This is a genomic window from Pseudomonas protegens, from assembly GCF_003363755.1.
Taxonomy (GTDB): Bacteria; Pseudomonadota; Gammaproteobacteria; order Pseudomonadales; family Pseudomonadaceae; genus Aquipseudomonas; species Aquipseudomonas danubii.
This window is the reverse complement of the sequence record NZ_CP031396.1, coordinates 6,311,470-6,367,913: the sequence shown is the minus strand read 5'-3', so window position 1 is coordinate 6,367,913 and position 56,444 is coordinate 6,311,470. Positions and strand designations below refer to the sequence as shown.

Annotated in this window: 51 protein-coding genes (2 of these 51 only partly in view); 28 read left to right on the top strand and 23 right to left on the bottom strand. The window is 65.2% G+C overall.

What is annotated here, in order from left to right; all coding sequences use genetic code 11:
• A protein-coding gene (locus DWF74_RS28980) for a multidrug effflux MFS transporter (protein WP_115582265.1) crosses the window boundary here: on the top strand, window positions 1-889 show its 3' portion. It extends 335 nt beyond the left edge of the window; 889 of the gene's 1,224 nt are visible here — the last part of the coding sequence; its start codon lies off the left edge, out of view; it ends in the stop codon at window positions 887-889.
• 799 nt (window positions 890-1,688) lie between these two features.
• Window positions 1,689-2,300, top strand: a complete 612-nt coding sequence (locus DWF74_RS28975; protein ID WP_115582264.1) for a glutathione S-transferase — start codon at window positions 1,689-1,691, stop codon at window positions 2,298-2,300.
• Window positions 2,301-2,428: 128 nt separating this feature from the next.
• Here the strand turns inward: DWF74_RS28975 and hcnC are convergent, their stop codons facing one another.
• The 6 genes from hcnC to DWF74_RS28945 all read right to left on the bottom strand — a co-directional run bounded on the left by hcnC (window position 2,429) and on the right by DWF74_RS28945 (window position 7,673).
• A complete protein-coding gene (gene hcnC, locus DWF74_RS28970) occupies window positions 2,429-3,682 on the bottom strand; it encodes a cyanide-forming glycine dehydrogenase subunit HcnC (protein ID WP_102864439.1) in 1,254 nt (417 codons plus the stop codon).
• The gene (gene hcnB / locus DWF74_RS28965; protein WP_102864438.1) at window positions 3,675-5,084 is read right to left on the bottom strand and encodes a cyanide-forming glycine dehydrogenase subunit HcnB; all 1,410 of its coding nucleotides are present in this window, start codon (window positions 5,082-5,084) and stop codon (window positions 3,675-3,677) included. The genes hcnC and hcnB overlap by 8 nt, the downstream gene beginning before the upstream one ends.
• Window positions 5,081-5,398, bottom strand: a complete 318-nt coding sequence (gene hcnA, locus DWF74_RS28960; protein WP_102864437.1) for a cyanide-forming glycine dehydrogenase subunit HcnA — start codon at window positions 5,396-5,398, stop codon at window positions 5,081-5,083. Before hcnA ends, hcnB begins: the two co-directional genes overlap by 4 nt.
• Window positions 5,399-5,778: 380 nt before the next feature.
• Entirely contained in the window at window positions 5,779-6,720 is a 942-nt protein-coding gene (locus DWF74_RS28955; RefSeq protein ID WP_115582263.1) for a hypothetical protein, read from the bottom strand.
• Between the two features lie 186 nt (window positions 6,721-6,906).
• Window positions 6,907-7,293 (bottom strand): hypothetical protein, encoded by a 387-nt coding sequence (locus DWF74_RS28950; RefSeq protein WP_115582262.1) that lies wholly within the window; start codon window positions 7,291-7,293, stop codon window positions 6,907-6,909.
• 38 nt (window positions 7,294-7,331) lie between these two features.
• Window positions 7,332-7,673: a hypothetical protein gene (locus tag DWF74_RS28945; RefSeq protein WP_115582261.1), complete on the bottom strand. Its 342-nt coding sequence runs from the start codon at window positions 7,671-7,673 to the stop codon at window positions 7,332-7,334.
• 169 nt (window positions 7,674-7,842) lie between these two features.
• Here DWF74_RS28945 and DWF74_RS28940 point away from each other — a divergent pair, with 169 nt between their 5' ends.
• Complete coding sequence (locus DWF74_RS28940) at window positions 7,843-8,526, top strand: response regulator transcription factor (protein WP_060838882.1); 684 nt, start codon at window positions 7,843-7,845, stop codon at window positions 8,524-8,526.
• A complete protein-coding gene (locus DWF74_RS28935; RefSeq protein WP_102864433.1) occupies window positions 8,504-9,898 on the top strand; it encodes a sensor histidine kinase in 1,395 nt (464 codons plus the stop codon). Before DWF74_RS28940 ends, DWF74_RS28935 begins: the two co-directional genes overlap by 23 nt.
• A 158-nt stretch (window positions 9,899-10,056) precedes the next feature.
• On the opposite strand, the gene DWF74_RS28930 is transcribed toward DWF74_RS28935, so the two are convergent.
• Complete coding sequence (locus DWF74_RS28930; protein WP_115582260.1) at window positions 10,057-10,344, bottom strand: DUF1652 domain-containing protein; 288 nt, start codon at window positions 10,342-10,344, stop codon at window positions 10,057-10,059.
• A 136-nt stretch (window positions 10,345-10,480) separates the two neighbouring features.
• Window positions 10,481-11,980, bottom strand: coding sequence for a helix-turn-helix transcriptional regulator (locus DWF74_RS28925; RefSeq protein ID WP_102864432.1), 1,500 nt, complete (start codon window positions 11,978-11,980; stop codon window positions 10,481-10,483).
• Window positions 11,981-12,161: 181 nt separating this feature from the next.
• Here DWF74_RS28925 and DWF74_RS28920 point away from each other — a divergent pair, with 181 nt between their 5' ends.
• The gene (locus DWF74_RS28920; RefSeq protein WP_102864431.1) at window positions 12,162-12,704 is read left to right on the top strand and encodes a GNAT family N-acetyltransferase; all 543 of its coding nucleotides are present in this window, start codon (window positions 12,162-12,164) and stop codon (window positions 12,702-12,704) included.
• 27 nt (window positions 12,705-12,731) lie between these two features.
• On the opposite strand, the gene DWF74_RS28915 is transcribed toward DWF74_RS28920, so the two are convergent.
• Window positions 12,732-14,045 carry a sigma-54 interaction domain-containing protein gene (locus tag DWF74_RS28915; RefSeq protein ID WP_110597261.1) on the bottom strand — a complete coding sequence of 438 codons (1,314 nt, stop codon included), beginning with the start codon at window positions 14,043-14,045 and terminating at the stop codon, window positions 12,732-12,734.
• A gap of 252 nt (window positions 14,046-14,297) precedes the next feature.
• On the opposite strand from DWF74_RS28915, the gene DWF74_RS28910 reads away from it, so the two are divergent.
• From DWF74_RS28910 to DWF74_RS28885, 6 genes are all read left to right on the top strand, one after another.
• Window positions 14,298-15,182: an MBL fold metallo-hydrolase gene (locus DWF74_RS28910; RefSeq protein ID WP_115582259.1), complete on the top strand. Its 885-nt coding sequence runs from the start codon at window positions 14,298-14,300 to the stop codon at window positions 15,180-15,182.
• Between the two features lie 30 nt (window positions 15,183-15,212).
• The gene (locus DWF74_RS28905) at window positions 15,213-16,490 is read left to right on the top strand and encodes an NAD(P)/FAD-dependent oxidoreductase (protein WP_115582258.1); all 1,278 of its coding nucleotides are present in this window, start codon (window positions 15,213-15,215) and stop codon (window positions 16,488-16,490) included.
• Window positions 16,487-17,314: a sulfite exporter TauE/SafE family protein gene (locus tag DWF74_RS28900; RefSeq protein WP_102864427.1), complete on the top strand. Its 828-nt coding sequence runs from the start codon at window positions 16,487-16,489 to the stop codon at window positions 17,312-17,314. The genes DWF74_RS28905 and DWF74_RS28900 overlap by 4 nt, the downstream gene beginning before the upstream one ends.
• 164 nt (window positions 17,315-17,478) lie before the next feature.
• Window positions 17,479-17,919, top strand: coding sequence for a YeeE/YedE family protein (locus DWF74_RS28895; protein WP_102864592.1), 441 nt, complete (start codon window positions 17,479-17,481; stop codon window positions 17,917-17,919).
• On the top strand, window positions 17,916-18,335 hold the full coding sequence (locus tag DWF74_RS28890; RefSeq protein ID WP_115582257.1) for a DUF6691 family protein: 420 nt from the start codon (window positions 17,916-17,918) through the stop codon (window positions 18,333-18,335). Before DWF74_RS28895 ends, DWF74_RS28890 begins: the two co-directional genes overlap by 4 nt.
• A gap of 221 nt (window positions 18,336-18,556) precedes the next feature.
• Window positions 18,557-18,895 carry a YkvA family protein gene (locus DWF74_RS28885; RefSeq protein WP_102864425.1) on the top strand — a complete coding sequence of 113 codons (339 nt, stop codon included), beginning with the start codon at window positions 18,557-18,559 and terminating at the stop codon, window positions 18,893-18,895.
• A gap of 75 nt (window positions 18,896-18,970) precedes the next feature.
• Here the strand turns inward: DWF74_RS28885 and DWF74_RS28880 are convergent, their stop codons facing one another.
• On the bottom strand, window positions 18,971-19,987 hold the full coding sequence (locus tag DWF74_RS28880) for a PDDEXK nuclease domain-containing protein (RefSeq protein ID WP_102864424.1): 1,017 nt from the start codon (window positions 19,985-19,987) through the stop codon (window positions 18,971-18,973).
• A 123-nt stretch (window positions 19,988-20,110) separates the two neighbouring features.
• A complete protein-coding gene (locus DWF74_RS28875; protein WP_115582256.1) occupies window positions 20,111-20,521 on the bottom strand; it encodes a hypothetical protein in 411 nt (136 codons plus the stop codon).
• Between the two features lie 230 nt (window positions 20,522-20,751).
• Between DWF74_RS28875 and DWF74_RS28870 the strand changes: the two genes are divergently transcribed.
• From DWF74_RS28870 to DWF74_RS28840, 6 genes are all read left to right on the top strand, one after another.
• Window positions 20,752-23,973, top strand: coding sequence for an efflux RND transporter permease subunit (locus DWF74_RS28870; protein WP_115582255.1), 3,222 nt, complete (start codon window positions 20,752-20,754; stop codon window positions 23,971-23,973).
• Entirely contained in the window at window positions 23,963-25,129 is a 1,167-nt protein-coding gene (locus DWF74_RS28865; protein WP_115582254.1) for an efflux RND transporter periplasmic adaptor subunit, read from the top strand. Before DWF74_RS28870 ends, DWF74_RS28865 begins: the two co-directional genes overlap by 11 nt.
• On the top strand, window positions 25,113-26,534 hold the full coding sequence (locus DWF74_RS28860; RefSeq protein ID WP_115582253.1) for an efflux transporter outer membrane subunit: 1,422 nt from the start codon (window positions 25,113-25,115) through the stop codon (window positions 26,532-26,534). The genes DWF74_RS28865 and DWF74_RS28860 overlap by 17 nt, the downstream gene beginning before the upstream one ends.
• Before the next feature lie 128 nt (window positions 26,535-26,662).
• Window positions 26,663-26,842 (top strand): type II toxin-antitoxin system HicA family toxin, encoded by a 180-nt coding sequence (locus DWF74_RS28855; RefSeq protein ID WP_108543126.1) that lies wholly within the window; start codon window positions 26,663-26,665, stop codon window positions 26,840-26,842.
• A gap of 43 nt (window positions 26,843-26,885) precedes the next feature.
• Complete coding sequence (locus DWF74_RS28850; protein WP_102864418.1) at window positions 26,886-27,293, top strand: type II toxin-antitoxin system HicB family antitoxin; 408 nt, start codon at window positions 26,886-26,888, stop codon at window positions 27,291-27,293.
• A 1,290-nt stretch (window positions 27,294-28,583) separates the two neighbouring features.
• Entirely contained in the window at window positions 28,584-28,856 is a 273-nt protein-coding gene (locus tag DWF74_RS28840; protein ID WP_102864417.1) for a hypothetical protein, read from the top strand.
• Window positions 28,857-29,054: 198 nt separating this feature from the next.
• On the opposite strand, the gene msrA is transcribed toward DWF74_RS28840, so the two are convergent.
• From msrA to DWF74_RS28805, 7 genes are all read right to left on the bottom strand, one after another.
• A complete protein-coding gene (gene msrA, locus DWF74_RS28835) occupies window positions 29,055-29,519 on the bottom strand; it encodes a peptide-methionine (S)-S-oxide reductase MsrA (RefSeq protein ID WP_430757462.1) in 465 nt (154 codons plus the stop codon).
• The gene (locus DWF74_RS28830) at window positions 29,516-30,571 is read right to left on the bottom strand and encodes a glycine betaine ABC transporter substrate-binding protein (RefSeq protein WP_041117702.1); all 1,056 of its coding nucleotides are present in this window, start codon (window positions 30,569-30,571) and stop codon (window positions 29,516-29,518) included. Before DWF74_RS28830 ends, msrA begins: the two co-directional genes overlap by 4 nt.
• On the bottom strand, window positions 30,568-32,649 hold the full coding sequence (locus DWF74_RS28825; RefSeq protein ID WP_115582251.1) for an ATP-binding cassette domain-containing protein: 2,082 nt from the start codon (window positions 32,647-32,649) through the stop codon (window positions 30,568-30,570). Before DWF74_RS28825 ends, DWF74_RS28830 begins: the two co-directional genes overlap by 4 nt.
• A gap of 150 nt (window positions 32,650-32,799) precedes the next feature.
• Window positions 32,800-33,768 (bottom strand): aliphatic sulfonate ABC transporter substrate-binding protein, encoded by a 969-nt coding sequence (locus tag DWF74_RS28820; RefSeq protein WP_060838862.1) that lies wholly within the window; start codon window positions 33,766-33,768, stop codon window positions 32,800-32,802.
• A gap of 109 nt (window positions 33,769-33,877) precedes the next feature.
• The gene (locus DWF74_RS28815) at window positions 33,878-34,408 is read right to left on the bottom strand and encodes a hypothetical protein (RefSeq protein WP_232642401.1); all 531 of its coding nucleotides are present in this window, start codon (window positions 34,406-34,408) and stop codon (window positions 33,878-33,880) included.
• Window positions 34,409-34,550: 142 nt separating this feature from the next.
• Window positions 34,551-35,828 (bottom strand): Zn-dependent hydrolase, encoded by a 1,278-nt coding sequence (locus DWF74_RS28810; protein WP_115582250.1) that lies wholly within the window; start codon window positions 35,826-35,828, stop codon window positions 34,551-34,553.
• Between the two features lie 225 nt (window positions 35,829-36,053).
• On the bottom strand, window positions 36,054-37,541 hold the full coding sequence (locus DWF74_RS28805) for an NCS1 family nucleobase:cation symporter-1 (protein ID WP_115582249.1): 1,488 nt from the start codon (window positions 37,539-37,541) through the stop codon (window positions 36,054-36,056).
• Between the two features lie 621 nt (window positions 37,542-38,162).
• Between DWF74_RS28805 and hydA the strand changes: the two genes are divergently transcribed.
• The 3 genes from hydA (at window position 38,163) to preA (ending at window position 42,837) form a co-directional block, all read left to right on the top strand.
• Window positions 38,163-39,602, top strand: coding sequence for a dihydropyrimidinase (hydA, locus tag DWF74_RS28800; protein ID WP_115582248.1), 1,440 nt, complete (start codon window positions 38,163-38,165; stop codon window positions 39,600-39,602).
• Between the two features lie 592 nt (window positions 39,603-40,194).
• Window positions 40,195-41,562, top strand: coding sequence for an NAD(P)-dependent oxidoreductase (locus DWF74_RS28790; protein ID WP_115582502.1), 1,368 nt, complete (start codon window positions 40,195-40,197; stop codon window positions 41,560-41,562).
• The gene (gene preA, locus DWF74_RS28785) at window positions 41,563-42,837 is read left to right on the top strand and encodes an NAD-dependent dihydropyrimidine dehydrogenase subunit PreA (protein WP_102864411.1); all 1,275 of its coding nucleotides are present in this window, start codon (window positions 41,563-41,565) and stop codon (window positions 42,835-42,837) included.
• A gap of 255 nt (window positions 42,838-43,092) precedes the next feature.
• Here preA and DWF74_RS28780 read toward each other — a convergent pair whose 3' ends face one another.
• Complete coding sequence (locus tag DWF74_RS28780) at window positions 43,093-43,713, bottom strand: TetR/AcrR family transcriptional regulator (RefSeq protein ID WP_102864410.1); 621 nt, start codon at window positions 43,711-43,713, stop codon at window positions 43,093-43,095.
• A gap of 264 nt (window positions 43,714-43,977) precedes the next feature.
• On the opposite strand from DWF74_RS28780, the gene DWF74_RS28775 reads away from it, so the two are divergent.
• From DWF74_RS28775 to copD, 3 genes are read left to right on the top strand one after another with little or no spacing between them, the layout of a single operon-like run.
• The gene (locus DWF74_RS28775) at window positions 43,978-44,412 is read left to right on the top strand and encodes a GNAT family N-acetyltransferase (RefSeq protein WP_060838856.1); all 435 of its coding nucleotides are present in this window, start codon (window positions 43,978-43,980) and stop codon (window positions 44,410-44,412) included.
• 32 nt (window positions 44,413-44,444) lie between these two features.
• The gene (gene copC / locus DWF74_RS28770; protein ID WP_115582246.1) at window positions 44,445-44,813 is read left to right on the top strand and encodes a copper homeostasis periplasmic binding protein CopC; all 369 of its coding nucleotides are present in this window, start codon (window positions 44,445-44,447) and stop codon (window positions 44,811-44,813) included.
• Window positions 44,814-44,816: 3 nt separating this feature from the next.
• Window positions 44,817-45,692 carry a copper homeostasis membrane protein CopD gene (gene copD / locus DWF74_RS28765; RefSeq protein ID WP_115582245.1) on the top strand — a complete coding sequence of 292 codons (876 nt, stop codon included), beginning with the start codon at window positions 44,817-44,819 and terminating at the stop codon, window positions 45,690-45,692.
• 185 nt (window positions 45,693-45,877) lie between these two features.
• Here the strand turns inward: copD and DWF74_RS28760 are convergent, their stop codons facing one another.
• The gene (locus tag DWF74_RS28760; protein WP_115582244.1) at window positions 45,878-47,008 is read right to left on the bottom strand and encodes an HlyD family secretion protein; all 1,131 of its coding nucleotides are present in this window, start codon (window positions 47,006-47,008) and stop codon (window positions 45,878-45,880) included.
• A complete protein-coding gene (locus DWF74_RS28755; protein WP_110653438.1) occupies window positions 47,005-48,660 on the bottom strand; it encodes an MFS transporter in 1,656 nt (551 codons plus the stop codon). The genes DWF74_RS28760 and DWF74_RS28755 overlap by 4 nt, the downstream gene beginning before the upstream one ends.
• 217 nt (window positions 48,661-48,877) lie before the next feature.
• Between DWF74_RS28755 and dapF the strand changes: the two genes are divergently transcribed.
• Window positions 48,878-49,672, top strand: coding sequence for a diaminopimelate epimerase (gene dapF / locus DWF74_RS28750; protein ID WP_115582243.1), 795 nt, complete (start codon window positions 48,878-48,880; stop codon window positions 49,670-49,672).
• 6 nt (window positions 49,673-49,678) lie between these two features.
• On the opposite strand, the gene DWF74_RS28745 is transcribed toward dapF, so the two are convergent.
• The gene (locus DWF74_RS28745; RefSeq protein ID WP_102864404.1) at window positions 49,679-51,163 is read right to left on the bottom strand and encodes a DASS family sodium-coupled anion symporter; all 1,485 of its coding nucleotides are present in this window, start codon (window positions 51,161-51,163) and stop codon (window positions 49,679-49,681) included.
• A 244-nt stretch (window positions 51,164-51,407) separates the two neighbouring features.
• Between DWF74_RS28745 and DWF74_RS28740 the strand changes: the two genes are divergently transcribed.
• Window positions 51,408-53,030 carry a methyl-accepting chemotaxis protein gene (locus tag DWF74_RS28740; RefSeq protein WP_102864589.1) on the top strand — a complete coding sequence of 541 codons (1,623 nt, stop codon included), beginning with the start codon at window positions 51,408-51,410 and terminating at the stop codon, window positions 53,028-53,030.
• A gap of 134 nt (window positions 53,031-53,164) precedes the next feature.
• A complete protein-coding gene (locus tag DWF74_RS28735) occupies window positions 53,165-54,367 on the top strand; it encodes an HD-GYP domain-containing protein (RefSeq protein WP_115582242.1) in 1,203 nt (400 codons plus the stop codon).
• 3 nt (window positions 54,368-54,370) lie between these two features.
• Here the strand turns inward: DWF74_RS28735 and bkdR are convergent, their stop codons facing one another.
• Window positions 54,371-54,859: a Bkd operon transcriptional regulator BkdR gene (gene bkdR / locus DWF74_RS28730; RefSeq protein WP_060838848.1), complete on the bottom strand. Its 489-nt coding sequence runs from the start codon at window positions 54,857-54,859 to the stop codon at window positions 54,371-54,373.
• 196 nt (window positions 54,860-55,055) lie between these two features.
• Here bkdR and DWF74_RS28725 point away from each other — a divergent pair, with 196 nt between their 5' ends.
• Both DWF74_RS28725 and DWF74_RS28720 read left to right on the top strand, forming a co-directional pair.
• Window positions 55,056-56,291, top strand: coding sequence for a 3-methyl-2-oxobutanoate dehydrogenase (2-methylpropanoyl-transferring) subunit alpha (locus DWF74_RS28725; RefSeq protein ID WP_102864402.1), 1,236 nt, complete (start codon window positions 55,056-55,058; stop codon window positions 56,289-56,291).
• A 1-nt stretch (window position 56,292) separates the two neighbouring features.
• Window positions 56,293-56,444, top strand: the beginning of a protein-coding gene (locus DWF74_RS28720; protein ID WP_047303847.1) for an alpha-ketoacid dehydrogenase subunit beta. Its footprint extends 907 nt past the window's final position; 152 of the gene's 1,059 nt are visible here — the first part of the coding sequence; the start codon lies at window positions 56,293-56,295; its stop codon lies beyond the right edge, outside the window.

Genomic DNA, 56,444 nt, shown 5'->3' with positions numbered 1-56,444 from the left:
GCTGATGGTCGCCCGCCTGCTGCAAGCGTTGGGCGGTTGCTGCGGCACCCTGATCGGCCGGGTCATGGTCCGCGACCGCTGCGCCCCCGAAGAGCAGCCGCGCCTGCTCGGGCTGCTGTCCATGGGCATTGCCCTGTCGCCGATGCTGGCGCCGCCGCTGGGCAGCCTGATCGACCACCTGCTGGGCTGGCGCGGGCTGTTCCTGTGCCTGAGCCTGGTGGCCGCGGCGGCCTGGCTGCTGATGTACAAACGGCTTGCCGAAACCCGCCCGCCGCAGCTCTGCCCCGTGGCCGCCAGAAGCCTGCCTAGCCTGTACCTGCGCCTGCTGGGCGAGCGCTATTTCATGCGCTATTCCCTGGCCATCGGCTGCCTGTACTGCAGCTATTTCCCTTTCATCCTGCAATCGTCGGCGCTGTTGCAGCGCCAGCTGGGGCTGTCACCCACGGCCTACGCCCTGGTATTCGCCGCCACCGTGGCCGGCTACCTGCTGGGTTCGCGGCTGTTCCAGCGCCTGGGCGCGCGCCACAGCGCCGACCGCCTGATAGCCCGGGCCTGCCTGTTGAACCTGGCGGGCGCCGGCCTGTTGCTGCTCGCTCGCAGCCTGTGGCCCGACAGCCTGTGGGCGATCGTCCTGCCGATGCTGCCGCTGATGTTCTCGGTGGGCCTGGCGATACCCGCCTGCCAGTTGGCGATCCTGCAACCCTATGCGGCGGTGGCGGGCACCGCTTCGGGGCTGTTCTTCTTTATCCAGATGGCCCTGACCGCCGGCTGCGGCTTGCTTGCCAGCCTGCTGGCGAACCACCCGGCCGGCTCGCTGCAGGCCCTGACCGGCCTGTCCAGCCTCGCCCTGGGCCTGGTCTGGTGGTGCCTGCGACCACGGCAGCCCTAGCACCTGTGAGCACGCGACGCGCAACCTACCGGTCGCCGATTACCTGCCTGGCTGTAGCCGCTGCTGAGCCCGCGAAGCTGCGCAAAGGCCCGCAGGGCCTTGCCTGACGATCGCCCGCCAAACCCGCAGCGGCCTCAAGAGCGCCGCGGCCCTTCGTGCCGTTCGCAGCCTGCGGCAGCGGCTACACCAACCTCGGATCGACACCGGCCCTGTAGCCGCTGCCGAGCCCCGGCGAAGCTGCGCAAAGGCCCGCAGGGCCTTGCCTGACGATCTCCCGCCAAACCCGCAGCGGCCTCAAGAACGCTGCGGCCCTTCGTGCCGTTCGCAGCCTGCGGCAGCGGCTACACCAAACTCGGATCGGCACTGGCCCTGTAGCCGCTGCTGAGCCACGGCGAAGCTGCGCAAAGGTCCGCAGGACCTTGCTTGACGATCGCCCGCCAAACCCGCAGCGGCCTAAAGAACGCTGCGGCCCTTCGTGCCGTTCGCAGCCTGCGGCAGCGGCTACACCAACCCCCGATCGGCATTGGCCCTGTAGCCGCTGTTGAGCCACGGCGAAGCTGCGCAAAGGCCCGCAGGGCCTTGCCTGGCGATCCCCCGCCAAACCCGCAGCGGCCTAAAGAACGCTGCGGCCCTTCGTGCCGTTCGCAGCCTGCGGCAGCGGCTACACCAACCTCGGATCGGCACTGGCCCTGTAGCCGCTGCTGAGCCATGACAAGGAGCTGTGCAAGGCCGATTCAATGCCGCTACATTAACCGCGCCTTCCCCATCCGTTGCGCCGTTCAAGACAAGGAAATACGCGATGAAACTCATTGGAATGCTCGATTCACCCTATGTGCGCCGCGTCGCCATCAGCCTCAAATGCATGGACCTGCCCTTCGAGCATCATTCGCTCTCGGTGTTCAGCACCTTCGAGCAGTTCAAGGCCATCAACTCGGTGGTCAAGGCACCAACCCTGGTCTGCGACGGGGGTGAGGTGCTGATGGATTCGAGCCTGATCCTCGATTACCTGGAAAGCCTGGCCGGCCCGCAAAGGAGCCTGATGCCCCTGGCCCTGTCAGCGCGTTTGCATGAGTTGCGGTTGATCGGCCTGGCCCTGGCGGCCTGTGAGAAGTCGGTGCAGATTGTCTACGAACGAAAGCTGCGTCCGGCGGAGAAACAGCACGGCCCCTGGCTGGAGCGGATCGGCGGCCAATTGCAGGCCGCCTATACCGAGTTGGAACAGGAACTGCAGAAACAGCCCTTGCCCCAGGACGGCGCCCTGAGCCAGGCCGGGATCAGCCTGGCGGTGGCCTGGAGTTTCAGCCAGATGATGCTGGCGGACCTGTTCGGTCCCGAGCAATTCCCGGCGGTGCGCGGTTTTGCCGAATACGCCGAACAGCTGCCGGTGTTCCTCGACACCCCCGCCACCTGACCCACACAGCGCCATCACCGTAGCCGGCTTGCTGGCGAAGAGCCCCCTGAGCCATGCAGCGCTCTTGGAAACGCTTTCGCTGGCAAGCCAGCTCCTACGCAAGTCCAACAGATCTTCGTGGGGATCTGTCAGGCCGGTTCGGGCTGTTTCTTTACCGGGGCGGTGGCGAAACGCCGGGCCAGGAACGGGGTGATGTCCAGCGGCAGGGCTTCGTCGTTCACCAGTTTGTCCAGCAGTACGCCGGTGATGGCCGAGGTCAGGATGCCGGTGCGGAAGTGCCCGCAGGCATTGAGGTAACCCTCGACCCCGTCCATCGGCCCAAGAATCGGCAACTCGTCCGGCGAGCCCGGGCGCAGGCCGGCCCAGCAGCGCTTGAGGTTGACCTGGGCCAGCTCGGGAATGCAGCGCACCGCCCCCTGCACCAGACCGTTGATTTCCGGGTAGGTGGTGCTGACGTCGAAGCCCTTGTCCTCGGTGGTGCTGCCAATCAGGATCTCGCCGTTGTCCTTCTGCGCCATGTAGCAGTCGCTGGTGGTCAGGCAACCATTGAGCAGCTTGGGCATGCGCTCGGTGAGGAGGATCTGCCCCTTCACCGGCTTGACCGGAATCTCCACCCCAGTGGCCTGCAGGCTCAGCTCGGCGGCCCAGGCACCGGCGGCATTGATCAGGGTCGAGCAATGGAACAGCCCGGCCTCGGCGGTCTGTACTCCACTGACCCGGTTGCCCTGATGCAGGACCCCGGTGACGTTGGTGTTGAAGTACACATCCACGCCGTTCTGCCGTGCGCCTTCGGTGTAGGCATCAGTCAGGCGGAAGGGGTTGACCTGGTGGTCGCAGAGGAACTCCAGGGCGCCCTGGGCTTCGTGGCTGACCTTCGGCTCGGCGGCGCGCAGGGCCGCCTGGTCGAGCCAGCGCACTTGATCGGACAGGTGCGGGATGCAACCGACAATGTGTTCGGCGTACAGGCGGTCCTCGTCGTCATAAATGACGAACTTGAGGCCGGTCTGTTCGAACTTGAAGTCCATGCCGTGCAGGCCGATCAGTTCGCGGTGCAGGCGCGGGTACAGCTCGTTGGACTGCAGGGCGAAGTCGAAGAACGACTGCGGCAGGATGTGCGGGGTGCTGGAGTCCACCACCACCGCCGAACCCTGGGCCTCGCGCTTGCGGTTGGCCGACATCATGCGAAAGAAGATCACTCCGCAGCCCAGGCCCACCGACTCACCGATGGCCCACAGGCCGCCGGCCGAAGCCCGGCTGGCGTTGCCCGGACGCTTGGCGTCGATCAGCGCCACTCTGAGGTCTTTGCGCTTGGACAACTGATAGGCGCAGGACGCCCCGATCACGCCGCCACCGGCAATCACCACGTCGTAATACTTACTCATGTCCGGGGACCTCCTGGTCTGGGGCTGCAAAGGCGGAAAACGGAATCGGGTCCAACGGGAAGCGCGGGCGAATCCAGCCCACATCCTTGCGTCCGGTGGCCTGGCGCAGGCGGTCGCTGCAATAGCCGACGCACATCCGCCCCTGGCAGTCGCCCATGCTCACCCGGGTGCGCATTTTCAGGCTGGCCATGTCCTGCACGCCCTGGCTCAGGGCGCGCTCGATATCGTTGCGGGTGGTGTGTTCACAACGGCAAATCACCGTGTCGCCCTTGGGCAGGTCTATCTGCCCGGTGCCACGTGCGGTATAGCGGTCCACCGCGCCGCGAAAGCGCAGGATCGAGGCCAGTTTGCGCTCGTAGCCCTGGCGCCGTTGCAAGGCCGCCTCGTTGCTCAGCACATCGCGCTGCATGAGGATCGACAGCGCCGCGATGCGGCCGGTGAGCATCGCCGCTTCACCACCGCGAATCCCACCCATGTCGCCGGCCAAGTGGATGTGCGGCTCGCTGCTCTGCTGCCAGGCGTTGGCGTTGGCCCGCAGATAGCCGTCATCGCTGAAGCCGTGATCCAGGCCCATCTGCTGGCTCAGTTGGGTGCGGGGAATGAAGCCGTAACCTACCGCCAGGGTCTGGGCGGCGATGCGCTCGGCCTTGGCCATGTCCGGCTGCCAGTCGGCGGAATACGGGGCAACCGTGACCACGCTCAAGGCGTCCTGGCCCTGGGCCTCGACCACGCCCCAGCCATAGCGCAGGGGGATGCTGTGCAGCTTGAGGTAGGCCAGCATGCTCAGGCCGTCGAGAAACAGTTGGGGCTTGTTCAGCAGGGCCAGGCTCTGCTTGGCGATCTTGCTCAAGGCACTGGCCTCGTAGACCCCGGCCACCCGCACGCCCGAGGCGTGCAACTGGCACGCCACCAGTGGCAGCAAGGGCCCGGTGCCGGCGATCACCACAGGACCTTGCGGCTTGACCACGCCGCTCTTGATCTGCAGTTGCAGACCACCGAGCAACTTGACCCCCGGCAGCGTCCAGCCGGGAAACGGTACGCTGCGTTCATGGCAGCCGGCCGCCAGCAACAATTGCCCATAGGCCACCCGCTGCACCTGCTCGTCGGCATCCAGCAGCATCAGGCTGTCAAGGCCCTCGGCACCGATCACCCGGTGGTTGAGGCGCACCTCGATCATCTGCTCGTGATCGGAAAATTCGCCGTGCAGCTTGGCCAGCGTCTCGCAGTAGCGCGGCCCCAGGTAATCCAGTTGCACGCCATCGCGCAGCGGGCCGCGAAAGACCACGCCCCCCAGGCGCGAGGCTTCTTCGATCAGGGTGCTGCGCACGCCGTGCTTGGCCAGTTCGATAGCCGCCGCCATGCCCGCCGGCCCTCCGCCGACAATCACCGGGTTCAGGCTCATACCGTGGGCTCCGTCTCGCTGATGCGGTTGCTCAGGGTCTGCACCTGCATGCCCGGCTTGACCAGGGTCTGGCAGGCGCGGCGCTTGTGGCGGCCGTCGATCTGCACCAGGCAGCAATGGCACACACCCATGCCGCAGTAGGCACCGACCAACTGTCCGTGGTCATTGCGCGCCACCTGGCGCAGGCCGGTGGCCTGGATCACGCTGAGAACTGTTTCACCCAGGGCGGCAGTGACCGGCTGGCCGTTGAGACTGATGGTCATGTCCGCATGCTGCAGCGGCTGAATATCAAAATTGCGGTCTATCTGACGCATTGCGGTTCATCCGTGAGAAGTGAGTGGGGTTACCGGCGTCCTGCCACCCGCAGTCCTGGGGCAAGGACGTGGTAACACCGCGGTTCCGAAAACTCTGTCAGAACCGAGCGCGGGCCAATCTAGTGCTTTTGTCCGACAGAAATATTGATCTGGGCCAAGCAAAAGGCCGGAGTGCACCCAAGCAGTGCATCCCCCCTTCTCAAACTTGCGACACGGGCCACAAAAAAGCCGCTGCTGGCAGAAGCCGGCAGCGGCGCATGGACAACGGGTAACCCGTTTCGGGAGGCTGCTTAGTGCATGAAAATGGCGATCAGGATAATCACCGGGATCGGCACACCGAGGAACCACAACAGTAATGAGCGCATGGGAATTCTCTTGGGTCAGTGAACGGGAGTCGGGGCCACGGTGCGCGGCTGGACGTCGGTTTCAAACCAGACCACGGCATCCCGGCGACGGCCACCGAAGGTCGCCGCCAGGCTGGCGAAGAAAGCCCCGCACAGCAGCGCGATGAACATCCACAAAGACGACCAGGCGGCCACCTTGGCGGCGCTGTCGGCGGCTTCCCTGGCAGCTTGCTTGGCTTCATGCAGCGCTTGCTGGGTCTTGGCGAACACCTCGTCCACCCGGCGCTCGGCTTCGGCCTGGCTGAGGTTGGTGCGCTGGGCCACCAGTTGCGCCAGGTAGCGGCGATCCTCAGACGAGAGCTGACCGTCGTTGCTCAAGGTACGCACGAAGATCCGCGACACCGTGCCCCGCGCCGCGTCATCGCTGACCGCTACCGGACGATCATCGCGAAACAGGCTGTCGACGAAATAGCCGTAATCGTCTTGGGAGCCCTGGGCCGCCGCATGACCGGCCACTTGGGTCGCGGCGCTGGCGGCACCGGAAACGACCTGGGCACCAGCCTGCACACCGCCGCTGATGACGCTCGTCACCGAGCCCACCACCAGGGTCGCGGTCACCAGGGTCGCCACGGCCCAGGCCAGGAAGCCGTGGGCCGTGTCCCGGAAGTACACTTCATCGCCGTGCAGATTGGCCCACTTCACCCGCAGGCGCCCGGCCAGGTAACCCCCCAGCACGGCAGCGAGAATCTGCGTCAGGGCCAGCCAGACAATGCTGGAGATACCCAGGCCCTTGGCACTGATGCCGCTGCCGGCCCAGGGCGAAACCGCGGAAAAGCCCAGGCCGAAGCCCAGCAGTAAAAGGATCAGGGACAAGGCTGCGGCCGCCGCGGCGCCGGCGAAGATCGCCGCCCAGGACACCCCCGAGTAATGACTCGAGGCGTCCGCAGTGGCGAGCTGGTGTTCAGAGGGTCTGTTCATTGTTGTTCTGCTCCAGGCATGAAAAAGGCTGTTGCACGTCTCCAGGGGACAAGTGCAGTCAGCGTGCCAGTTGCACGAACTTTATAACTCAATGCATTTCAATGACTTGCGATCAGCTCCCGCGCCAGGGTCGTGCAATTTACCGGCCTGGGAGTTTTGTGGCGGGCGTTCTGCACGGCCCCCACCTCAAGCACGCTTGCTCAGGTAAAGCTCCCGGCCCCGGGTGTAGCACCAGTGTACCAGCAGCCCAAGGACCCACAGCGCCAGCAGCAGGTTGCCCACCAGGGTCAATTGCGCGATGCCCTGCCCCCACAGCATAAAGAGCGGCAATGCCAGCCAGGCTGAACGGCGAAAGTCCAGCAGGCGCATGATGCCCGGCACGATCACCGCCATCAGGGCAATGACCAGCACGTCCAGGCCACGATACCCCAGCATCCAGCGCGCATAGTGGGGATCGGCGGCATAAGCCTCCAGGTAGCCTGGCAGGCGCAACGCCAGATCCACGGCCAGACTCAACAGCAGAGCAGCCACCACCAGCCACAGCAGCCCCTTGAAACGTGATGCGTATTTCATTGCATGACACCTTGATACAGAGAAGCTCAGTCGGGGCTTCAACGCCGCTTGTAGCTTTTATTGCCACTGGGGGTCAGGCAGTAGACCCCGCCCCGCGGGCCAGTGCAGAAACTGCCGCTGCCGCAGGTACAACCCTGAGCGTCGCGCAGCAGTGGCTCGGCACGAGAGGTGGAGGAACGCTGACCGAACATCAGCGCGCAGTTCTTCTTCGAGGCGCTGATGGAGCCGTCGTTGCACAGGAAGAGTTCGCCGTCACAACGGGCGATGCCGCCTTTCTTTCCAGAACAGGGCTGATTGGCCGCCTGGGCCGCCGCGCTGCACAGCAGCATCAGGCACACCGCGAAAAAGGGCTTCCAGCCGACCCGGGTCAGGGCACTCATGGTGACGCCTCCTGGCAAAAAACTGGCCGGATGATATCAAGCTTCAACGCCCCTGACTTGGACTGTCCGGACCAGACCACAAGCCAGATGAAAGTTTATTTAGAATCCCGGCCCTGGTTTCTTGGCAAAATGCCCGCCTGTGTCACGAACCGCCAAGCAGGTAACGCCTATGACCCGCATTCTGACCATCGAAGACGACGCCGTGACGGCCCGGGAGATCGTCGCCGAACTGAGCAGCCACGGCCTCGACGTGGACTGGGTGGACAATGGCCGTGAAGGCCTGGTACGCGCCGTGAGCGGCGACTACGACCTGATCACCCTGGACCGCATGCTGCCGGAGCTGGACGGCCTGGCCATCGTCACCACCCTGCGCACCATTGGTGTGTCGACGCCGATCCTGATGATCAGCGCCCTCTCCGATGTCGACGAACGGGTGCGCGGCCTGCGGGCCGGCGGCGACGACTACCTGACCAAGCCCTTCGCCTCCGACGAGATGGCGGCCCGGGTCGAGGTGCTGCTGCGGCGCAAGAACACGGTCAAGGATTTCGCCACCAGCCTGCGGGTGGCCGACCTGGAGCTGAACCTGATCAGCCGCGAGGCGACCCGCGCCGACCAGTTGCTGAGCCTGCTGCCCACCGAATACAAGCTGCTGGAATTCCTCATGCGCAACACCGGGCAGATCCTCTCGCGGATGATGATCTTCGAAGAGGTCTGGGGTTATCACTTCGACCCGGGAACCAACCTGATCGACGTGCACATCGGCCGCCTGCGCAAGAAGATCGACCCGCCTGGCATGACCCCGTTGATCCGCACCGTGCGAGGCTCGGGCTATGTCATTGCTGAACCCCTCTAAAGGCTGGCGCTCCTCCAGCAGTCGCCTGCTGGCGCTGTACAGCACGCTGTTCGTGGCCTGGAGCTGCATCCTCATGGGGGTGCTGTACTACGAAGTCTCCACCTACCTGGACAGCCTGGCCAAGCACTCGCTGATGCAGCGCCAGCACCTGTTCGCCCGCTTCGAAGGCGAGCAGTTGGTGGAGGCCCTGGCCACCAGCATGACCTTCGACATGCGCGCCATCGACGCCTACGGCCTGTTCGACGAGCAGCGCCGGCCCTTGAGCGGGCCGATCCGGCAGATCCCCGAGGACCTGCCCCTGGACGGCCAGATCCACGAGCTGAAGAGCTGCATCGACTCCGACGACACGAGCCTGCCCCGGGACAGCTGCGACGCCGTGGCCACCCACACCCGGGACGGCCGCTGGCTGGTGCTGGTGCGCGACAACGGCTCGCTGTTCGCGGTGACCCGGATCATTCTCCACGCGCTGCTGTGGGGGATTTCCCTGACCATCATTCCCGGGGTCGCCGGCTGGCATCTGCTGCGCCGCCGGCCGCTGCGGCGCATCCGCCAGATCCAGGCCAGCGCCGAAGCCATCGTCGCCGGCGACCTGACCCGGCGCCTGCCGCTGTCGGACCGGCGTGACGAGCTGGACATGCTGGCGGCCATCGTCAACGCCATGCTCGAACGCATCGAGCGGCTGATGCACGAGGTCAAGGGCGTGTGCGACAACATCGCCCACGACCTGCGTACCCCGCTGACCCGCCTGCGGGCCCAGCTCTATCGTCTGCAGCAACAGGCCGAGGAAGGTTCGCCCCAGGCCCTGCAGATGGACCAGCTGCTGGCCGAGGCCGACACCTTGATGGCGCGCTTTCGCGGATTGCTGCGCATCTCCGAACTGGAGGACCAGCAACGGCGCTCGGGCTTCCTCGAACTCGATCCGCTGCCGCTGCTTCAGGAGCTGTACGACTTCTACCTGCCCCTGGCCGAAGAAGGCCGCCTGACCCTGCAGCTCGACGTGCCGGCCAGCCTGCCCCGGCTGATCGGCGACCGCGCCCTGCTGTTCGAGGCCCTGGCCAACCTGCTGAGCAACTCGATCAAGTTCACCCCGCCGGGCGGCGAAGTGATACTGCGCGGCCTCGACGACGGCGGCAGCCCGCGCCTGGAAGTGCTGGACTCAGGCCCCGGCATTCCCCCGGCGGAACGGGCGGCGGTGTTCCGGCGCTTCTACCGGGTCGACGAAAGCAACGCCCAGGGCGGCTTTGGCCTGGGCCTGTCGATCGTTGCGGCGATTGTCAGCCTGCACGGCTTCAAGCTCGAAGTGGGCAGCAGCGAACGCGGCGGCGCGCGCCTGAGCCTGGATTGCCGGCCAAGCCTGATCGCCGACCACTGACCCGCCCCATCCCTGTAGCCGCTGCTGAGCCCGCGAAGCTGCGAAAAGGTCCGCAGGACCTTGCCTGGCGATTTCCCGACGAACCTCTAGCGGGCTTCAAATCGCCGCGTCTCCTGCGACGCAGTGCTACCCAAAGCGTTCGCAGCCTTCGGCAGCGGCTACAGGTGGCCCAGGGAGTTGCTGTCCAGCTCGTAGAGCAACTCGTCGATGAGCCGCAATACTTCGGCCTCGCTCTGCAGGGACTTGATGCGCAATCCGCTGACCACCAGATCGACCCGGCCGCTGTCGGGCTCGAACACCCGCAGGGTCAGGGTGCCGTCGCCGGCATGGCTGAAACTGCAGGCCAGGGGCGCCAGGCGCTGTTCGATACAGGCGCGCCATTGGGCCTGGGTGAGCACCGCCGGTGCCTGATCGGTCACGGTGCCCTTGCTCTGTTCATCACCCATGCGGGCTGTCCTTGTGCTGTGGTTGTGCTCTGCCACAGCCCCATTGACCGGACCTGTGGCGGCTCCAAGGGTAGAAAACACCCACCACGCAAAGAAGGCGCATTTGCACGGGTTGCCCTGGTGCATATGCACCAGTTCAGCGTCCCCGACTGCCGACCGTGCCGACGAACAGCCCGCGCTCCCGGGCCCAGACGATGGCTTCGCCCCGGCTGTGCACCCCGAGCTTGGAATACAGGGTGGCGACATGGTTGCGCACGGTGTTGGGCGCCAGCTTCAACTGGGCGGCAATCTCTTTGTCTGCCAATCCCTGATAGATCAACCCCAGCACTTCCCGCTCGCGGGCCGTCAGGTCGGCAGAGGACACCCCAGGCGTGTCCCGGGCCTTGGGGCTTCTCACGTTGGCCAGCTTTTCGATCAGGGTTCGGCTGAACCAGGAGGCGTCGCGCATCACTTCCTCGATGGCGCCCACCAGCTCCAGTTCGGAGCGCTTGCGCTCGGTGATGTCCATCAGCACCAGCAGGTAACAGGGGCTGTCCTGGATGAGCACAGTGTCGGCGTAGGCCACGCAATCGATCAGCCCGGCGTTCTTCTGGCGCACCTTGAGGTCCAGGCCATCGACGTTGCCGGCCTTCTCCAGTTGACTGAACAGTTGGCTGGCCGCCGCGGCTTCGGCGATGAAGCCGATGGCCTCGACGTTCTTGCCCAGCAGTTCTTCGCTGCTGTAGCCGCAGGTATTGAGAAAGGCCTCGTTGACATCGACGATCTGCTGCTCGGCGCTGCACACCAGGGTCGGCACCGGGGTCAGGCGAAACGACTTGGCAAAACGCTCCTCGCTCTGGCGCAGGGCAATCTCGATCCTGCGCCGCGGCTCCAGGTCCATGAAGGAAAACAGCATGCAGTCCTCGTCGTTGATGTCCAGGGGCTGGCCGGCGACGATCACCAGCTTGCTGCCGCCGTCGGGCAGGCGCAGCTCGGCCTGCATCTGCGGGATGGTCGCGCCCTGGCCCAGGCGCTCGATGGCCAGGTCCTTGTGCTCGGCGTCCTCCAGCACATCCAGCTCGTACACCGAACGGCCGATCACCTGGTCCCGGGCATAGCCGGTCATTTCCAGGAAGCCCTGGTTGACCTTGATGTAGCGCAAGTCGCTGAGGCGGCAGATCACCGCTGGCGCCGGGTTGGCGTTGAAGGTCTTCTCGAAGCGCTGCTCGGCGCCGGCCCAATCGCTGGCATCGCTGAGGATCAGCACCAGGGATTCCGGCGCGCCGCTGCGATCGGTGAGGATCATGCTGCGCACCCGGTGCACCCAGTGCCGGGGTTCGCCGTCGATCTCGGCCTGTACCTCGACCACCACGTCGCTGAAGGTTTCCCCGGCGGCCACCCGATTGATGGGATAGGCCTCCAGGGCCAGGGGGTGATTGTTGCGATAGCGCAAGGCATAGCGCCGGGCGTACTCACGGACATTGGCCCCCAGCTCGCCGACCTCGCTCACTCCATGCATGGCCAGCGCCGCTTCATTGGCCCAGAGCAGGCTGCGGGCCTTGTCGGTCTCGATCAGGATCACCCCGTCGGACAGACCGGCGATGATCTGCTGCAACTGGCGGCGATTGGTTTCGGTAGCAAGTACGGCCTGGCTCATAGCATCTCCAGTCAGAACCGGCGCCACAGCGGACAGGCTGCGCGCCGCAAAAAAGGGGCTGAACACTACGACCACGGCCGCTCGCCATCGTGCCCTGCACCTGCGCCGCTGCGCACTGGAGCCACCTCGCGCCAAGGGTTAAGCTGCTGCGCCTGGTCCGACCGCCCTCAAGGAGTGAAGCATGATCACCATCCGTGAAGCCGACAGCCGCGATATCGATGCCCTGCAGGCCATAGGCTGCGCCACCTACCGCGAACACTTCGCGGCGATCTGGACGACTGACGGCATGCAGCAGTTTCTCGACCAGGACTTCTCCCCCGCCAACCTCGAAGCGTCCGTAGCGGCCCGGGACCGGCACCTGTGGTTACTGGCCCTGGACCCGCAGCACCAACCCATCGGCTTTGCCAAGCTCAACTGGGCCCGCCCGACGCCGGGCAGCGGCCGGCTCGGGGCCGAACTGCAGAAGATCTACCTGCTCAAGTCCCAGGCCGGCCAGGGCCATGGCCGGCGCCTGCTCGAACACGTGTTGCAACGGGCCAGCGCCGCCGGGGAATCCTGCCTGTGGCTGGACGTGCTCAAGAGCAACAGCGGCGCCCGGCGCTTTTATGAAAGCGCCGGGCTGCGGCAGATCGGTGAAGTGCCCTTCAGCACCGACCTGGAACAGATCGGCATGTGGGTGATGGCCTGCGACCTGCCGCTGGCCCGGCCACCGGCCGAGGCTTGAACCCGGCTGCGGCCGTCCGCCCGGCGGCTACAGGCCCAGGGCCTTGAGGCGCCGGTACAGGGTTCGTTCGCTCAGGCCCAGGGTCTTGGCCAGTTCGCTGCGCGAGCCGTCGAAGACTTCCAGGGCATGGGCCAGCTGTTCCAGGTCCTTGCCGGCGCGACGGCGGGTCACCGGGACCGGTGCCTGTGGGCTGCGCAGTTCTGCCGGCAGGTCCTGCGGGCGGATCACCCCGTCATCACTGAACAACCGCGCCCGTTCGAGGATGTTGCGCAGCTCGCGGATATTGCCCGGGTAGGTGTACAGCCGCAGTTGTTCCAGGGCCTGGGGATCGACCCGCGGCACCACACCGGGATCGAGGCGGCGCAGCAGGCTGTCGATCAGCAGCGGCAGGTCGTCGCTGCGTTCGCGCAGGGCCGGCAGGCGGATCGGGAAGGCGCTGATGCGGTAGTACAGGTCCTGGCGAAAGGTGCCAGCGGCGACCATTTCCTTGAGCGGCTTGTGGGTCGCCGCCACCAGGCGAAAATCCGAGTGCACGGTGCGCAGGCTGCCCACCGGACGGAAGCTGCCGGACTCGATCAGGCGCAGCAGCTTGACCTGCATGGCCAGGGGCACCTCGCCGATTTCGTCGAGAAACAGGGTGCCGCCGTGGGCCGCTTCCGCCAGGCCGATCTTGCGTTGCAGGGCGCCGGTAAAGGCGCCCTTTTCATAGCCGAACAGTTCGCTTTCCAGCAGGGTTTCGGTGAGCCCGGTGCAGTCCACCACCACCAGCGGCCCACTGGCCCGGGGGCTGCCATCGTGCAGGGCACGGGCAAAGAGTTCCTTGCCGGTGCCGGACTCACCCTGCAGCAGCACCGGAATCGGCGCCGGAGCTGCCCGCTGCAGGGCGCTCAGCGCTTCGTTGAAGGCTGGCGAGCGCCCCACCAGGCCCTTCTGCTGGGGCTGCACCGACGCCACCGCCACTGAGCTCAGGCGTTCGACATAGGCCACCACGGTGCCGGCCTCGCCAATGATCGGCCGCAGCTCCACATCCACATGCTCGGGGCCGCGAGGTGTGTGATGAATGTGCAGCATGCGCTCCGGCACCCGGCTGTCATGGGCCTTGCGCATCGGGCAATGCTCCCCGGCCTGGTCGCAGGGCACGGCGAACTGGTGAGACACGCGATAGCACTTGGCGCCCACATGGGGCTTGCCGGCCACGCCGAACTGGCGCTGGTAGGCGGTGTTGGCGGCGATGATGTTGTAGTCGGTGTCGAGCACGATGGTCGGTTGCGGGTCGTGTTCGAGGTAGGACACCAGGGCAGACATGGACGGCTGGGCACGGTCGGTGGCGATCAGGGACATGGGGCAACTCCGAGGCAGTGGCGGCAGCTTAAAGCACGCCGCGGCCTTCTGCCATTTTCTGCCACAAACTGCCATGTCACTGCCAAATGACGCTGGCAGTCGCCTCGAAAAACGCCTGATGGCAGCCCCTGCGGCCTTCTACTTCAATGAACAGGTGGCCAATCCGGGTGTTTGAGGTTGGCACGTTTATTGACAGTCCAAGGGACGAGCGACAGCGCAGACTGCCCTCACCTTCATTGCCTGGAGTGCCCCATGATCATCAGCGACACGCTGCGTGTAGAAGCCTTTTTCGACCCTCACACCTGGACCATCAGCTACCTGGTGATGGACCAGGCCAGCCGCCGCTGCGCGCTGATCGACAGCGTGCTGGACTATGACCCGAAATCCGGCCGCACCCGCACCGAGTCCGCCGACCGCCTGATCGCCCGGGTGCGCGAGCTGGAGGCCCGGGTCGACTGGATTCTGGAAACCCACGTGCACGCCGACCACCTGTCCGCTGCCGCCTACCTCAAGGACCAGCTGGGGGCCCAAGTGGCCATCGGCAATCAGATCACCCGGGTGCAGAAAGTCTTCGGTGCGCTGTTCAACGAAGCCCCGGCCTTTGCCCGGGATGGCAGCCAGTTCGACGTGCTGCTGGAAGACGGCGCCGAGTTCGCCATCGGCGGCCTCAGCGCCCGGGCCCTGCATACCCCGGGGCATACCCCGGCCTGCATGACCTACCTGGTGCAAGTGGGCAATGAGTGCGTGGCCTTTGTCGGCGACACCCTGTTCATGCCCGACTACGGCACCGCCCGCTGCGACTTCCCCGGGGCCGATGCGCGGACCCTGTACCGCTCCATCGGCAAGATCCTCGCCCTGCCCCCGCAAACCCGGCTGTTCATGTGCCACGACTACCTGCCCAACGGTCGCGAACTGCAATACATGACCACCGTTGCCGAGCAACGCGCCAACAACATTCACATCCATCAGGGCGTCGACGAAGACAGCTTCGTGAAGATGCGTGAAGCCCGCGACGCAACCCTAGACATGCCGGTGCTGATCCTGCCTTCGGTGCAGGTCAACATGCGCAGCGGGCACTTCCCCGAGCCCGAAGACAACGGCGTGAGCTACCTGAAGATTCCCCTGAACACCCTATAACGACTACCGACTCCACACGGAGAACTTGCCATGCGTCCCTTCAACCCGGCCCTGCGCGCCGTCGACGGCAGCCATCAGGTGCTGATCGTCGGTGGCGGTGCCGCTGGCATTGCCGTCGCCGCCAGCCTCATGTCCCGCGATCCACACCTGGACGTGGCGATCATCGACCCGGCCAGCAGCCACTACTACCAACCCGGTTGGACCCTGGTGGGCGCCGGGGTGTTCAGCGCCCAGTCCACCGAACGCAGCATGGCCGCGCTGATGCCCAAGGGCGTCAAGTGGCTGCAGCACGCCGTCAGCCTGTTCGAACCCGACAACAATGCCCTGGTGCTGGACGACGGCCGCGTGCTGGGCTACGACCAACTGGTGGTGTGCCCCGGGCTCAAGCTCGACTGGGCGGCCATCGACGGCCTGCCCCAGGCCCTGGGCAACCACGGCGTGACCTCCAACTACCGCTACGACCTGGCGCCCTACACCTGGCAACAGGTGCAGCAGCTGCAACAGGGCGAGGCGCTGTTCAGCCAGCCGCCAATGCCGATCAAGTGCGCCGGGGCGCCGCAGAAAGCCCTGTACCTGTCCTGCGACCACTGGCGGCGCAACGGCCGCCTGGGGTCGATCAAACCGCGCTTCCTGAATGCCGGCGGCGTGCTGTTCGGCGTGGCGGACTATGTGCCGGCGCTGATGGAATACGTGAAGAAGTACGGCATCGAACTGGATTTCGGCCACAACCTGGTGGCGGTGAACGGCCCGGCCCAGCGCGCAACCTTCGTGCGCACCCTGGCCGACGGCCGCCAGGAAACCCTGGAGCGCGCCTTCGACCTGCTGCACGTGGTGCCGCCACAATGCGCCCCGGACTTTATCCGCCAAAGCCCCCTGGCCGACGCCGCTGGCTGGGTCGATGTCGATCCCCATAGCCTGCGCCACAAGCGCTTCATCAATGTCCACGGCCTGGGCGATGCCACCAACACCAGCAATGCCAAGACCGCCGCGGCGGCACGCAAGCAGGCGCCGGTGGTGGCCAACAATGTACTGGTGGCCCTCAAGCGCCTGACCCGGCTGGCCGAGTACGACGGCTACGGCTCCTGCCCGCTGACCGTGGAACGGGGCAAGATCGTCCTCGCCGAATTCACTTACGGCGGCAAGCTGGCGCCGAGCTTCCCGCGCTGGCTGCTGGACGGCCGCCAACCGACCCGTCGCGCCTGGTGGCTGAAGGAACGAATCCTGCCGCCGCTGTACTGGCGCGGCATGCTCAAGGGCCATGAATGGCTGGCACAACCGACCCTGGCCACGGACACCCCGAAGACATGAGTGAACACAGTCTTTTGGGCGCTGGGCTGGGGGCGGTCATTGGCGCGATCCTGGCGCTGACCGGAGCCGGCGGCGGCATCCTCGCGGTGCCATTGCTGGTGTTCGGCCTGGGTTTGAGCATGGTCGAGGCCGCCCCTATCGGCCTGCTGGCGGTGGGCTTGGCCGCCAGCGTTGGCGCGGTGCTGGGCCTGCGCCAGGGCATCGTGCGCTACCGTGCGGCGGGGTTTGTCGCCAGCATCGGTATTCTCATGGCGCCGCTGGGGCTGTGGCTGGCCCACCGCCTGCCCAACCTGCCCCTGGCCCTGCTGTTTTCCCTGGTGCTGCTGTACGCCTGCGGACGCATCCTGCGCAAGGCCAGCCTGGAATTGAAACAGGGCCGGGCGGCGGCGCGTCCGGCGTTCCTGCCCTGCGTGCTCAACCCGGCCCAGGGCCGTTTGCGCTGGACCCTGCCCTGCGCCCGGGCACTGACCTTCACCGGCATGCTCTCGGGCCTGCTGTCGGGGTTGCTCGGTGTCGGCGGCGGCTTCGTGATCATCCCGGCCCTGAGCCGCTACACCAACCTGGACAGCAAGAGCATCGTCGCCACCTCTTTGGCGGTGATTGCCCTGGTGTCCCTGGGCAGCGTGGTGACCGCCAGCCTCAGCGGCGTGATGCACTGGGCCGTGGGTGCGCCCTTTGCCCTGGGCGCGGTGGTGGGGCTGGTACTGGGACGACAAGTGGCCAGCCACCTGGCCGGCCCGCGCCTGCAACAACTGTTTGCCATCACCGGCATGCTGGCAGCGCTGCTGCTGGCGGGCGGGGCCCTGGGTTGGCTGTCCCATTGAGGCCCTTTCGCCGGCAAGCCGGCTCCTGCAACAGTGGGTACAGATCCCCCATGGGCACTGGCTTGCCAGCGCAGGCGTGCGCACCGACGCTGCGGTTGCGCTGCGGAAATGCCTGAGCCATGACCGGCCCCTGCACCAGCAAGGGCCATGCAGAGGAAATCGATATGCTCTTTGACGCCGCACATTTCACCCCAGGCTCGGCCCTGGCCGGGGGCGCGTTGATCGGCCTGGCGGCCGGGCTGTTGATCGTCGCCAACGGGCGCATCGCCGGAATCAGCGGCCTGCTCGGCAGCCTGCTGCAACCGGGCAGCGACGGCTGGGGCGAGAAAGCCCTGTTCATCCTCGGGCTGCTGCTGGCGCCGCTGCTGTGGGGCCTGTTTCACACCCTGCCCGTCGCCGAGTTCCAGGGCGGGCTACTCGGCCTGATCAGCGCCGGCCTGCTGGTGGGCATCGGTACCCGCTATGGCGCCGGTTGCACCAGCGGCCACGGGGTCTGCGGCATTTCCCGGCTGTCGCCACGCTCGATCATCGCCACCCTGTGCTTCATGGGCACCGGCTTCGCCACGGTCTGGGTGCTGCGCCACGGACTGGGGCTGCTGCCATGAGAAAACTCAGCGCTTTTGTCGCCGGCCTGCTGTTCGGCGTCGGCCTGTTGCTGGCGGGTATGGCCAACCCGGCCAAGGTCCTGGGCTTTCTCGATCTGGCCGGCACCTGGGACCCGTCCCTGGCGCTGGTGATGCTCGGCGCCATCGCGGCGGCCTGGTGGCCCTTCCATTGGGCCATGGGCCACTCGCGCTCGCTGCTCGGGGCCCCCATGCAGATTCCCGCCAAGCGCAGTGTCGATCGGCGCCTGATCGGTGGCAGCCTGCTGTTCGGCGTCGGCTGGGGCATCGCCGGGATCTGCCCGGGGCCGGCCCTGGTGCTGTTGCCGGGCGGGCACTGGCAAGCCTGGGTGTTCGTCCTGGCGATGCTCCTGGGCATGTTGCTGTTCCAGCGCCTGGAGGCCCGCCAACGCGGCTGAAGCGCACACCCACGCATACCCCCCCCTGCACAGGAGCGGCCTTGCCAGCGCAGGCTCTCGCTGGCACCGCTGACCTGACAGAGGATTGATGACGCCGTCACCGGCCTCTTCGTCGGCGAGCCTGCTCCTGCCTGGGAAACGGCCAGGGAAATATTGGCCTCTGCCAGTCAGGGGCGCGGGCGGCGACGATGGCCTGGACCTGTATCTCCCAGGAGTACGCCATGTCCACCACCCAATCCCTTGAACTCTGTCTCTGGCGCAAGATCGGCCGCTACGCCTCGCGCATCGGCCGGACCTTGATCCAAAAAGCCCTGTGGCTCTACTACGCCGCGCAACGACCACAAACCCCGATCTGGGCCAAGACCACCATCTACGCCGCGCTGGGTTACTTCATACTGCCGCTGGACATGGTCCCCGACCTGCTCCCCGGGGCCGGATACACCGATGACCTCGGGCTGCTGGCCGGTTCAGTGGTGGCTGTGGCTGCGCATATCAACGCCGAGGTCCGGGAACAAGCCAGCGCACGCCTGGCCGACTGGTTCGGCAGTGAGCCGGAATGAACCGGAGGTCGGCGCCAGGGTGCGCATAGGACTCAGCAAGGCGGTGCAGAACCCCGGACACAATGGCCGTTCGACTCACCGCGCCTGCGTGTCCAGGGCATAAAACTCCTGCAGCTTGGCCTGCAGCAGCTTCTTGTCCGGCAACTGGGTCCGGTACTCGGCGATCAACGCCGGCGACAGTGAACGGTTGAGGGCATATTCCACCACCTCGTCATGCTTGCTGGCACAGAGCAACACGCCCAGCGCCGGGTTCTCATGGGGTTTGCGCACCTGGCGGTCCAGGGCCTCCAGGTAGAAGTCCAGCTTGCCCAGGTACTCCGGTTCGAAGCGCCCGACCTTGAGTTCAACGGCCACCAGGCAATTCAACCCACGATGGAACAGCAGCAGATCCAGGGCAAAATCGCGCCCGCCGACCTGCAGGGGATAGCCAGAAGCGACAAAGCAGAAGTCGCGCCCCATCTCGATCAGAAAATCCTTGAGCTGGCGCACCAGCCCCTGGTGCAGATCGGCTTCATCATGCCCCTGGGCCAGGCCGAGAAACTCCACCATGTAGGCATCCTTGAAGACCTTCAGGGCCTCGGGACGGGCCTGTTTCAAGGTGGCCGTGGCGCTTGCCGGGCGGGTCAGCGTGCGTTCGAACAGCGCGGACTTGATCTGCCGTTCCAACTCGCGGGTCGACCACTGCTCCTGAATGGCCATGCGCAGGTAAAACTCGCGCTCTTGCGCGCATTTACCTTGCGCAAGAATGATCAGGTTCTGGGTCCAGGGTAATTGTGTCAGCACTGCTGACACTTTCTCCTCCCCTCGATAGACCTCATAGAACTGACGCATGCGGAACAGGTTACGCCGGGTAAACCCCCGCAGCCCCGGCTGCTGCCGCGCCAGGTAATCCGCCAATTGCTGGACCACGCCATCGCCCCATTCCGCCGCCTCGAGCTTGCGGCTGATATAGGCCCCGACCTGCCAGTACAGTTCCACCAGTTCAGTGTTCACCGCCCGCACCGCCCGCTGCCGTGCGGCGGTGATCATTCGTGCCACTTCATTGAATGCCACCTCGGTGGAGGTGACGGCCGCTTGCGCCTCTTGCTTCATGACGAACGCCCGGTTGCCTGGATAAAGGCCTCCATCATCACCCGGCTCACCGTGCCGCTATAGTCGGCCCCGTCTCTTTAGCTTGAGCGAAACGTCCTTGTTTCAGTGACGCAAACAGCCCCGTCAGCCTGGCATGCAGGCAAAGCCATGGGTGCTGGCCACCTGCTTGCCCTTGGCGTCATACAAGCGAACCGACACCTCGGTCCCCAGGCTCGACTCCACCAGTTTGTAATGCTCACCGGCCTTGAAGCCGCTGTAGCTGATATGGCCATTGCAGTCTTGCTGATTGGAGTCGCCGACGCTCTCTTCAAACAGGGTCACGTCCAGGCGATGGGCGCCGGGCTTGACCTCAAAATAACGCCCATCGTCGACCTTCTGCCCATCCACCCGTTCGGCCATCAGGTCGTTGGGCGCCTCTTCCTGCAGGCCAATCCAGGCCTGGCTGGGGTCGGGCTGGGGCATCGGCCCGGCGCAGGCGCTGAGCAAGCAGGCAAACCCCAGGGCGGGAATCAGCAACAGCGGTTTGAGTGTCATGAAAACGTACCTCGCCAATGACAGAAATGAGTGCGACGCCGGTCCAGGACAACCGGCTGCGTCGATGCCCATCAAGGGTGTCGAGGTGTCGGTGCGAGTACAAATGAATCCCAGTGAAAGGAATTTCAGGCCTTACCTAAAACTTCCTTCACCTGGCTGAAAGCCGCGTGTTAGGTGGGTCGCTGCAGGCTGCCGAGGTTTGCAACCCCACTCCCTCGGAGGTTTTCGGCATGCTCGGGCTGGTCAAGACCGCACTGCTCAAGCCCTACACGTTCATCGTGCTGGCGATATTCATCTGCATCATCGGGCCCCTGGCGGCCCTGCGTACCCCCACCGACGTGTTTCCCGACATCGGCATCCCGGTGGTGGCGGTGGTCTGGCAGTACAACGGCCTGTCGCCGGACGCCATGGCCGGCCGGGTAATCTACACCTACGAGCGCTCCCTGAGCACCACGGTCAACGACATCGAGCACATCGAATCGCAGTCGCTGCCGGGCATGGGCATCGTCAAGATCTTCTTCCAGCCCGGAGTCGATATCCGCACCGCCAACGCCCAGGTGACCGCGGTGTCACAAACCGTGCTCAAGCAGATGCCGCCGGGCATCACCCCGCCGCTGATCCTCAACTACAGCGCCTCGACGGTGCCGATCCTGCAGTTGGCGTTTTCCAGCCCGACCCTGTCGGAGGCGAAGATCCGCGACCTGGTGCAGAACAACATCCGCCTGCCCCTGAGCTCGCTGCCAGGGCTGGCCATGCCCACGCCCATGGGCGGCAAGCAGCGCCAGATCACCCTCGACCTGGACCCGCAAGCCCTGGCCGCCAAGGGCCTGTCGGCCCAGGACGTGGGCAATGCCCTGGCGGCGCAGAACCAGATCATCCCGGTGGGCACTGCCAAGCTCGGCGGCGATGAATACACGGTGCTGCTGAACAACAGCCCGACCGCCATCGACGAGCTCAACGACCTGCCGATCAAGACCGTGGACGGTGCGCTGATCACCATCGGCCAGGTGGCCCACGTGCGCGACGGCTCACCGCCGCAGACCAATATCGTGCGGGTCGACGGACGCCGCGCGGTGCTGATGCCGGCGCTGAAGAACGGCAACATCTCCACCCTGTCGATCGTCGACGGCATCCGCCAGATGCTGCCGCGGATCAACGAAACCCTGCCGCCGGCGCTGAAGACTTCGCTGCTGGGGGACGCCTCGGTGTTCGTCAAACAATCGGTGGGCAGCGTGGCCCGGGAAGGCATCATCGCCGCCCTGCTGACCAGCGCGATGATCCTGCTGTTCCTCGGTAGCTGGCGCTCGACATTGATCATCGCCGCCTCGATTCCCCTGGCGGTGCTTTCCGCGATTGCCCTGCTGGCGCTCAGCGGCCAGACCCTCAACGTCATGACCCTGGGCGGCCTGGCCCTGGCGGTGGGGATCCTGGTGGACGACGCCACGGTGACCATCGAGAACATCAACTGGCACCTGGAACAGGGCAAGGCGGTGAAGCAGGCGATCCTCGACGGCGCCAAGCAGATCGTCGGCCCGGCCTTCGTCTCGCTGCTGTGCATCTGCATCGTCTTCGTGCCGATGTTCCTGCTGCAGGGCATCGCCGGTTACCTGTTCCGGCCCATGGCCCTGGCGGTGATCTTCGCCATGGCCAGCTCGTTCATCCTCTCGCGGACCCTGGTGCCCACACTGGCCCTGTACCTGCTCAAGCCCCACGCGCCGGAAGCCGGGCCCGGGCATCACCCGGAAGACGCCTTCATCAACCACCACGAAGGCGAACAGCACGCCAAGCCGCGCAGCGCCCTGGTGCGCGGGCTGCTGGCCTTGCAGCAGGGTTTCGAGGCGCGCTTCTCCAACGTGCGCGACACCTACCACGGCCTGCTGCACCTGGCCCTGGGCCGGCGCAAGACCTTCGTCCTCGGCTTCCTGGCCTGCGTACTGGCCTCCTTCGCCCTGCTGCCGAGCCTGGGCCAGGACTTCTTCCCCGCCACCGACGCCGGGGCCCTGGCCCTGCACGTGCGCCTGCCCCTGGGTACGCGGATCGAGGAAAGCGCGGCGGCCTTCGACCGCATCGAAGCGCGGATTCGCGAAGTGATCCCGGTCGAGCAACTGGACAGCATCATCGACAACATCGGCATCCCCCTGAGCGGCATCGACATGGCCTACAGCAACAGCGGCACCATCGGCCCCCAGGACGGTGATATCCAGGTCACCCTCAAGCCCGGCCACGCGCCCAGCGCCGACTACGTGAAACAGCTGCGCGAAGCACTGCCGGAAAGCTTCCCCGGCAGTCAGTTCGCCTTCCTGCCAGCGGACATCAGCAGCCAGATCCTCAACTTCGGCGCCCCGGCCCCGCTGGACGTGAAAATCTCCGGGCCCAACGCCGAAGCCAACCGCGCCTTCGCCCTGGAACTGCAACGGCGCCTGCAGCATGTGCCGGGCATTGCCGACCTGCGCATCCAGCAGTCCACCGGCTACCCGTCCTTGCAGGTCAAGGTCGACCGCCTGCGGGCCAACGGCCTGGGCATCACCGAGCGCGACGTGACCAACAGCATGGTGGCCTCGCTCGCCGGCAGCTCCCAGGTAGCGCCGACCTTCTGGCTCAACCCGAAGAACGGCGTGTCCTACTCCATCGTCGCCGCCACCCCGCAGTACCGCCTGGACAGCCTGCCGGCCCTGGAGGCGCTGCCGGTCACCGGCAGCAACGGCCAGTCGCAGATCCTCGGCGGCCTGGCGGACATCTCCCGGGTCGAGAGCCCGGCGGTGGTCAGCCACTACAACATCCAGCCGACCCTGGACCTGTACGCCAACGTGCAGGGACGCGACCTCGGCGCCGTGGCCCACGACATGCAAAGGGTCCTGGACGACGCCGCGGCCCTGCGCCCCAAGGGCGCCACGGTCAGCCTGCACGGGCAGATCGACGCCCTGCACGAAGCCTTCAGCGGCCTGAGCCTGGGCCTGCTGGGGGCGGTGGTGCTGATCTACCTGCTGATCGTGGTCAACTTCCAGTCCTGGGTCGATCCGTTCGTGATCATCACCGCCCTGCCGGCGGCCCTGGCCGGGATCGTCTGGATGCTGTTCCTGAGCGGCACCTCGCTGTCGGTGCCGGCGCTGACCGGGGCCATCCTGTGCATGGGGGTGGCTACCGCCAACTCGATCCTGGTGGTGAGCTTCTGCCGCGAGCGCCTGGCGGCACACGGCGACGCCCTCAAGGCCGCCCTGGAAGCCGGCTACACGCGCTTTCGCCCGGTGTGCATGACCGCCCTGGCGATGATCATCGGCATGCTGCCCCTGGCCCTGTCCGAGGAACAGAACGCGCCCCTGGGCCGCGCGGTGATCGGCGGGCTGCTCCTCGCCACCGTCGCCACCCTGATCTTTGTCCCCGTGGTCTTCAGCCTGGTCCACGGCCGTCACCCCCAATCCGCTGTCGTTGGAGAAAACACCCATGTCGCCTGATCACACCCCTTCGCGCAAACGCCTGATGCTCCTGGGCATCGGCGGCCTGAGCCTGGCCGCGCTGCTGGTCGCCAGCGGCCTGGCGGCGCGCACCCGGCATGAACGGGCCGTGGTCGCCTGGACCGAAACCGCCGCCGTGCCGCACGTGCTGGTGTTCCAGCCGCAGCACAACCTGCTGGGCGACACCCTGCGCCTGCCGGCGCACCTGGAAGCCTGGAGCAAGGCGCCGATCCACGCCCGGGTCAGCGGCTACCTCAAGGACTGGAGCCAGGACATCGGCGCCAAGGTGGCCGCCGGGCAGGTACTGGCCCATATCGACAGCCCCGACCTGGACCAGCAAGTGGCCCAGGCCCGGGCGCGGATGATCCAGCAGCAGGCCAATGCAAGGCTGGCGCAGACCACCGCCGAGCGCTGGCAGCACCTTTTGGCCAGCCACTCGGTGTCGCGCCAGGAGGCCGATGAAAAAAGCTCCAACGCCGCCGCGGCCAAGGCCAATGCCCAGGCAGCCGCCGCCGACTACGCACGGCTCACGGCGCTGGAAGACTACAAGACCATTCGCGCGCCCTTCGCCGGCACCATCACCGCCCGCCACACCGACATCGGCCAGTTGATCAAGGCCGACAACGACAGCGACCCGGAGCTATTCGACCTGGCGGACACCCACAAACTACGGCTCTATGTGCCGATTCCGCAGAACTACGCCAGCGTGATCTGCCCCGGCCTGCAAGCGCAACTGACCGTGCCCGAGCACCCGGGCCAGCACTTCAGCGCGCAACTGCTGGGCGACTCCACCGCCATCGACCCGCGCTCCGGCACCCTGCTGGCGCAGTTCGTCGCCGCCAACCCCGACGGCGCATTGCTGCCCGGCGACTATGCCGAAGCCACCCTGGCGATCCCTGCCGACACCCACGGCGTGAGCATCCCCGCCAGCGCGCTGATCTTCCGTGCCCAGGGCACCCAGGTGGCGGTGATCGACAGTGCCAAGCGCGTGCACCTGCGCAGCATCCATATTGGCCTGGACCTGGGCGAGCGACTGGTGATCGACCAGGGCCTGCAAGCCACGGATCACGTCATCGACAACCCGCCGGACGCCCTGCGCGAAGGCGATCTGGTGCAACTGGCCGACGCCGGAGGTGAGCATGCGCCCAAGGCTTAAGCCCCTCGCCGCCCTGCTGGTGCTGGCCCTGCACGGCTGCTCCCTGGCGCCCCATTACCAGGTGCCGGCCATCGACCTGCCGGCGCACTACCGCGAACAGAGCAGCGACGGCCCCTGGCACCCGGCCGCCGCGCCCCAGAGCCTCGCCGAGCACTGGTGGCGGCTGTACCAGGACCCGCAGCTGGATGACCTGCAACAACGCCTGCTCCGAGCCAACCCGGATCTGGCCGCGGCCCTGGCCCACTACGACGGCGCCCAGGCCTACGCCAGCCAACTGCATGCCGGGCTGTTCCCGCAGATCAGCGCCAGCGCCCAGCCATTGCGCCAGCGCCAGTCGGACAGCCGCCCCCTGCGCGGCAGCACGCAACCGTCGATCTACAACAGCAACAGCGCCGGTTTTGCCCTGAGCTTCGACCTCGACCTCTGGGGCCGGATCCGCAATCAAGCAGCGGCTGGCGATGCCCAGGCCCAGGCCTCCGGCGACGACCTGGCGGCGGCGCGCCTGAGCCTGCAAAAACAGCTGGCGAGCCTGTATGTGCAACTCAACGGCCTGGATGCCCAGAGCCGGATCCTGAGCCGTTCCCTGGAGGATTACGCCCAGGCCCTGCAACTGACCCGCGACCGCTATCAGGGGCAGATCGCCTCGGAACTGGACCTGACCCGGGCCCAGAGCCAACTGGCCAGCGCCGAGGCGGAACTGGACGAAGTGCGCGCCCAGCGCAACCTCACCGAACATGCGATTGGCGAACTGGTGGGCGAACCGGCCAGCCGCTTCAGCCTGGCGCCCTCTTCGCGGCTGCTGAGCCTGCCGAGTATTCCCCAGCAACTGCCCAGCACCCTGCTGCAACGCCGACCCGACATTGCCGCCGCCGAACGCCGGGTGTACGCCGCCAATGCCGGCATCGGCATCGCCCGCGCCGCCTGGTACCCGGATTTCAGCCTGACCGGCATGCTCGGCGGGCAGACCCAGGGCGTGGGCAACCTGCTGGCGGCGGGCAATCGCTATTGGGCCCTGGGCCCCCTGATGAACCTGCCGATTTTTGATGGCGGGCGGCTGAGCGCCAATGAGCGTCAGGCCCATGCCGAGTTCGAAGAAGCCGCCGCCCATTACCGTGGGCAAGTGCTGCGAGCGGTTCGGGAGGTGGAGGACAACCTCGGGCAACTGCGGGACTTGCACCAGGAAGCGCTGGACCAGCAGGCAGCGGTGAATGCGGCGCTGCATACCCAGACCTTGGCCATGAACAGCTATCAGGCCGGGGCGGTGAGTTACCTGGATGTGGTGACGGCGCAGACTGCAGCCTTGCAGGCACAACGGGGGTTGCAGGCGCTGCAGACCCGGGAGTTGCAGGCCAGTGTGGGGTTGGTGGTGGCGTTAGGCGGAGGAGAGTCAGCGGCAAGTTTGTAGCGGCAAGCGGCAAGCTAAAAGCTTGAGGTTTGCCGCCTCGCCCTATGAGTCGCCAACCGTTGCTGATCGTGTTGAGCGGGAAAAAGTAGTCATCATACCCACCACCACGACAGGGAGTTGAAAGTGATGTGAACATCCGGCAACTCATCGCCCAGATCGAAGCAGATGGTTGGTATCTGGTCAGGGTCAAGGGCAGTCACCACCACTTCAAACACCCAACCAAGCCAGGCCTGGTCACCATTCCCCATCCCAAAAAAGATCTACTGGCCAAAACGGTAAGCAGCATATTGAAACAAGCCCGGCTCTAACCACCCAGGCTCAAGGCTCCCAGGTCCGAAGGAGGATCAGTCCATGCTCTATCCCATTGCCATTCTCCCCGGTGACGACCAACACGCCTGGGGTGTGGAAGTACCCGATATTCCTGGCTGCTTCTCCGCCGGCGACGACCTCGACGACGCCATGGCCATGGCCCGCGAAGCCATCGAAGGCCACCTGGAATTACTGGCCGAAGAAGGAGCAGCCATTCCCACAGCACGCACAGTGACCCTCCACGCCGCCAATCCCCAGTATCAAGGCTGCACTTGGGCCGTGATTGATATCGACATCACTCGCTACATGGGCAAGGCGGAAAAACTCAACATCACGCTGCCGGGCTATTTGCTGAATCGAATTGATGAATATGTGAAACATCATCCGGAACAGAAAAGCCGATCGGGCTTTTTGGCTCAGGCCGCGTTGAGGGTCTTGCAGGGCGTTTGAGGGTTTTGATTGAAAGGGTGAGGGTTCAGGCTTTGGTTTTGCTCTCCCTTCAGGAGGCCGGAGCGAGGCACCGGATGCAGGGGCAGGAACCCTTTGGTCATTTTGAGCTGGACCGGCATTCCGGCTTTGCCAAAGTCACTCGCCCTTACCGCGAGTTCTGGGTACATATCCGTTGCTGCGGTCACGGCCACTGGCGGTTTCGCTCTTACAGCGAGTCACTTTGGGGCCCCAAAGTAACCAAAGGGCTTTGCCCCTCCACTCGGTGCCTCGCCTAGGCTCGGCATGCCCTCACTCCGGCATTGATCCGTGGGCCGCCGCCACCGGCCATCCCTGGCCGGGTGGCGGCTAACCCGGCGTCCTGCCGGGTTACCCACGGCTCAATGCCTACGTTCGGCCATCGTGGTTAACGGGGCGTTCAGATCAAGATCAAAAACCAGAGCAAGATCAAAATCTGACGGCGGCCTGCCGGCCGGCCTGTTTCATCGCCGTTCGCATTACATGTAGCCGCTGCCGCAGGCTGCGACCGGCTCCGCAGGAGACGCTAAACCTGCCTCCCCGATATTCCTGACCTATCGCGCCGCCTGGTTTTGCGAGCGCGAGCGCTCGTTCGCAGCCTTCGGCAGCGGCTACAAGGAGCCGGCCTGCGCACCTTGGCTTTGGCTTTTGATCTTGATCTTGATCTTCCGGCCCCTTCCCAGCAGGCCGAGCGTAGGCGTTGCATAGGGGGCAACTCGGCATCCATGCCGAAGCGAGGGAACCCCGAGCCCCAGCGAGGGGCCGTATGGAGGGGCAAGCCCTTTTGGTTCCTTTTTGCTGGGCCGGCACTCCGGCGTTTGACAAAAGGGACTCGCCGTAAGGGCGAAACCCTAAGTGGCCATGACCGCAGCAACGAATATGTACCCCGTCAACCTCGCCACAAAGACAAAACCGCCAGCCGCTACACCCGCAGCAACGGATATGCCCCCCAGCAAAACCAGCCACCAACACCACGAAACAAGCGCTCAAACATCTCCCCAACCACCCTGTTGCAGCGCTATGACGTCGCTCCTGTAGTCCCCACTCGCAACACAATCCGCGAGCGACCTTGGCCGGTCGAATATAGGAACGCATCGACTATCAAACCATCATTGCAGTCGCTTTTTGCGCCAGTGATCAAGGGACATGACGGTGATGCGCGGGACACCTTCTGGTGCACTGCTGTCCTGTCTCCGGCCAGTCTTTCCGCGTACTACCGCCCTACTCCTCCCAATCGGCGAAAAAGGTGACTGCTCTGAAAAAGGAGCCGCAGCTATGACTGACCATCACCTCCCTCGCTTCACCCCCATCGACACCCACGACAGCGAACACCCGGTGTTCTACCTCGACACCCAAGCCCCCTTGAGCGACCTGGCCAGCAGCGCCGCTCACCGTTTCACCGTGGTCCGCGACCTGATGGACAGCCTCTCCACCCTGGGGCTGAAAGACATCAGCGATTGCGACCTGACCCGCATCACCCGTGGCGTGCACCTGCTGACACGAGAAGGCTGCGCGGTGTTGGAAGTGATTCAGTGGCGGGTCGCGTAGCAACCCTATTCGCGGACCTGTGGCGAGGGAGCTTGCTCCCGATTGGGCCTCAACCCCATACATCCTGATGCACCGCGTCATCAGGGTTTGGGGCCGCTGCGCAGCCCAGCGGGAGCAAGCTCCCTCGCCACGAAGAGCAGGCAGCAACTAAGACTCCAAGCTCCAAGCTTGTAGCTTGCGGCTTGCGGCTTGCGGCTTCTAGATATGGCAACTGCTCAGGCCATTCTTCTCCAGGTAACGCTGGTGCGCTTCATCCGCCAGTTCGAAGCGGCCCAGGGGCACGATCACCGTGGCCACGGGTTTGTTGAAGCGTCCGGAGTCTTGCAGGGCGGTCTTGGCCGCCCTCGCCTGTTCGGCCTGCACAGCGTTGGTGTGGAAAATCGCCGAGCGATATTTCACCCCGCCATGTTCGCCCTGGCGATCCACCGAGGTGGGATCGTGCAGGCCCCAGAAGTGTTCGATCAGGGTCGAATACGCCAGCACCTGCGGATCGAAATCCACCTGCACCACTTCAATTTGCAAGGCTTCATCCGCCGCTTCCAAGGCGTAGCCCACGCGGCTGTCGATGACACCCGGCAGCGCCCGGAACGCGGCTTCCGCGCCCCAGAAGCAACCGGCGCCAAAGGTCGCTTGTTCGAGGCTGTTCACCGGCGCCCCACTCATTGCGCCACTCCCACTTTTTCGCCGCTGGCGCCCAGCCAGCCATCAACGATCTGCGGGTGCGCGGCGACCCATTCCTTGGCCGCCTGCGCCGCCGGTTGCTGTTCCTTTTCGATCTTGAGGATCAGGTCGTTCAAGGCCTGGGGTTCGATGCTGAAGTTCTCCAGGAACGCGGCGATCCGTGGTGCGCGTTTTTGCAAAGCGCTCGACGCCAGGACATACACCCGGGCATCCGGGTAGGCGCAGGTGATCTTGCTCTTGCTCAGCCAGTCGGCGTCCACCGTGGGGCTGATGAATTTCCAGCAGCCGTCGGCCTTGTACAGCGGGTCGCCCTTCTTGTTGTCCTGGGCGTAGCCGTCGAACGCCGGTTCATCCAGGCGCCGCAGGTCGAAGGCGGAGAAGATCCAGTCCGGGGTGTAGGCGTAGAACACCACGCCGCGCTGGGCCTTGTAGGCGGCGGCGAGCTTGGCGTAGGTCACCGAGGCTTCGGTGGACACCGATTCGAATTTATCGGCAAAGCCAAAATCCTTGGCCTTGATCTGGCCGATGTAGGTCGACTCCCAGCCCGCCGGGCCCACCAGCAGTTGGGCCTTGCCGCCGCCCAGGGGTTCGAAGAGTTTCGCCACTTCGGGCTTTTGCAGGTCGTAGACCGACTTCACGCCGTATTTATCTTGCAGGTAGCCGGGAATGTAGAAGCCTTGCACCCCCAGGTACGGCTGCTTGTTGGGCACCAGGGAGCGGGTGCCGCCGGTGACGTACTTGGCCCAGGCGGCGGACTGGTTGGGCAGCCAGATGTCGGTCAGCACGTCCACCGAGCCGTCGCCCTTGGCGGCAGCAGCAAACAGCACCGGTACGTCACCGGCGAGGTAGGAAACGTCGCCGTCGAGGCGGCTCTTGATCACTTCGCCGAGGATGTTCTGGATGGCGATGGCGCCGGTCCAGTTCTGTTCGCCAATGACGATCTTGTCCTTGGCCAGCACCGGCAGGGACAGACCCAACAACAGCGCGGCGGCGCCAAGGGTACGGGTAAACGACTTGTTCAAGGGACACCTCATGATTGATGCAATGTGCGATCCCGCTGGCGCAGGGTCGCTTGAATGATTCGATCGGGAATCAGCGCGCAGAACACGATCGCGGCGCCGGCCAACATGCCCTCGCCGCCCTTGATGTTGCGCAGCGCGGTCATCACGTCGTAGCCCAGGCCACCGGCGCCGATCAGCGCCGCCACCACCACCATCGACAGGCTCATCACCAGGGTCTGGTTGATCCCCAGCAGCAAGGAACCCGCGGCCAGGGGCAGCTCGACCTTGGTCAGGATCTGCCACGGCGTGGCGCCGTGGGCCAGGGCCGCTTCGACGGCGGTCTTGGGCACTTCCTGAATCCCCAGGGCGGTGAGGCGGATCATCGGCGCCAGGGCGAAGATCACCGTGGCGATCACCGCCGGGGTCTTGCCCACCGAGAAGAACGCCACCGCCGGGATCAGGTACACGAAGGTCGGCAGGGTCTGCATCACGTCCAGCAAGGGAGTGATCAGGCGCCGGGCCAGGGCGCGCTTGGCCAGGAGGATGCCGGCGGGCACGCCGATCAACAGCGAGATCAGCACCGAGGAACCCACCAGGGCCAGGGTGGCGATGGTCCGTTCCCAGAAGCCGAACAGGCCGATGTAGAGCAAGGCCGCGGCGCTGGTCAGGGCCAGGGCGGCGCCGGCGCTGCGCCAGGCCAGCAGCACCAGGGCCAGGGCCGGCACCGGCCAGGGCAGCCAGCCCAGCAGGCTTTCGATGCTTTCGATCACCGTGCGCACGGCGACTATCACGCCGACAAAGCTGCTTTCAAAGGTGACCTGGGACCAGCCGATCAACTGGTCGATGGCCGCCGCGGTGCCCAGCAGCACTTGGCGGTCGGCGGGAAACTGCAGCCAGGGGCCCGAGGCATCGGCGGCCAGTACCCGCCACAGCACCAGGGTCTGGGACAGCAGCAACACCAGCCACGGCAGGCGCCAGTCGGAGCGGCCCAGGCGGCTGGGACGGCGGGCCAGGGTCACACTCAACAGGCGGCTGGACAGCAAGCCGATGAGCGCCAAGGCGACCCAGGCGAAACGGGCCGTGGCCAGCCCCTGCCCCAAGGCTGCGGCGGCGCCCAGCTCCAGGGCAAAGCCCAGCCAGTACAGGCTACCGCGACCGCTGGCGGCCAGGGCCGCGGGCCCCAGCAGCAGGGCCTGGGCCAGGGACAGCCCGGGGCTGACCGGGGCCGGAGCCGGGGTCGTCGCGCGCGGGTGCGGGGCAATCGCCGCCACCGCAGGCGCAGCGCTGCGGGCACCGTGCTCCTGGAAGAAGTCCGCCACTTCGGCATCCGCCGGCTGCTCCAGCAGTTCGGCGGGGGTGCCCAGTTGAATCAGCTGGCCGTGGCGCAATACGGCAATGCGGTCCGCCAGGCGCAGGGCTTCGGCCGGGTCGTGGGTCACCAGCAAGGTGGTGATGCCGCGCTCGCGCACCACCCGCAGAAAGTGGCTTTGCAGGTCGCGGCGAATGGTCGGGTCCAGGGCGCTGAAGGGTTCGTCCATCAGCAGGATGTCCGGCTCGCTGACCAGCGCCCGGGCCAGCCCGACCCGCTGCTGCATGCCGCCGGACAGCTCATGGGGATAGTGCTCGCCCCAGCCGTCCAGGCCCATGGCCTGCAGTTGCACATCCGCTGCGGCGTGACGCAGGGCCTCGGGCTCGCCGCGCAGTTCCAGGGGCAAGGCGACGTTGTCGCGCACGCTGCGATGGGGCAGCAGGCCGAAGTGCTGGAAGACCATGCCGATGCGCCGGGAACGCAGGGTACGCAGTTCCTGGGCCGAGAGTTGGCTGATGGCCGAACCGTCGATCAGCACCTCGCCACTGCTGGGCTCGATCAGCCGGTTGATATGCCGCAGCAAGGTGGACTTGCCGCTGCCGGAGGTGCCCATCAGGCACAGCACTTCGCCACGGCGCACCTGCAGACTGACCTGCTGCACCGCTGGCGGCGCGCTCTGGCCACGGCGGCGGGTGTAGTGCTTGGTCAGGTTGCGCAACTCCAGCACCACGTCGGCGGGGCTCGGTGGCGTGGCGGCTGAGGCTGAGACGGCGAAAGCCTCTTGGGGGTGAACGGCAGACACGGGAACTCCTGACGCCGGGCGCGGGATGGCGTAACCGGCGGTGAACAAGAAAAAAGGGGGGGACCTGTTCGCCGGCAAGCCGGCTCCTACAACGGCATCGCGTGGTGCATGTAGGAGCTGGCTTGCCAGCGAAGGCAATCTAACCAGCGATCACAACTTCTTGGGGCTCCACAACTGCACGGCCCGGGCATCCACCGGCTTGGGCAAGAGTTTTTCCTGGTAGAAGGCATCGGCGATTTTCTGCTGCTCGCCCAAGGCATCGGGCTTGACCGCTTCCACCTGGTAGGTGCGGCGGCTGTTGGCCAGCTCTACCGTCGGCACGTCCAGGTTGCCCCACAACGGGCCCAGCAGTTTGGCCGCCTCGCTCGGGTGCGCCTTGACCCAGGCGCCGGTCTTCTGCAACTCGGCGAATACCTGGTTCAGCACCTCGGGATGGGCCTTGGCGTAGTCATTGGAGGCCAGGTAATAGCGGCGATAACTGGCCAGCCCCTGGCCGTCGTGCAGCACTCGCGCGCCCTGCTGGCGCTGGGCGCTGGCGACGAAGGGCTCCCAGGTGACCCAGGCATCGACCTTGGCGGTTTCCAGGGCCGCGCGGCCATCGGCCGGGGTCAGGTACACCGGCTGGATATCAGCGAAGCTCAAACCCGCTTCGCGCAAGGCGGCGATCAGCAGGTAATGGCTGCCGGCGGCCTTGGTCACGGCAATGCGCTTGCCCTTGAGGTCGGCCAGGGATTTGAGCGGCGAATCCTTGGGGATGACGATGGACTGAGCCGCGGGGGATGGGGTTTCAGTGGCGAAATAGGTCAGTTGGGCCCCGGCGGCCTGGGCGAAGACCGGCACCGTGTCGGCGACATCGGCACTGATGTCGACGTTGCCCACGTTCAGCGACTCCGCCAGCGGCAGGCCACTGGTGAACTCGTGCCAGGTGATGTTGACGCCCTGCCCCGCCAGTTGTTTTTCCAGGGTGCCCTGGGCCTTGAGCAGCGCCAGCAGGGTCGAGGATTTCTGGTAGCCGATGCGCAGGTCGGTATCGGCCTGGGCATTGAGGGCCATGCCCAGCGCCAGACCGGCCAGGGCGGTAATCGACAAGCTACGACGCAAAGCAAAGGGCAGGCGCATGGGGGCGAACCTTCTCGGAGACAGGACAGTCGCTAAAAGCTAATCGATCTAATAAATCGAAAATAAATACTTTTTAGGAATTAGCTTAGGTTCGTGCGACCGACCACCCCTAACGGTCACAAGGCTTGGAACCGCCGAACTCGGTTTTGCGCAGGCAGAAGAAGCCGTTTTTCTTCAAGGTCAGCGGTGCCACGGCGCAAGGCAGCACGGCCTGATTGACCTCGATCGACACCCGCTCGCCCTGCAACTCGCGCTCGTCCAGCCGCAGCTCGCAACTGCCCGCCTGGTCACCTGCCGCGTAGCCGATATGGCTGATCACCCGGTTGTCCAGTTTGATCACCAGGGGGTTCTGCGCCGCCGAACAGGCCGAGAGGCTGGGGTGGCGGGCGTTGATGCTCAGATGGTTGTCATCGCCGGTGGCCGCCGGGACCAGGGGAATGAACAGCAGCGACATCAGGTGGTGGGACGGCGCGGAGGTCAGCTTCACATACAGCGGCTCGGGGCCGCAGGCCAGCTTGAACGAGGTGCCCTGGTCATAGCTTCCCTTGCTGGCGTCCTGCCAACCGCCGAGGCTGTCGGCCTTCCAGTCGTGGCCCCATTTGTAATCGATACAGCCACCCAGGCTCAGAGCCAGGGCCAAACAGAGCGCCATCCTGTGCATAGTCGACATCCCGTGCGAAAAGTTCGCCAGTGTACGCCAGCCGAGCACCTGACGATGCGCCTTGCCGGCGAAGGTGTCGGCGGCCCACCTCTGGCGGGCCCCTTCGCCGGCAGGCCGACTCCTAAGGTTGGCGCTGGGCGATGGATTGGGAGGCGGCGAGCATGGCCCGCAGCAACACGGCGCAACCCGCGGCCAGGTCGTCGGGGTCGGCGTTTTCGATTTCGTTGTGGCTGATGCCGCCTTCGCAGGGCACGAAGATCATCCCCGCCGGGCCCAGCTCGGCGACGAAGATCGCGTCGTGCCCGGCGCCACTGACGATGTCCATGTGGGACAACCCCAAGCCCTGCGCGGCTCCGCGCACGGCGTCGACACACACCGGGTCGAAGTACAGCGGCGGGAAGTCCGCGGTGGGGGTCAGTTCGAAGCTCAGGCCGTGCTCTTCGCAGGTGTTGTCGATCACCTGGCGCACCTCGGCAATCATCGAATCCAGGCGCTCCGGCTCCAGGTGGCGGAAGTCCAGGGTCATGCGCACCTCCCCCGGAATCACGTTGCGCGAGCCCGGGTAGGCTTGCAGGCAGCCGACGGTGCCGCAGGCGTGGGGCTGGTGCCCCAGGGCGGCACGGTTGACCGCCGCCACCACCGCGGCAGCGCCCACCAGGGCGTCCTTGCGCAGGTGCATGGGGGTCGGGCCGGCGTGGGCTTCGACCCCTCGCAGCTTGAGGTCGAACCACTTCTGGCCGAGGGCGCCCAGCACCACACCGATGGTCTTGCGCTCGTCTTCCAGGATCGGGCCTTGCTCGATGTGCGCCTCGAAATAGGCGCCCACCGGGTGCCCGCTGACCGGGCGCGTACCGGCATAGCCGATGGCGTTCAGCGCCTCGCCGACGCTGACGCCCTCGGCGTCGGTCTTGGCCAGGGTGTCTTGCAGGGTGAATTTCTCGGCGAACACCCCGGAGCCCATCATGCACGGCGGGAAGCGCGAGCCTTCTTCGTTGGTCCACACCACCACTTCCAGGGGCGCCTCGGTCTCCAGCTTGAGGTCATTGAGGGTGCGCAGCACTTCCACCCCGGCCAGCACGCCAAAGCAGCCGTCGAACTTGCCGCCGGTGGGCTGGGTGTCGATATGGCTGCCGGTCATCACCGGTGGCAGCTGCGGATTGCGCCCGGGGCGGCGGGCGAAGATGTTGCCGATGCCGTCCACCGTGACCGTGCAACCGGCCTCCTCGCACCACTTCACGAACAGGTCGCGGGCCTGGCGGTCGAGGTCGGTCAGGGCCAGACGGCAGACCCCGCCCTTGACCGTGGCGCCGAGCTGGGCCAGTTGCATGAGCGACTGCCACAGGCGGTCGCGGTTGATGTGCTGATGGCTGGATTGCAGAACCTCGACGGCAGCGTTCATGGTGATCTCCTCAGGCATTTCTTCTGATTTTGTCGGGGGATGCATGACGCAATCACCCGGGATAACGGCCTAGCAACAATCGGTAGGAGCAGGCCGGGCGGTGTTGCGCTTGCCGGCGAAAGGCCGCGCAAGATGTGCGTCGCCCGTGCCGACGTCTTCGCTGGCAAGCCAGCGCCTACAAAAAACCGCGCGTATGTGGTGAGCACGTGAGCGCTGGCTGGGTGTTCATGTTGGGGTCTTGGCGGTCGCCACCTGGGTGCTGCGCCAGGTGCACAGGCCGTAGTAGATCAACCCGCCCAGGGCCGAACCGGTAAACCAGCCGTAGCTGTAGAACCAGTTGAAGGCGCTGCTGCCCAGGGACATCAGGGTCAGGGCCACCGGTACGCCGAAGGCGATGAAACCGTGCCAGTTCCATGCCGGGTAGACGTCGTCGCGGTACAGGCCGGCCAGGTCCAGGCGCTGTTTCTTGATCAGGAAATAGTCCACCACCATGATCCCGGCGATCGGCCCCAGCAGGCTGGAGTAGCCCAGCAGCCAGTTGGAATACACCGTCTCCAGGCTGACGTCGGAAATCAGCAGGCCGAGCTTTTTCAGCAGTTCGTGGCCCATCAGCGCCAGCCCCACCAGACCGGTGAGGATCACCGCGGTGGTGCGGCCGATCAGCTTGGGCGCCAGGTTCTGGAAGTCGTTGGTGGGCGAGACGATGTTGGCCGCGGTGTTGGTGGACAAGGTGGCGATGATGATCAGCGCCATGGCCAGGGCCACCCAGCCCGGGCTCTGGATATGACCGATCAGGCTCACCGGATCGGATACGGTCACGCCCACCAGCTTCACCGAGGCGGCGGTCATCACCACCCCCAGGGCGGCGAACAGGAACATGGTCAGCGGCAGGCCGAAGATCTGCCCGAGGATCTGGTCCTTCTGGCTCTTCGCGTAGCGGCTGAAGTCGGGAATGTTCAGCGACAAGGTGGCCCAGAAGCCGACCATCGCCGTGAGCCCGGCCATGAAGTAACCGGTGACGCTGGCGCCCTCGGGACGCTTGGGCGCGATTGCCAGCAACTCAGTCAGCGACACGCTGGGCAAGGCCCACACCAGCAGGCCGATGCCCACCGCCACCAGCAGCGGCGCAGACAATGTTTCCAGCCACTTGATCGACTCGGCGCCGCGCAGCACCACCCACAGGTTGAGGGTCCAGAAGATCATGAAGCCGATCACCTCGCCGGTGCCGCCCAGGGCCTTCCAGCCCTCGAAGATCGAGCCCAGGAACAGGTGGATCGCCAACCCGCCGAACATCGTCTGGATGCCGAACCAGCCGCAGGCCACCAGGGCGCGGATCAGGCACGGCACGTTGGAGCCGATGATGCCGAACGACGAGCGCAGCAGCACCGGGAAGGGAATGCCGTACTTGGTGCCGGCAAAGGCGTTGAGGGTCAGGGGAATCAGCACCACGATGTTGGCCAGGAGGATCGCCAGCAGCGCCTCGCCGACGCTGAGGCCGAAGTAGGCGGTGAGCACCCCGCCCAGGGTGTAGGTGGGCACGCAGATCGACATGCCGATCCACAGTGCGGTGATGTGCCATTTGTTCCAGGTGCGCTCCTGGACCTTGGTCGGTGCGATGTCGTGGTTGTAACGGGGGCTGTCGAGTACGTCGCTGCCGGCGTCCAGCTCGTACAAGCCTTCGCGCTCGGTCACCTGGGATCTGATCTGTTGCATGGCCGCTCCACTGTTGTTCTGATTATTTTGCTCATCAGGCCGGCGCACTCAGGAACAGCGCGCCGGACGATGGCCGGAGAACTGACGACTTCCGCCCTCCTGGCCAGCGATCTGCGGCGGCACTCAATAAAGATGCCAACTAAGGCCGAACTCGCTACTGCACAGTGTGCGAAATCCATGTAAACAACTGATACCACTCAGTTTTATTCAACCAACTTTGCAGCCCTCGGTTAGTTGCCAACTCACTCAGGCCGGGTGTTTGGCAAGTTGTCCGTTTGGTCAGGACCCAAAGCAGTGCACGTTAATTTTCCAAGTTATCGATTAGTCTTTCTCACGACTCCTCAAGCAGCTGATTTGACATAGGAAATCTCGACTATTTTTCGATCCTGTCAAGTGCGTCAAAATGGTGATGAGCCGCACCATTTTGCGGATTTGTATTATTTATCGTTATTTTTCAATAAGTTAAATCGAATATAAGCTTATATAAAATATTCTTGCTGTTTCTTTGAACTCCGGCTAGCTTCTAATCCTGACACCGCTGACAGGATTATTAAGTTGTCAGCGCGTTCAATAAAAAAGTTAGAACCGGCACCAGTCGGTCATGCCTGCGAGGAACTCGGAATGTCTCTGTTGATCCGTGGCGCCACCGTTATTACCCATGATGAAAGTTACAAAGCCGATGTACTCTGCGCCGGCGGTCTAATTCGCGCCATCGGCAACAATCTGGATATTCCCGCCGGCTGTGAAGTGCTCGACGGCAGCGGCCAGTACTTGATGCCCGGCGGCATCGATCCCCACACCCACATGCAACTGCCCTTCATGGGCACCGTGGCCAGCGAAGACTTCTTCAGCGGCACCGCGGCGGGCCTGGCGGGGGGCACCACCTCGATCATCGACTTCGTGATTCCCAACCCCCAGCAGTCGCTGCTGGAGGCCTTCCACCAGTGGCGCGGCTGGGCCGAGAAATCCGCCAGCGACTACGGCTTCCACGTGGCCATCACCTGGTGGAGCGAACAGGTGCGCGAGGAAATGGCCGAGCTGGTGCAGCATCACGGCATCAACAGCTTCAAGCACTTCATGGCCTACAAGAATGCCATCATGGCCGCCGACGACACCCTGGTGGCCAGCTTCGAGCGCTGCCTGGAGCTGGGGGCGGTGCCCACGGTACACGCGGAAAACGGCGAGCTGGTGTACCACCTGCAACGCAAGCTGCTGGCCCAGGGCATCACCGGGCCGGAAGCCCACCCGCTGTCACGGCCCTCGCAAGTGGAAGGCGAGGCCGCCAGCCGGGCGATCCGTATCGCCGAAACCCTGGGCACGCCGCTGTACCTGGTGCACGTCTCGACCAAAGAGGCGCTGGACGAAATCACCTACGCCCGCAGCAAGGGCCAACCGGTCTACGGTGAAGTGCTGGCCGGCCACCTGCTGCTGGACGACAGCGTGTACCGCGACCCGGACTGGCAGACCGCCGCCGGTTACGTGATGAGCCCACCCTTCCGCCCTCGTGGCCACCAGGAAGCGCTGTGGCACGGCCTGCAATCGGGCAACCTGCACACCACCGCCACCGACCACTGCTGTTTCTGCGCCGAGCAGAAAGCCGCCGGCCGCGACGACTTCAGCAAGATCCCCAACGGCACCGCCGGCATCGAGGACCGCATGGCCGTGCTCTGGGATGAAGGGGTCAACAGCGGACGCCTGTCGATGCAGGAGTTTGTGGCCCTGACCTCCACCCACACCGCGAAGATCTTCAACCTCTACCCGCGCAAGGGCGCGATCCGCGTCGGCGCCGATGCCGACCTGGTGCTCTGGGACCCGCAAGGCACGCGGACCATCTCCGCCAAGACCCACCACCAGCAGGTGGACTTCAACATCTTTGAAGGCAAGACCGTGCGCGGCGTGCCCAGCCACACCATCAGCCAGGGCAAGCTGGTGTGGGCCGACGGCGACCTGCGAGCCGAACGCGGCGCCGGGCGCTACATCGAACGCCCGGCCTACCCGGCGGTGTTCGACCTGTTGAGCAAGCGCGCCGAGCGGCACAAACCGACCGCCGTCAAACGCTGACCCCGGAATGCCCCAATGCAATCCACGCTCTGTCACGCTCTGTGTAGCCGCTGCCGCAGGCTGCGAACGAGCGGCACGCTCGCGGCGTTCTTGCGGCCAATAGAGGGTTGGCAAAAGACCGCCAAGCAAGGCCCTGCGGGCCTTTTCGCAGCCTCGCAGGCTCGGCAGCGGCTACAGGGATTGCGGGAATCGGGGCTTCGTGTAGCCGCTGCCGCAGGCTGCGAACGAGCGATACGCTCGCGGCGTTCTTGCGGCCAGCAGAGGGTTGGCGGGAGACCGTCAAGCAAGGCCCTGCGGGCCTTTTCGCAGCCTCGCAGGCTCGGCAGCGGCTACAGGGATTGCGGGGATCGGGGCTTCGTGTAGCCGCTGCCGCAGGCTGCGAACGAGCGGTACGCTCGCGGCGTTCTTGAGGCCAGCAGAGGGTTGGCAAGAGATCGCCAGGCAAGGCCCTGCGGGCCTTTTCGCAGCCTCGCAGGCTCGGCAGCGGCTACAGGACAGCAGGACGGCAGGACGGCAGGACGACAGGACAGCTAGCAGTTTCGTGAACACCCATGCCCGTCAGAGGCAGATGAAAAACCGTGAGGCCAAAACCGTGATCAAGACCTTGAACCACTTGCCCCACCCGACCCTGGACGGCGCCACCCTGGCCGGCCATTTCAGCGATCTGGCGCCACCACTCAACGCCCGCCAGGCCCATCTGGAAGCCTCGCGCTGCCTGTATTGCTACGACGCGCCCTGCGTCAACGCCTGCCCCAGCGAGATCGACATTCCTTCGTTCATCCGCAATATCCATACCGACAACGTCCAGGGCGCGGCGCAGAAGATTCTCTCGGCCAATATCCTCGGCGGCAGTTGCGCCCGGGTCTGCCCCACCGAAATCCTCTGCCAGCAGGCCTGCGTGCGCAACAACGCCCAAGAGTGTGCGCCGGTGCTGATCGGCCTGCTGCAACGCTATGCCCTGGACAATGCGCACTTCACCGAACACCCGTTCCAGCGCGCCGCCCCCACCGGCAAGCGCATCGCCGTGGTCGGCGCCGGCCCGGCGGGTTTGTCCTGCGCCCACCGCAGCGCCCTGCACGGCCACGACGTGGTGATTTTCGAAGCCCGGGAAAAAGCCGGTGGCCTCAACGAATACGGGATCGCCAAGTACAAGCTGGTGGACGACTTCGCTCAGCAGGAGCTGGAGTTCCTGCTGGGGATTGGCGGCATCGAGATCCGCCACGGGCACAAACTCGGCGACAACCTGAGCCTGAGCCAACTGCATCAGGAGTTCGATGCGGTGTTCCTCGGCCTCGGGCTGGCCGCCAGCAAGCAGCTGGGGCTGGAGCATGAAGACGCCCCCGGGCTGCTGGCCGCCACCGACTACATCCGCGAACTGCGTCAGGCCGACGACCTCGGCCAACTGCCCCTGGCCGACCGCTGCATCGTCCTCGGCGCCGGCAACACCGCCATCGACATGGCGGTGCAAATGGCCCGCCTCGGCGCCCGGGACGTCAACCTGGTGTACCGCCGGGGCGTCGAGGACATGGGCGCCACCGGGCACGAGCAGGAGATCGCCAAGGCCAATCAGGTGCGCCTGCTGACCTGGGCCGCACCGCAACAGGTGCTGCTGGATGATCAGGGCCGGGTGCGCGGCATGCGCTTCGCCCGCACCCACATGCAAGAAGGCCGTTTGCAACACACCGGGGAAACCTTCGAGTTGGCGGCCGACGCGATCTTCAAGGCCATCGGCCAGTCGTTCGACGGCGGTGCCCTGGCCGATCCACTGGCGCGGGAACTGCAGCGTTGTGGGGAACGTATCCAGGTGGACGAACAGCTGCGCACCAGCATTCCCGGGGTCTACGCCGGCGGCGATTGCGTCAGCCTCGGCCAGGACCTGACGGTGCAGGCGGTACAACACGGCAAGCTGGCCGCAGAAGCCATGCATGCCCAACTCATGCTCAATGTGGAGGCTGCGTAAATGGCCGATCTATCGATTGTCTTCGCCGGTATCAAGGCCCCCAACCCGTTCTGGCTGGCCTCCGCACCGCCCACCGACAAGGCCTACAACGTGGTCCGTGCCTTCGAGGCCGGCTGGGGCGGCGTGGTCTGGAAAACCCTGGGCGAGGACCCGGCGGCGGTCAACGTCTCGTCCCGTTATTCCGCGCATTTCGGACCGAACCGCGAGGTCATGGGCATCAACAACATCGAGCTGATCACCGACCGTTCCCTGGAAATCAACCTCAAGGAAATCACCCAGGTGAAGAAGGACTGGCCGGATCGCGCCTTGATCGTGTCGCTGATGGTGCCCTGCGTCGAGGAATCCTGGAAAGCCATCCTGCCCCTGGTGGAAGCCACCGGCGCCGACGGCATCGAGCTGAACTTCGGCTGCCCCCACGGCATGCCGGAACGCGGCATGGGCGCGGCGGTGGGCCAGGTGCCGGAGTACGTCGAGCAGGTGACCCGCTGGTGCAAGACCTACTGCTCGCTGCCGGTGATCGTCAAGCTGACGCCCAACATCACCGACATCCGCATGGCCGCCCGCGCCGCCCACCGCGGCGGCGCCGATGCGGTGTCGTTGATCAACACCATCAACTCCATCACCAGCGTCGACCTGGAGCGCATGGTGGCCCACCCGATGGTGGGCAACCAGAGCACCCACGGCGGCTACTGCGGCTCGGCGGTCAAGCCGATTGCCCTGAACATGGTGGCCGAGATTGCCCGTGACCCGCAGACCCGCGGCCTGCCGATCTGCGGCATTGGCGGCATCGGCAGCTGGCGCGATGCGGCGGAGTTCGTGGCCCTGGGCTGCGGCGCGGTGCAGGTGTGTACGGCGGCGATGCTGCATGGCTTTCGCATCGTCGACGAGATGAAGGACGGCCTGTCGCGGTGGATGGACAGCCAGGGCTACCACAGCCTGCAGGACTTCTCCGGGCGCGCGGTGGGCAACACCACCGACTGGAAGTACCTGGACATCAACTATCAGGTGATCGCAAAAATTGACCAGGAGGCGTGCATCGGTTGCGGCCGTTGCCATATTGCCTGCGAAGACACTTCGCACCAGGCAATTGCCAGCATCCGCCAGGCCGACGGCACCCACACCTATCAAGTGATCGACGACGAATGCGTGGGCTGCAACCTGTGCCAGATCACCTGCCCGGTGCAGGACTGCATCGAAATGGTGCCCCAGGACACCGGCAAACCCTTCCTCGACTGGCAGCACGACCCGCGCAACCCCTACCGCGAAGCCGTGTAACACCGCACCACTTGTAGCCGCTGCCGCAGGCTGCGAACGAGCGCTACGCTCGCGGTGCTCGTGAGGCCAACAGAGGAGTGGCGGGAGATCGCCAAGCAAGGCCCTGCGGGCCTTTTCGCAGCCTCGCAGGCTCGGCAGCGGCTACAGGAATTGCGGAGGGTCGGGGGGGTCGTGTAGCCGCTGCCGCAGGCTGCGAACGAGCGGTACGCTCGCGGCGTTATTGAGGTCAACAGGGATTACAACTTCGCATGTTGCTCAGGGCTCCAGGCCGATGCCGCGCAGGATGACGCTGGTGACAGTCTGCACCGCGCGTTCGAATTGCAGGTCCGACAGCGGCTGGTGGTCGTTGAGGATCATCACCTGGTGGTCGAAGTCGGCGTAATGCTGGGTCGAGGCCCAGATCATGTACAGCAGGCTCGACGGTTCCACGGGCATGATTCGTCCAGCCTCGACCCATTGGCGGATCTTGGCTTCCTTCATCTTCGCCCAGTCGTACAGGCTGGCATCCAGCGCCGCGCCCAGGGTCGGCGCGCCATGGATGATTTCGTTGGCCCAAACCTTGGAGCCATAGGGCCGGCTGCGCGAGTGCTGCATCTTGGCGCGGATGTAGCTGCTGAGCACCACGCGCGGGTCGTCGAACATCTCGAAGCACAGGGCGTCCTGCTTCCACAGGTCCAGCAGGTCCATGAGCACGGCGCTGTACAGCTCGTTCTTGGTGCTGAAGTAGTAGTGCAGGTTGGAACGCGGCAGTTGCACTTCTTCGGCGATGTCGGCCATGGCGGTCCCGGCATAGCCTTTTTCAGCGAAGATTTTCTCAGCCGCCAGGAGGATCTTTTCCACGTTGCTGCGACGAATCTCGATCTTGTGATTGCCCATGAGGGCTCCTACGAAAACAGTCTGCGGCAAGACTAGCATTCGCCCGGGTCTTGCGGGGGCTGTCAGGGCCGCGACATTGCGCGCCGCCGATGGGTCTTTCGCCGCCCGGCCGGATTGAGTAGGATCGGCCTCCCGCTCATTTGCAGCAGCCACTGCGGTGCTCCGTCCAGGCGTTAACTCGCGACACGGGCATACAGGTCTCTGCCCGAATGCCGGCCCTGCCCCACCGCCGGCCATCTGTCCTGTTACTGATGGAACACACTCATGACGATTCGCCCTCGCGTCGCTGCGGACGACGCCCTGCTGACCGCGCTCTGGGAGCGTTCGGTACGCGCCACCCATGACTTCATTGCTGAAGACGACATCCAGCGCCTGTACCCGCTGGTCCGCGACAGCTACCTGCCGGCCCTTGAGACCTGGGTCTTCGAAAACCCCGACGCCAGCCCCGCAGGCTTTATCGCCACCAGCGACAACACCGTACAGATGCTGTTCATCGAACCGGCCCAACGCGGCCAGGGCATCGGTCGAACGCTTCTGGATCACGTTCGCCGTCCCGGCCTCAAGGTCGACGTCAATGAACAGAACCCACAGGCCCACGGTTTCTATCGTCACTACGGCTTCGTCGACTGCGGCCGCTCGGAAACCGATGGCGAAGGCCGGCCGTTTCCGATCATCCACATGCAGTTGCGCGATCGTTGAGCCCCTGCCCTCTATATAAAGGTAACCCTCTCATGTCACTGAAAAACCTCTTCACCACCACCGCCCTGCTCGCCTCGCTGCTGGGCGCCTCCTCGGTATTCGCCCACGCCCATCTGAAAAGCTCGAACCCGGCGGCCGACAGCAGCGTGGTTGCGCCCAACGAACTGCGCCTGATGTTCAGCGAAGGCGTGGAAGCGGCCTTCACTCAAGTGACGATCAGCAAGGACGGTGCCCCCCTCGCAGTGAAAAGCCTGGCCACCGAAGGTGCGGACAAGAAGACCCTGGTGGTCACCCCGGCCGCCGCGCCGCTGCGCGCTGGCGAGTACAAGGTGGAGTGGCACGCGGTGTCGGTGGACACCCACAAGAGCGAAGGCAGCTACAGCTTCAAGGTGAGCCCGTAAGCCGTGGCGTCATGGCTGGTGCTGTGCCGCTTCGTGCACTTTGCGGTGGTGCTGATCCTGGTGGGTGCCTGGGTGTTTCGCCCGCTGTTGCTGGGCCGTGATTCAGCACAGAACGGTCATGGCGCCGTGCATCGACAGCTCGATCGGCTCAGCCGCTGGCTGACGCTGATCGGCCTTTGCAGCGGCCTGTGCTGGCTGTTGCTGATCACCGCCAGCATGGCCGGCTCCTGGTCGGCGGCGCTGGACCCGGCAACCGTGCAATTGGTGCTGGGCAAGACCTTCTTCGGTCAGGTCTGGACCTGGCACCTGCTGCTCAATCTGTTGTTGCTGGGGCTGCTGCTGACGCCGCTGGGCCGGCGCCTGCCGCTGCAACTGGGGCTCGGTGCCCTGCTCCTGGCCACCCTGGCTCCGGTGGGTCACGGCGCCATGCTCGATGGGCTGCAGGGGCAGTTGCTGATCCTCAATCAGATCGTGCATCTAAGTTGTGTCGCCATCTGGTTGGGGGGCTTGCTGGTGTTGTTGCTGGTGTTGCGCCAACCCGCGGGGCTGTCTGTCGAGCCCTTGTTGAAGCGCTTCAGCGGCGTGGGTTACGGGCTGGTCAGCGGCTTGCTGATCACCGGCCTGATCAACGTGCGGGTGCTCACCGGACAGTGGTGGCCGACGCCATTGTTCAGCGGCTTTGCCCTGATCCTGCTGATCAAGGTGCTGCTGGTGGCGGGCATGCTCGGGCTGGCGCTGTTCAACCGCCTGCGCATCCGCGGCTGCGACCAGCGCCTGTCGAGCCTGCGCAGCAGCGTGCAGGTGGAGTGGCTGCTGGGTGTGGCGGCGGTGGCCGCCGTTTCGTTACTGGGCACCTTGCCGCCGATGCAGGCGGCATAGCCTCCCGCGCACCGCGCCTCTGTAGCCGCTGCCGCAGGCGGCGAAAAGGTCCGCAGGACCTTCAGCGATCTCAAGGCCTCCCCCTCCTGGTCTGGAGCATCGCGGTGGAGCGCCATCCTTGGCGTCTGCTGCGCAGCCGGTCGCAGCCTGCGGCAGCGGCTACAGAGGATCCGCGGCGAGAGGGTTCAAGGCGTGACGGAGGTGTCGATGCTGACCACCACCGATAACCCTGGCCGCAACCGCTCCAACTCCGGCTGATCCGGGTCGACGCTGATCCGCACCGGGACGCGCTGGGCAATCTTGACGAAGTTGCCGGTGGCGTTGTCGGCCTGCAACAAGGCGAATTCGGAACCGGTAGCCGGTGAAATCCGCTGCACCTTGCCGCTGAATGTGCGGTGGTTCAGGGCGTCCACGGTAAAACTCACCGGCTGCCCGACCCGCACATTGTCCATCTGGGTTTCCTTCATGTTGGCCATCACCCACAGCTGGTTCGGCACCAGGGCCATGAGCTGGGCGCCGGAGTTGACATAAGCCCCCAGGCGCACGCCGATCTGCCCCAGTTGCCCGTCGCGGGGCGCGAGGATGCGGGTGTTGGACAGGTCGATGCGCGCCAGCTCCACCGCGGCTTCGGCGCTGGCCACCGCCGCTTCCAGGGAGCCGCGGTTGACGATCACCGTCTGCAGGTCCTGGCGGGCGATGTCCAGTTGCGCCTGGGCCTGGGCCACGGCGGCGACGGTCTGGGCGTTGGCCGCGCGGGTCACGTCCAGCTCACGCTGGGACACCGAACCGTCGGCAATCAGCGCCTGGTTGCGTTGCAGGTCGGCCGCGCTCTTGCGCGCCTGGGCCTGGCTGTCGACCAGAGCGGCCTGGCGCAGCTTGATCGTGGCTTCGGCGCTGTTGCGTTGCTGCAGGGCATTGGCCAGGGCCGCCTTCTGCACCGCCAGTTGCGCCAGGGACTGGTCCAGGCGCTGGCGATAGATGCGGTCGTCGAGGCGCACCAGCAGGTCGCCGGCCTTGACCTGCTGGAAGTCCTGCACCGGCACCTCGAACACATAGCCGCTGAGCTGCGGGCCGATGATGGTCACCTGCCCGCGCACCAGGGCGTTCTCGGTGCTTTCGATGGCGCTGGAGAACGGCGGCAGTTGCCAGGCATAGAGCACGATCAGCACACCGACGATGGCGATGGCGGCAAAGCCCAGGGACGAGAGGATGCGCACCGCCAGCGGGCGCGGCTCGGTCGCCGGAAGACTCGGCGGGCCGTTGGGCTCGGGAGTCGAGGCGATGGCATTGGTGGTGGGGTTGACGGTTTCGCTCATGAAGTTGGGGCACCACTTTGTTGAACGGGAGCCGCGGGCGCGACCGCTCGGGTCGTGCTCATCAGCCACAGGCTGCGGATGAATATCCAGAGCATGGTGAGTACGGCAATCACCGCGATCAGCATGAATACATCGTTATAGGCCAGCACGTTGGCTTCGCGGGTGGCCGCACTGGCCAGGCTGCGAATGCCTTGCAGGGTGCGCAGGTCCGGGTCGGCGATGACCTTGCCGTAGGCCGCCGCGCCGCTCTGCACCCGGGCCAGGACCTGGGGATCGAGCAGGGTCAACTGCTCGACGATATGGCTGGAGTGGTACTTCTCGCGCACGATCTGGAAGGTCCCGAGCAAGGCCGAGCCGATCAGCCCGCCGAGGTTCTGGCAGATGCCGAACAGCACCGAGAAGCTGACCAGATTGCGCGGGTTGGTCAGCACATTGCGGGTGCCCAGGACCATGGTCGGGCCGAGAAAGAAGGTGCCGCCAAAGGCCAGGAGGAACTGGCTGAGGTACATGTTGGCCGGGCGCGTGAGGTTGCTGGAGAAACTGTCCATCACCGAGCCCACGGCCATCAGCGCCAGGGAAATGACCAGCGGCATCAACAGGTGCGCCGGGTTGATGGTCAGCGCGCTGGTGGCCAGCCCGGCGATGCTGCCCAGCAGCATCACCCCGTAGAGCAGGCGCATCTGCTCGCTGCTCATGTTCAGCGCCTGGAGAAACCCCACGGCGCCGGTGGACTGTTCCGACAGCACCATGCGAATCAGGATCACCGCCAGGGCCAGGCGGATCATCGCCCCGCTGCCCAGCCAGCGGGTCATCAGCATCGGGTTGCTGCGGTTATGTTCGATGCACAGCCCGGCCAGGATCAGCACGATGGAGCCGGCGCTGGCGTAGCCGATCCACGGCGCTTCCAGCCACCAGTCGATGCGCCCCAGGGACAGCACCGCACACAGCAGGGCAACGCCTGTGGCGAGCAAGGCGAAGGTCAGGAAGTCGAGTTTCTCGAAGGTGCGAAAGCGGTCCCCCGGCGGCAGCTTGAGCAGGAACACGCAGCCCAGGGAGGTCAGCGCCAGGCCCAGTTCGAACAGGTACAGGCCGCGCCATTCGGCGATCTGCAGCAGGTCCTCGGAAAACAGCCGGGCCAGGGGCAAGGCCAGCTGCGAAGTACCCAGCCCCAGCACCAGGGCCTTGAGCCGCCATTTCGCCGGGAAGGCCTGGACCATGTAGTACAGGCCCAGGGAGCTCAGCGCCGCGCCGACCATGCCATGGGCCGCGCGCACGGCGATGGCCGAGCTCAGGTCGTTGACGAACAGGTGGCCGAAGGTCACCAGGGCATAAAGCACCAGGAACACTTCGGTGAAGGCACGCAGGCCGAACTGCTGGCGAAACTTCACCAGCAGCAGGTTCATCGACACATTGGTCATCACATAGGCCGCCGGCAACCAGGCCATTTCCGCGGTGGTCGCCCCCAGCGCCCCTTGCAGGTACGGCAGATTGGCGATCACCAGCGAGTTGCCCAGGCCGCCGGTAATCGCCACCAGCAAGCCCACCAGGGCATAGGCCAGGCGCTTGTGGCCGGGGTGCAGCGGTGTCGAGGGGGAACCGGGCAAGCTGGGCTTTTCGTGGGGCTGCCAGTTGCGAGGGGCGTAGTGATCCATGCCGTGACCTTGTGCTGTACCGGCCGCTGTTGCAGCGCCCGGCGATGTTCGCGGTGCTCCGGCAGTGTGCCGGAAAAACCCGCCGTCCAGGCAGCGCCCAGGCTTGCAGGATGAATTTTATTTTAAGGCGCTGGCGCCGGTGGCGTTTTTTCGCAATCCTGCCCTCGCTGGCGCCCGGCGAAGCGGGCGTCGCCTGCCCTCGCCCACCGGAGCTCGCATGCCGCTGAACTTTGTCAAGATGCACGCCAATGGCGACGACTTCGTGCTGATCGATGCCCGTGGACGCGACAACCCGATCACTGCCGAACGGGCCCGGGCCCTGGGCGATCGCCGACGCGGCATTGGTTTCAATCAGTTGGTGGTGCTCGGCGATTGCCACGAGAGTGCGGCGCAACTGACCTTCTTCAACGCCGATGGTTCCAGCCTGGACACCTGCGGCAGCGCAACCCGCGGCGCCGCCGACCTGCTGATGGAGGAAAGCGGTGCCACCTCGGTGCAGGTGACAACCGCCCGCGGCCTGCAGCACTGCCTGCGCCTTGAGGATCAGTCGGTGTCCGTGGAAATGGGCCGACCATCGTTCGACTGGCGGGACGTCCCCCTGGCCCGAGAGCTGGACAGCCTGCACCTGCCGCTGCCAGGAACACCGGCGGCATGCAGCATGGGCAACCCCCATTGCAGTTTTTTCGTCGACGATCTGGAGCAACTGGACGTGGCCGCCCTGGGTCCCACGATCGAGAGCGACCCGCTGTTTCCACACAAGACCAATGTGCACTTCATCCAGGTGATCGACCGCCAGACCATCCGCCTGCGCATCTGGGAGCGCCATGGCGCCATCCCCCTGGGCTCCGGTTCCTGTTCCTGCGCGGCGGCGGTCAATGGCATCCGTCGCGGCTTGCTCGACAGCCCGGTGCGGGTGTTGTGCGACGGCGGGCCGGTGACGGTGAGCTGGGACGGCCAGGGCAAGGTGCGCCTGGCCGGCAACGTGACCCGGGTGTTCAGCGGGTCACTGTGAAGGGCTCTACATCCAGCCCAGCCATTTCCACCAGGTCATGGCGAACACCAGCATCAACAGGTAGCCGATCAGCGTCACCAGCAGCCCGACCTTGGCGAACTGCCGGGCATTGAAGGTCTCGGTACCCAGGCAGACCATGTTCTGCGGCGCGTTGATCGGCAGGATGAAACCGTAGCTGACGACAAAGCCCAGGAGCATGGTCATGCCCAGGCGGCTGAACTCGCCCGGCAGGGTTTGCAGCACGGCAATCAGGATCGGCAGCAAGGCCGAGGTCAGGGCCGTGGCACTGGCGAACCCCAGGTGTATGAGAATCAAGAACGCCGCGAGAATCGCGAACACCGCCAAAGGCCCGACCTGGTCCAGGCCGGTGTGGGCCACCACCTGCCCGCCCAGCCATTGCCCGGCCTGGGTGCTGAGCAGCGCCGAACCGAGGCTGATGCCGACCCCGAAGACGATCACCGTGCCCCAGGGAATGCGCGACTGCACGTCCTTCCAGGTCATGATGCCGACTCGCGGCAACAGCAGGATCACCAGCCCGGCGTAGGTGGTGGTCGTGGTGTCGAAGGGGTGCAGCTTGCCTTCGGTGGACCAGGCCAAAAGCAGCAGCAGCGACACCGCCAACAGGCGCTTCTGCGGCCCGGTCATGGGCCCGATGTCCACCAGGGACTGGGCCACCGCCTCCTTGCCGCCGGGGATGCTGTCGGTTTCCGGCGGCAGCAGTTTGAGCACCAGCCACAGCAGCACCAGGGACATGATCAGCGCCCAGGGCGCCCCGGCGATCAGCCAGTCGAGCCAGGCCACGCGCTGGCCGAGCATCTTGTCCATGAAGCCCACGGTCAGCAGGTTCTGCGCCGCGGCGGTCTGGATCCCGACGTTCCAGATGCTGGTGCCCTGGGCCACCACGATCATCAGCCCGGCGGCGATATTGGAGCGCTTGTCGACGCCGAACGCGGCGATCACCCCCATCATGATCGGCACCACGCAGGCACTGCGGGCCGTGGCGCTGGGCACCAGCAGGCTGAGGAGGATGGTCACCGCAATGGCACCGATGAGGATGCGCCGGGTGCTGGTGCCGACCCGGGTCAGGGTCACCAGGGCGATGCGTCGGTCGAGGCCGGTGTGGGTCATGGCGGCGGCGATGAACAAGGCACCGGCCACCAGGGCCAGGGCCGAATTGGAGAACCCGGTCAGCGCCAGACTGATGGCCGCCGAGCTGCCATAGACCTGGGTCGGGTCCTGCAGGGTCGGCGCGGTGCCAATCAGGAACGCCATCAGTGCGGTGATCATGATCGCGCTGGCCTCGTAGGACACCGCTTCGCTGATCCACACCACCACCGCGAAGGCGAGGATCGCCAGCATCCGCTGGCCGGCCACCGGCAGGTCGGCGGGCAGTGGCAGAAACAGCACCCCGATCATGGCCAGCACGGCGATCAGCAATCCAATCGGTAGTACAGCCTTGGCCGCGGGCGCCGTTGTCGGAGGCGTAGTCATGGGCCTTTTCCTTTGCAATTGGAGAGGCGCCAAGCTTGCTACAAAACCGCCAAAAGCGCGTTGATAAAGGTCAAGCCGCGGGGTTGCCCGCCCTTGCGGCGACGCTAGGTTGAAGCGCGTTGGACGCAAAGAAATATTTTTACATCCCTACAGATTTTTCATCTCTTTGGAGTCACAGTGCTATCAGGGCGACAAGGAGTCGAAAAGCAATTGGCGGTATCACTCCAACCTGCAAGGTGCCTGTATGGTGACAAGAAACTTGAAACTGACGTCCAGGGCGCTCCTGAGTTTTGGCGCTATCTGTGTGCTAGTGGTCGGTCTGGGGGGACTGGCGCTGTGGAGAATGGGACAGATTCACGATGCTGCACTGGACCTGCGAAACAATTGGCTGCCCAGCGTCAGGCAAGCCACGAAAATCGAATCCTCCACCTTGCGTGTGCGCCTGGAGGCCCTGCACTACGCCACTGAAAGCGAAGCCCAGAAAGGCGCATCCCTGGACAAGCTGGGTAGCCTGAAAGCCACCCTGGCCCAGGCCATCAAGGACTACGAGCCGCTGGTGTCCAGCGCCGAAGAGAAAACCGCCTTTGATCAGGTCAAGCGCGGCGCCCAGGACTACCTGGACAAGCTGGCGGTGCTGATCGATGCCAGCAAGACCAACACCGCGCAGCAGAGCAGTGACTACATCAATCAGGTCACGGTGCCCCTGGCCAATGCCTTGCAAAGCGCAATCGAAGCCCTGATCGCGATCAACGAGAGCGGTGCCGCGCACTCGGCGACCCTGGCCGACCATCAGTTCGACAGTGGCCTGACCCTGACCTCGCTGATCATCGTCCTGGCGATTGTCCTGACCGTGCTCATCGCCACCCTGTTCACCCGCAGCATCACCCGCCCGGTGCAATCGCTGCTGGCCACCACGCGCAAAATCGCCGAGGGCGACCTGCGAACCCAGGTGGAAGTCAGCGGCCAGGACGAACTCACCGACCTGCAGAAATCCACCCAGTCCATGCTCGACAACCTGAAGTCGACCATCCGCCAAATTGCCGACTCCTCGACCCAGCTGGCCTCCGCCGCCGAGGAAATGAGCGCCATTACCCGTGAGTCCAACGCCGGCATCCAGCAACAGAGCATGGAGACCGATCAGGCCGCCACCGCGGTCAACGAAATGACCGCCGCGGTGGAGGAAGTGGCGCGCAACGCGGTGTCCGCCTCGCAGTCGACCCAGGAATCCGAGCGCTCCGCCGGGCTGGGCAAGGAGCGGGTCGAGCAGACCATCCACTCCATCGAGAAGCTCACCGGCACCGTGGAAAACACCCGGGTGGAAATGGCCGGCCTGGCGCAACAGGCTCAGGACATCAGCAAGGTCCTGGACGTGATCCGCGCCATTGCCGAGCAGACCAACCTGCTGGCCCTCAACGCGGCCATCGAGGCCGCTCGGGCCGGCGAGCAAGGCCGTGGTTTCGCCGTGGTGGCCGATGAAGTGCGGGCCCTGGCCCACCGCACCCAGCTCTCGACCCAGGAGATCGAGCAGATGATCCAGGGCGTCCAGAACGGTTCGAGCAAGGCCATGCTGTCGATGCAGCAAAGCAGCGAGGATGCCAGCCAGACCCTGGCCATCGCCCACGAGGCCGGCGCCGCCATCGGCCATATCGCCCAGGCCATCAGCGAGATCAACGAACGCAACCTGATGATCGCCACCGCCTCGGAGGAACAGGCCCAGGTGGCGCGCTCGGTGGATCAGAACCTGATGAGCATCCGCGACTTGTCGCTGCAAAGCTCGTCCGCCGCCAGCCAGACGTCCATTGCCAGCAATGAACTGTCGTCCCTGGCGGTGAGTTTGAACAAACTGGTGGCACGCTTCTCCCTGTGAGGCGGGCCCAGGCCCGGTAAGACGTCAGGTAGAGAAAAGCGCTGGCGCTGTTAGCCGGCGATCCGGCTTCTACACGGGTCTGTAGGAGCCAGATGACCGGCAATGGCCGACTGCCCTGAAAGGGAGTGTTGTTGATGCTGAAACTGATTTCGATCCATCAGTTGCAGATGGGCATGTACATCCATCAGTTCTGTGGCTCCTGGCTGGACCACTCTTTCTGGAAGGCTGGCTTTGTCCTCGACAGCCATGCCGACCTGCAACGCCTGCGAAGCTCCAACCTCAGCAGCCTGTGGATCGACACCAGCAAAGGTGGCGACCTGCCCGAGGCCAGTGCAACCACCACGCCGGATCTGCCGCCGACGGCACAACCAGCCACCGCGCCCACTCCCCGGGCCAGCATGGATGAGGAAGTGCAGCGCGCCCTCAAACTCTGCGCCCACTCGCGCAAGGCGGTAATGGCGATGTTCCAGGAAGTGCGCATGGGCCAGGCCCTGGAGATGCAGCAAGCCGAGGATCTGGTGCTGCAGATCGGCCAGTCGCTGCTGCGTCATCCCGATGCGCTGATCAGTCTGGCGCGGCTCAAGAACGCCGATGACTACACCTACATGCATTCAGTGGCGGTCTGTGCGCTGATGCTGGCCACTGCGCGGCAATTGGGCTTGTCGGAGGACTATATCCGCCTGGCAGGCGTTGCCGGATTGCTGCATGACGTGGGCAAGCTGACCATCCCCGACAGCATTCTCAACAAGCCGCAAAAGCTCTCGGACACCGAGTTCGAACGGGTCAAGCTGCACCCCGAAGCCGGTGGCGCGATCCTGCGTCAAAGCCCCGATGTGGATGCGCTGGTTCTGGATGTATGCCTGCATCACCACGAAAAGGCCGACGGCTCGGGCTATCCGCACCGTCTGGCCGGCAACCAGATCAGCCTGTTCGCGCAGATGGGCGCGGTCTGCGATGTGTACGACGCGGTGACCTCCAATCGTCCCTACAACCGTGGCTGGGACCCGGCCGAAGCGATCCAGCGCATGTCCACCTGGAAAGGTCATTTCGATCAGCGGGTGTTCCAGGCCTTCGTCAAGAGCGTGGGTATCTATCCCGTCGGGGCCCTGGTGCGCCTGGAAAGCGGTCGCCTGGCGGTAGTGATCGAACAAAACCCCAAGTCGTTGCTGACGCCCAAGGTCCGGGTGTTCTTCTCCACCCGCTCCAACCTGCCCCTGGAACAGAACGTGGTCGACCTGGCCAAGATCCACGGCCAGGATCGCATCGTCGCTCGCGAAGCCCCGGAAGACTGGGAGTTCAAGAACCTGGATCGGCTCTGGAGCGGAGTCTCCGCCTGACCCTCAGGTGCCCAGGGTCAGGCCGTTGGCCGGCAGTGGCAGCGCGGTCTTGTAGCGCACCTGCTTGAGGGCGAAGCTGGAGCGGATGTTGGCCACCCCGGGCACCTTGGTCAGAAAGTCCATCATGAAGCGTTCCAGGGACTGGATGGTGGGCACCAGCACGCGGATCAGGTAGTCCGGGTCGCCGGCCATCAGGTAGCACTCCATGACCTCCGGGCGGTCGGCGATGGCCTCTTCGAAGTGCTGCAACGCCTCCTCCACCTGCTTCTCCAGGCTGACGTGAATGAACACGTTGACGTGCAGCCCCAACAGGTCGGCATCCAGCAGGGTCACCTGCTCGCGGATCAGCCCCAGCTCCTCCATGGCCTTGACCCGGTTGAAGCACGGCGTGGGTGAAAGGTTCACCGAACGGGCGAGGTCGGCGTTGGTGATGCGAGCATTCTCCTGAAGACTGTTGAGAATGCCGATGTCGGTACGATCCAGTTTGCGCATGAGACAAAACAACCTGTTTTTTATGTTTATGCAGATTTTTTATCTGCAAATAACTTCCAGCGCAATGAAACAGAGATAAATATTCTTCTACGCCCGGCCTATGATGTTTGTAGGACAAGATTTCCCTTACCCAGGGAATGACTGTCAGCTAGCGCGCCCAATTACAAGAAATCCACAAGATCGAGCGTAGAAAGCCATGACCACCGCGTATGCACCGCTACGCCTGCACGTTCCCGAACCCTCGGGCCGTCCCGGCTGCAAGACCGACTTCACCTACCTGCGTCTGAACGACGCCGGCCTGGCCCGCAAACCTCCCATCGATATCGAACCTGCCGACTGCGCCGACCTGGCCCGCGGCCTGATCCGTGTGCTCGACGATCAGGGCAACGCCCTGGGCGACTGGGCCGACGACGTGCCGCTGGAAATCCTGCGCAAGGGCATGCGCGCCATGCTCAAGACGCGGATCTTCGACAACCGCATGGTGGTCGCCCAGCGCCAGAAGAAGATGTCCTTCTACATGCAGAGCCTGGGCGAGGAAGCCATCGGCAGCGCCCAGGCCCTGGCCCTGAACATCGACGACATGTGCTTCCCCACCTACCGCCAGCAGAGCATCCTGATGGCCCGGGAAGTGCCGCTGGTGGAGATGATCTGCCAACTGCTGTCCAACGAGCGCGATCCGCTCAAGGGACGCCAGTTGCCAATCATGTACTCGGTGAAGGAATCCGGGTTCTTCACCATCTCCGGCAACCTGGCGACCCAGTTCGTGCAGGGCGTGGGCTGGGGCATGGCCTCGGCGATCAAGGGCGATACCAAGATCGCCTCGGCCTGGATCGGCGACGGCGCCACCGCCGAATCGGACTTCCACACCGCCCTGACCTTCGCCCACGTGTACCGCGCGCCGGTGATCCTCAACGTGGTCAACAACCAGTGGGCGATCTCCACCTTCCAGGCCATTGCCGGCGGTGAAGCCACCACCTTCGCCGGACGCGGCGTGGGCTGCGGCATCGCTTCCCTGCGGGTCGACGGCAACGACTTCATCGCGGTCTACGCCGCCTCACGCTGGGCCGCCGAACGCGCCCGGCGCAACCTCGGGCCGACCCTGATCGAGTGGGTCACCTACCGCGCCGGCCCGCACTCCACTTCCGACGACCCGTCGAAGTACCGTCCGGCCGACGACTGGAGCCACTTCCCCCTGGGCGACCCGATTGCCCGCCTCAAGCAGCACCTGATCAAGATCGGCCAGTGGTCCGAAGAGGAACACGCCGCGGTCAGCGCCGAGCTCGAAGCCCAGGTGATTGCCGCGCAGAAGGAAGCCGAGCAGTACGGCACCCTCGCCGGCGGCCAGATCCCCAGCGCCGCGACCATGTTCGAGGACGTCTACAAGGACATGCCCGAGCACCTGAAACGTCAACGCCAGGAACTGGGGGTCTGACATGAACGATCACAACAACAATATCCAGCTGGAAACCGCCATGACCACCACCACCATGACCATGATCCAGGCCCTGCGCTCGGCCATGGATGTGATGCTCGAGCGTGACGACAACGTGGTGGTGTTCGGCCAGGACGTCGGCTACTTCGGCGG

What these genes read in the sequence shown, in the direction of transcription:
- DWF74_RS28975 (WP_115582264.1), top strand. Translation starts at nt 1,689, where the DNA reads ATGAAACTCATTGGAATGCTCGATTCACCCTATGTGCGCCGCGTCGCC.
- hcnC (WP_102864439.1), bottom strand. Translation starts at nt 3,682, where the DNA reads ATGAGTAAGTATTACGACGTGGTGATTGCCGGTGGCGGCGTGATCGGG.
- hcnB (WP_102864438.1), bottom strand. Translation starts at nt 5,084, where the DNA reads ATGAGCCTGAACCCGGTGATTGTCGGCGGAGGGCCGGCGGGCATGGCG.
- hcnA (WP_102864437.1), bottom strand. Translation starts at nt 5,398, where the DNA reads ATGCGTCAGATAGACCGCAATTTTGATATTCAGCCGCTGCAGCATGCG.
- DWF74_RS28955 (WP_115582263.1), bottom strand. Translation starts at nt 6,720, where the DNA reads ATGAACAGACCCTCTGAACACCAGCTCGCCACTGCGGACGCCTCGAGT.
- DWF74_RS28950 (WP_115582262.1), bottom strand. Translation starts at nt 7,293, where the DNA reads ATGAAATACGCATCACGTTTCAAGGGGCTGCTGTGGCTGGTGGTGGCT.
- DWF74_RS28945 (WP_115582261.1), bottom strand. Translation starts at nt 7,673, where the DNA reads ATGAGTGCCCTGACCCGGGTCGGCTGGAAGCCCTTTTTCGCGGTGTGC.
- DWF74_RS28940 (WP_060838882.1), top strand. Translation starts at nt 7,843, where the DNA reads ATGACCCGCATTCTGACCATCGAAGACGACGCCGTGACGGCCCGGGAG.
- DWF74_RS28935 (WP_102864433.1), top strand. Translation starts at nt 8,504, where the DNA reads ATGTCATTGCTGAACCCCTCTAAAGGCTGGCGCTCCTCCAGCAGTCGC.
- DWF74_RS28930 (WP_115582260.1), bottom strand. Translation starts at nt 10,344, where the DNA reads ATGGGTGATGAACAGAGCAAGGGCACCGTGACCGATCAGGCACCGGCG.
- DWF74_RS28925 (WP_102864432.1), bottom strand. Translation starts at nt 11,980, where the DNA reads ATGAGCCAGGCCGTACTTGCTACCGAAACCAATCGCCGCCAGTTGCAG.
- DWF74_RS28920 (WP_102864431.1), top strand. Translation starts at nt 12,162, where the DNA reads ATGATCACCATCCGTGAAGCCGACAGCCGCGATATCGATGCCCTGCAG.
- DWF74_RS28915 (WP_110597261.1), bottom strand. Translation starts at nt 14,045, where the DNA reads ATGTCCCTGATCGCCACCGACCGTGCCCAGCCGTCCATGTCTGCCCTG.
- DWF74_RS28910 (WP_115582259.1), top strand. Translation starts at nt 14,298, where the DNA reads ATGATCATCAGCGACACGCTGCGTGTAGAAGCCTTTTTCGACCCTCAC.
- DWF74_RS28905 (WP_115582258.1), top strand. Translation starts at nt 15,213, where the DNA reads ATGCGTCCCTTCAACCCGGCCCTGCGCGCCGTCGACGGCAGCCATCAG.
- DWF74_RS28900 (WP_102864427.1), top strand. Translation starts at nt 16,487, where the DNA reads ATGAGTGAACACAGTCTTTTGGGCGCTGGGCTGGGGGCGGTCATTGGC.
- DWF74_RS28895 (WP_102864592.1), top strand. Translation starts at nt 17,479, where the DNA reads ATGCTCTTTGACGCCGCACATTTCACCCCAGGCTCGGCCCTGGCCGGG.
- DWF74_RS28890 (WP_115582257.1), top strand. Translation starts at nt 17,916, where the DNA reads ATGAGAAAACTCAGCGCTTTTGTCGCCGGCCTGCTGTTCGGCGTCGGC.
- DWF74_RS28885 (WP_102864425.1), top strand. Translation starts at nt 18,557, where the DNA reads ATGTCCACCACCCAATCCCTTGAACTCTGTCTCTGGCGCAAGATCGGC.
- DWF74_RS28880 (WP_102864424.1), bottom strand. Translation starts at nt 19,987, where the DNA reads ATGAAGCAAGAGGCGCAAGCGGCCGTCACCTCCACCGAGGTGGCATTC.
- DWF74_RS28875 (WP_115582256.1), bottom strand. Translation starts at nt 20,521, where the DNA reads ATGACACTCAAACCGCTGTTGCTGATTCCCGCCCTGGGGTTTGCCTGC.
- DWF74_RS28870 (WP_115582255.1), top strand. Translation starts at nt 20,752, where the DNA reads ATGCTCGGGCTGGTCAAGACCGCACTGCTCAAGCCCTACACGTTCATC.
- DWF74_RS28865 (WP_115582254.1), top strand. Translation starts at nt 23,963, where the DNA reads ATGTCGCCTGATCACACCCCTTCGCGCAAACGCCTGATGCTCCTGGGC.
- DWF74_RS28860 (WP_115582253.1), top strand. Translation starts at nt 25,113, where the DNA reads ATGCGCCCAAGGCTTAAGCCCCTCGCCGCCCTGCTGGTGCTGGCCCTG.
- DWF74_RS28850 (WP_102864418.1), top strand. Translation starts at nt 26,886, where the DNA reads ATGCTCTATCCCATTGCCATTCTCCCCGGTGACGACCAACACGCCTGG.
- DWF74_RS28840 (WP_102864417.1), top strand. Translation starts at nt 28,584, where the DNA reads ATGACTGACCATCACCTCCCTCGCTTCACCCCCATCGACACCCACGAC.
- msrA (WP_430757462.1), bottom strand. Translation starts at nt 29,519, where the DNA reads ATGAGTGGGGCGCCGGTGAACAGCCTCGAACAAGCGACCTTTGGCGCC.
- DWF74_RS28830 (WP_041117702.1), bottom strand. Translation starts at nt 30,571, where the DNA reads ATGAGGTGTCCCTTGAACAAGTCGTTTACCCGTACCCTTGGCGCCGCC.
- DWF74_RS28820 (WP_060838862.1), bottom strand. Translation starts at nt 33,768, where the DNA reads ATGCGCCTGCCCTTTGCTTTGCGTCGTAGCTTGTCGATTACCGCCCTG.
- DWF74_RS28810 (WP_115582250.1), bottom strand. Translation starts at nt 35,828, where the DNA reads ATGAACGCTGCCGTCGAGGTTCTGCAATCCAGCCATCAGCACATCAAC.
- DWF74_RS28805 (WP_115582249.1), bottom strand. Translation starts at nt 37,541, where the DNA reads ATGCAACAGATCAGATCCCAGGTGACCGAGCGCGAAGGCTTGTACGAG.
- hydA (WP_115582248.1), top strand. Translation starts at nt 38,163, where the DNA reads ATGTCTCTGTTGATCCGTGGCGCCACCGTTATTACCCATGATGAAAGT.
- preA (WP_102864411.1), top strand. Translation starts at nt 41,563, where the DNA reads ATGGCCGATCTATCGATTGTCTTCGCCGGTATCAAGGCCCCCAACCCG.
- DWF74_RS28780 (WP_102864410.1), bottom strand. Translation starts at nt 43,713, where the DNA reads ATGGGCAATCACAAGATCGAGATTCGTCGCAGCAACGTGGAAAAGATC.
- DWF74_RS28775 (WP_060838856.1), top strand. Translation starts at nt 43,978, where the DNA reads ATGACGATTCGCCCTCGCGTCGCTGCGGACGACGCCCTGCTGACCGCG.
- copC (WP_115582246.1), top strand. Translation starts at nt 44,445, where the DNA reads ATGTCACTGAAAAACCTCTTCACCACCACCGCCCTGCTCGCCTCGCTG.
- DWF74_RS28760 (WP_115582244.1), bottom strand. Translation starts at nt 47,008, where the DNA reads ATGAGCGAAACCGTCAACCCCACCACCAATGCCATCGCCTCGACTCCC.
- DWF74_RS28755 (WP_110653438.1), bottom strand. Translation starts at nt 48,660, where the DNA reads ATGGATCACTACGCCCCTCGCAACTGGCAGCCCCACGAAAAGCCCAGC.
- dapF (WP_115582243.1), top strand. Translation starts at nt 48,878, where the DNA reads ATGCCGCTGAACTTTGTCAAGATGCACGCCAATGGCGACGACTTCGTG.
- DWF74_RS28745 (WP_102864404.1), bottom strand. Translation starts at nt 51,163, where the DNA reads ATGACTACGCCTCCGACAACGGCGCCCGCGGCCAAGGCTGTACTACCG.
- DWF74_RS28740 (WP_102864589.1), top strand. Translation starts at nt 51,408, where the DNA reads ATGGTGACAAGAAACTTGAAACTGACGTCCAGGGCGCTCCTGAGTTTT.
- DWF74_RS28735 (WP_115582242.1), top strand. Translation starts at nt 53,165, where the DNA reads ATGCTGAAACTGATTTCGATCCATCAGTTGCAGATGGGCATGTACATC.
- bkdR (WP_060838848.1), bottom strand. Translation starts at nt 54,859, where the DNA reads ATGCGCAAACTGGATCGTACCGACATCGGCATTCTCAACAGTCTTCAG.
- DWF74_RS28725 (WP_102864402.1), top strand. Translation starts at nt 55,056, where the DNA reads ATGACCACCGCGTATGCACCGCTACGCCTGCACGTTCCCGAACCCTCG.